The sequence below is a fragment of the Kluyvera huaxiensis genome (genome assembly GCF_040149365.1).
GTDB lineage: Bacteria > Pseudomonadota > Gammaproteobacteria > Enterobacterales > Enterobacteriaceae > Kluyvera > Kluyvera intermedia_A.
Window position 1 is genome coordinate 1 of the sequence record NZ_JBEFLV010000026.1, and the last position, 57,160, is coordinate 57,160.

The 57,160-nt window shown below is 53.6% G+C and carries 55 protein-coding genes, 3 tRNA genes and 1 pseudogene (1 of these 59 cut by a window edge); 29 read left to right on the forward strand and 30 right to left on the reverse strand.

Translation table 11 applies throughout. The features are described from left to right. On the forward strand, positions 1-79 hold a 79-nt coding region (locus tag ABOC97_RS20725), incomplete at its 5' end, for an IS1 family transposase (RefSeq protein ID WP_001401901.1). A gap of 17 nt (positions 80-96) precedes the next feature. Here the strand turns inward: ABOC97_RS20725 and ABOC97_RS20730 are convergent. The 5 genes and pseudogenes from ABOC97_RS20730 to serB form a co-directional block, all read right to left on the reverse strand. Further along, positions 97-582: pseudogene (locus tag ABOC97_RS20730) on the reverse strand (ABC transporter ATP-binding protein); the annotation flags it as partial. Continuing rightward, positions 579-1,355, reverse strand: a complete 777-nt coding sequence (locus tag ABOC97_RS20735; RefSeq protein WP_349601490.1) for an ABC transporter permease — start codon at positions 1,353-1,355, stop codon at positions 579-581. The pseudogene ABOC97_RS20730 and the gene ABOC97_RS20735, both read right to left, overlap by 4 nt. Positions 1,356-1,828: 473 nt before the next feature. Continuing rightward, on the reverse strand, positions 1,829-3,055 hold the full coding sequence (gene nadR, locus ABOC97_RS20740) for a multifunctional transcriptional regulator/nicotinamide-nucleotide adenylyltransferase/ribosylnicotinamide kinase NadR (protein WP_349601390.1): 1,227 nt from the start codon (positions 3,053-3,055) through the stop codon (positions 1,829-1,831). Between the two features lie 115 nt (positions 3,056-3,170). After that, positions 3,171-4,559, reverse strand: a complete 1,389-nt coding sequence (radA, locus tag ABOC97_RS20745) for a DNA repair protein RadA (RefSeq protein WP_349601392.1) — start codon at positions 4,557-4,559, stop codon at positions 3,171-3,173. A 10-nt stretch (positions 4,560-4,569) separates the two neighbouring features. Then, on the reverse strand, positions 4,570-5,541 hold the full coding sequence (serB, locus tag ABOC97_RS20750) for a phosphoserine phosphatase (protein WP_349601394.1): 972 nt from the start codon (positions 5,539-5,541) through the stop codon (positions 4,570-4,572). Positions 5,542-5,645: 104 nt separating this feature from the next. Here serB and ABOC97_RS20755 point away from each other — a divergent pair, with 104 nt between their 5' ends. Further along, positions 5,646-6,278 (forward strand): YtjB family periplasmic protein, encoded by a 633-nt coding sequence (locus ABOC97_RS20755; protein WP_349601396.1) that lies wholly within the window; start codon positions 5,646-5,648, stop codon positions 6,276-6,278. An 18-nt stretch (positions 6,279-6,296) separates the two neighbouring features. Further along, positions 6,297-7,313: a lipoate--protein ligase LplA gene (lplA, locus tag ABOC97_RS20760; protein ID WP_349601398.1), complete on the forward strand. Its 1,017-nt coding sequence runs from the start codon at positions 6,297-6,299 to the stop codon at positions 7,311-7,313. 232 nt (positions 7,314-7,545) lie between these two features. Here lplA and ABOC97_RS20765 read toward each other — a convergent pair whose 3' ends face one another. The 5 genes from ABOC97_RS20765 to deoC form a co-directional block, all read right to left on the reverse strand. Next, positions 7,546-8,037, reverse strand: a complete 492-nt coding sequence (locus ABOC97_RS20765) for an REP-associated tyrosine transposase (RefSeq protein WP_349601400.1) — start codon at positions 8,035-8,037, stop codon at positions 7,546-7,548. Between the two features lie 485 nt (positions 8,038-8,522). Then, on the reverse strand, positions 8,523-9,242 hold the full coding sequence (gene deoD, locus ABOC97_RS20770) for a purine-nucleoside phosphorylase (RefSeq protein ID WP_234508154.1): 720 nt from the start codon (positions 9,240-9,242) through the stop codon (positions 8,523-8,525). Positions 9,243-9,395: 153 nt separating this feature from the next. Continuing rightward, entirely contained in the window at positions 9,396-10,619 is a 1,224-nt protein-coding gene (gene deoB / locus ABOC97_RS20775; RefSeq protein ID WP_349601402.1) for a phosphopentomutase, read from the reverse strand. A 52-nt stretch (positions 10,620-10,671) separates the two neighbouring features. Continuing rightward, positions 10,672-11,994 carry a thymidine phosphorylase gene (gene deoA, locus ABOC97_RS20780; RefSeq protein WP_349601404.1) on the reverse strand — a complete coding sequence of 441 codons (1,323 nt, stop codon included), beginning with the start codon at positions 11,992-11,994 and terminating at the stop codon, positions 10,672-10,674. A gap of 176 nt (positions 11,995-12,170) precedes the next feature. Beyond that, positions 12,171-12,950, reverse strand: a complete 780-nt coding sequence (deoC, locus tag ABOC97_RS20785) for a deoxyribose-phosphate aldolase (protein ID WP_349601406.1) — start codon at positions 12,948-12,950, stop codon at positions 12,171-12,173. A gap of 258 nt (positions 12,951-13,208) precedes the next feature. Here deoC and ABOC97_RS20790 point away from each other — a divergent pair, with 258 nt between their 5' ends. Beyond that, on the forward strand, positions 13,209-14,759 hold the full coding sequence (locus tag ABOC97_RS20790) for a YjjI family glycine radical enzyme (protein ID WP_349601408.1): 1,551 nt from the start codon (positions 13,209-13,211) through the stop codon (positions 14,757-14,759). Beyond that, positions 14,731-15,594, forward strand: a complete 864-nt coding sequence (locus tag ABOC97_RS20795) for a YjjW family glycine radical enzyme activase (RefSeq protein ID WP_349601410.1) — start codon at positions 14,731-14,733, stop codon at positions 15,592-15,594. Before ABOC97_RS20790 ends, ABOC97_RS20795 begins: the two co-directional genes overlap by 29 nt. On the opposite strand, the gene ABOC97_RS20800 is transcribed toward ABOC97_RS20795, so the two are convergent. The 7 genes from ABOC97_RS20800 to ABOC97_RS20830 all read right to left on the reverse strand — a co-directional run bounded on the left by ABOC97_RS20800 (position 15,589) and on the right by ABOC97_RS20830 (position 21,480). After that, positions 15,589-16,866: a NupC/NupG family nucleoside CNT transporter gene (locus ABOC97_RS20800; protein WP_349601412.1), complete on the reverse strand. Its 1,278-nt coding sequence runs from the start codon at positions 16,864-16,866 to the stop codon at positions 15,589-15,591. The genes ABOC97_RS20795 and ABOC97_RS20800 overlap by 6 nt on opposite strands. Before the next feature lie 146 nt (positions 16,867-17,012). Beyond that, complete coding sequence (locus ABOC97_RS20805) at positions 17,013-17,792, reverse strand: TatD family hydrolase (protein WP_349601414.1); 780 nt, start codon at positions 17,790-17,792, stop codon at positions 17,013-17,015. Between the two features lie 122 nt (positions 17,793-17,914). Further along, positions 17,915-18,076, reverse strand: coding sequence for a DUF1328 family protein (locus ABOC97_RS20810; RefSeq protein WP_234508140.1), 162 nt, complete (start codon positions 18,074-18,076; stop codon positions 17,915-17,917). A 198-nt stretch (positions 18,077-18,274) separates the two neighbouring features. Continuing rightward, positions 18,275-19,864, reverse strand: coding sequence for a peptide chain release factor 3 (gene prfC, locus ABOC97_RS20815; RefSeq protein WP_349601416.1), 1,590 nt, complete (start codon positions 19,862-19,864; stop codon positions 18,275-18,277). A 92-nt stretch (positions 19,865-19,956) separates the two neighbouring features. Continuing rightward, positions 19,957-20,634, reverse strand: a complete 678-nt coding sequence (gene yjjG / locus ABOC97_RS20820) for a pyrimidine 5'-nucleotidase (protein WP_349601492.1) — start codon at positions 20,632-20,634, stop codon at positions 19,957-19,959. 17 nt (positions 20,635-20,651) lie between these two features. Further along, a complete protein-coding gene (rimI, locus tag ABOC97_RS20825) occupies positions 20,652-21,098 on the reverse strand; it encodes a ribosomal protein S18-alanine N-acetyltransferase (protein WP_234508136.1) in 447 nt (148 codons plus the stop codon). Next, positions 21,067-21,480 carry a DNA polymerase III subunit psi gene (locus ABOC97_RS20830; RefSeq protein WP_234508134.1) on the reverse strand — a complete coding sequence of 138 codons (414 nt, stop codon included), beginning with the start codon at positions 21,478-21,480 and terminating at the stop codon, positions 21,067-21,069. Before ABOC97_RS20830 ends, rimI begins: the two co-directional genes overlap by 32 nt. Positions 21,481-21,707: 227 nt before the next feature. Between ABOC97_RS20830 and rsmC the strand changes: the two genes are divergently transcribed. From rsmC to ABOC97_RS20850, 4 genes are all read left to right on the forward strand, one after another. After that, positions 21,708-22,739: a 16S rRNA (guanine(1207)-N(2))-methyltransferase RsmC gene (gene rsmC, locus ABOC97_RS20835; protein ID WP_349601419.1), complete on the forward strand. Its 1,032-nt coding sequence runs from the start codon at positions 21,708-21,710 to the stop codon at positions 22,737-22,739. Positions 22,740-22,906: 167 nt separating this feature from the next. Continuing rightward, positions 22,907-22,992: transfer RNA gene (locus ABOC97_RS20840), tRNA-Leu, on the forward strand. Positions 22,993-23,019: 27 nt separating this feature from the next. Beyond that, positions 23,020-23,105, forward strand: a tRNA-Leu gene (locus ABOC97_RS20845). A gap of 34 nt (positions 23,106-23,139) precedes the next feature. Then, positions 23,140-23,225 (forward strand) — tRNA-Leu (locus ABOC97_RS20850). Between the two features lie 36 nt (positions 23,226-23,261). Here ABOC97_RS20850 and ABOC97_RS20855 read toward each other — a convergent pair. Continuing rightward, positions 23,262-23,501 carry a DUF1435 domain-containing protein gene (locus tag ABOC97_RS20855; protein ID WP_349601421.1) on the reverse strand — a complete coding sequence of 80 codons (240 nt, stop codon included), beginning with the start codon at positions 23,499-23,501 and terminating at the stop codon, positions 23,262-23,264. A 228-nt stretch (positions 23,502-23,729) separates the two neighbouring features. On the opposite strand from ABOC97_RS20855, the gene ABOC97_RS20860 reads away from it, so the two are divergent. Both ABOC97_RS20860 and fhuF read left to right on the forward strand, forming a co-directional pair. After that, positions 23,730-24,794, forward strand: coding sequence for a GGDEF domain-containing protein (locus ABOC97_RS20860; RefSeq protein ID WP_349601423.1), 1,065 nt, complete (start codon positions 23,730-23,732; stop codon positions 24,792-24,794). 102 nt (positions 24,795-24,896) lie between these two features. Beyond that, positions 24,897-25,685: a siderophore-iron reductase FhuF gene (gene fhuF, locus ABOC97_RS20865; RefSeq protein WP_349601425.1), complete on the forward strand. Its 789-nt coding sequence runs from the start codon at positions 24,897-24,899 to the stop codon at positions 25,683-25,685. 36 nt (positions 25,686-25,721) lie between these two features. Here the strand turns inward: fhuF and ABOC97_RS20870 are convergent, their stop codons facing one another. After that, positions 25,722-27,068 (reverse strand): PTS sugar transporter subunit IIC, encoded by a 1,347-nt coding sequence (locus ABOC97_RS20870; protein WP_349601427.1) that lies wholly within the window; start codon positions 27,066-27,068, stop codon positions 25,722-25,724. A gap of 337 nt (positions 27,069-27,405) precedes the next feature. Here ABOC97_RS20870 and ABOC97_RS20875 point away from each other — a divergent pair, with 337 nt between their 5' ends. Beyond that, positions 27,406-27,864, forward strand: a complete 459-nt coding sequence (locus ABOC97_RS20875) for a YbaK/EbsC family protein (protein WP_349601429.1) — start codon at positions 27,406-27,408, stop codon at positions 27,862-27,864. A 10-nt stretch (positions 27,865-27,874) separates the two neighbouring features. Here ABOC97_RS20875 and bglJ read toward each other — a convergent pair whose 3' ends face one another. The 4 genes from bglJ to pobA form a co-directional block, all read right to left on the reverse strand. Then, positions 27,875-28,555, reverse strand: coding sequence for a DNA-binding transcriptional activator BglJ (gene bglJ / locus ABOC97_RS20880; RefSeq protein ID WP_349601431.1), 681 nt, complete (start codon positions 28,553-28,555; stop codon positions 27,875-27,877). Beyond that, on the reverse strand, positions 28,519-29,241 hold the full coding sequence (locus ABOC97_RS20885; RefSeq protein WP_349601433.1) for a helix-turn-helix transcriptional regulator: 723 nt from the start codon (positions 29,239-29,241) through the stop codon (positions 28,519-28,521). Before ABOC97_RS20885 ends, bglJ begins: the two co-directional genes overlap by 37 nt. A 264-nt stretch (positions 29,242-29,505) precedes the next feature. Continuing rightward, positions 29,506-30,405 (reverse strand): helix-turn-helix domain-containing protein, encoded by a 900-nt coding sequence (locus tag ABOC97_RS20890; RefSeq protein WP_349601435.1) that lies wholly within the window; start codon positions 30,403-30,405, stop codon positions 29,506-29,508. 3 nt (positions 30,406-30,408) lie between these two features. Next, on the reverse strand, positions 30,409-31,593 hold the full coding sequence (gene pobA / locus ABOC97_RS20895; RefSeq protein WP_349601437.1) for a 4-hydroxybenzoate 3-monooxygenase: 1,185 nt from the start codon (positions 31,591-31,593) through the stop codon (positions 30,409-30,411). Between the two features lie 279 nt (positions 31,594-31,872). On the opposite strand from pobA, the gene ABOC97_RS20900 reads away from it, so the two are divergent. The 7 genes from ABOC97_RS20900 to ABOC97_RS20930 all read left to right on the forward strand — a co-directional run bounded on the left by ABOC97_RS20900 (position 31,873) and on the right by ABOC97_RS20930 (position 38,132). Further along, positions 31,873-32,649, forward strand: coding sequence for a threonine/serine exporter family protein (locus ABOC97_RS20900; protein WP_349601439.1), 777 nt, complete (start codon positions 31,873-31,875; stop codon positions 32,647-32,649). Then, a complete protein-coding gene (locus tag ABOC97_RS20905) occupies positions 32,640-33,113 on the forward strand; it encodes a threonine/serine exporter (RefSeq protein ID WP_234507403.1) in 474 nt (157 codons plus the stop codon). Before ABOC97_RS20900 ends, ABOC97_RS20905 begins: the two co-directional genes overlap by 10 nt. 115 nt (positions 33,114-33,228) lie before the next feature. Further along, on the forward strand, positions 33,229-33,768 hold the full coding sequence (gene dnaT / locus ABOC97_RS20910) for a primosomal protein DnaT (RefSeq protein WP_234507405.1): 540 nt from the start codon (positions 33,229-33,231) through the stop codon (positions 33,766-33,768). Between the two features lie 2 nt (positions 33,769-33,770). Next, positions 33,771-34,508, forward strand: a complete 738-nt coding sequence (gene dnaC, locus ABOC97_RS20915; RefSeq protein WP_349601442.1) for a DNA replication protein DnaC — start codon at positions 33,771-33,773, stop codon at positions 34,506-34,508. A gap of 68 nt (positions 34,509-34,576) precedes the next feature. Continuing rightward, on the forward strand, positions 34,577-35,068 hold the full coding sequence (locus ABOC97_RS20920; RefSeq protein WP_349601444.1) for a YjjA family protein: 492 nt from the start codon (positions 34,577-34,579) through the stop codon (positions 35,066-35,068). Between the two features lie 198 nt (positions 35,069-35,266). Next, positions 35,267-37,561: a phosphatidylglycerol--membrane-oligosaccharide glycerophosphotransferase gene (gene opgB / locus ABOC97_RS20925; protein WP_349601446.1), complete on the forward strand. Its 2,295-nt coding sequence runs from the start codon at positions 35,267-35,269 to the stop codon at positions 37,559-37,561. Between the two features lie 55 nt (positions 37,562-37,616). Then, the gene (locus ABOC97_RS20930) at positions 37,617-38,132 is read left to right on the forward strand and encodes a GNAT family N-acetyltransferase (protein WP_349601448.1); all 516 of its coding nucleotides are present in this window, start codon (positions 37,617-37,619) and stop codon (positions 38,130-38,132) included. A gap of 26 nt (positions 38,133-38,158) precedes the next feature. Here ABOC97_RS20930 and tsr read toward each other — a convergent pair whose 3' ends face one another. Continuing rightward, positions 38,159-39,823 (reverse strand): methyl-accepting chemotaxis protein, encoded by a 1,665-nt coding sequence (gene tsr, locus ABOC97_RS20935; RefSeq protein ID WP_349601450.1) that lies wholly within the window; start codon positions 39,821-39,823, stop codon positions 38,159-38,161. Positions 39,824-39,961: 138 nt separating this feature from the next. After that, positions 39,962-40,972, reverse strand: a complete 1,011-nt coding sequence (locus tag ABOC97_RS20940; protein ID WP_349601452.1) for an Ldh family oxidoreductase — start codon at positions 40,970-40,972, stop codon at positions 39,962-39,964. 57 nt (positions 40,973-41,029) lie between these two features. Here ABOC97_RS20940 and ABOC97_RS20945 point away from each other — a divergent pair, with 57 nt between their 5' ends. The 5 genes from ABOC97_RS20945 (at position 41,030) to ABOC97_RS20965 (ending at position 45,859) form a co-directional block, all read left to right on the forward strand. Continuing rightward, complete coding sequence (locus ABOC97_RS20945) at positions 41,030-41,332, forward strand: hypothetical protein (RefSeq protein WP_349601454.1); 303 nt, start codon at positions 41,030-41,032, stop codon at positions 41,330-41,332. Positions 41,333-41,488: 156 nt separating this feature from the next. Then, the gene (gene btsT / locus ABOC97_RS20950) at positions 41,489-43,639 is read left to right on the forward strand and encodes a pyruvate/proton symporter BtsT (protein WP_349601456.1); all 2,151 of its coding nucleotides are present in this window, start codon (positions 41,489-41,491) and stop codon (positions 43,637-43,639) included. 152 nt (positions 43,640-43,791) lie between these two features. After that, a complete protein-coding gene (locus ABOC97_RS20955) occupies positions 43,792-43,995 on the forward strand; it encodes a YbdD/YjiX family protein (protein WP_035893372.1) in 204 nt (67 codons plus the stop codon). An 11-nt stretch (positions 43,996-44,006) separates the two neighbouring features. After that, the gene (gene yjiA / locus ABOC97_RS20960) at positions 44,007-44,960 is read left to right on the forward strand and encodes a GTPase (protein WP_349601458.1); all 954 of its coding nucleotides are present in this window, start codon (positions 44,007-44,009) and stop codon (positions 44,958-44,960) included. 353 nt (positions 44,961-45,313) lie between these two features. Beyond that, positions 45,314-45,859, forward strand: coding sequence for a YfaZ family outer membrane protein (locus tag ABOC97_RS20965; RefSeq protein ID WP_349601460.1), 546 nt, complete (start codon positions 45,314-45,316; stop codon positions 45,857-45,859). A 325-nt stretch (positions 45,860-46,184) separates the two neighbouring features. On the opposite strand, the gene ABOC97_RS20970 is transcribed toward ABOC97_RS20965, so the two are convergent. Next, positions 46,185-48,725, reverse strand: coding sequence for a penicillin G acylase (locus ABOC97_RS20970; RefSeq protein ID WP_349601462.1), 2,541 nt, complete (start codon positions 48,723-48,725; stop codon positions 46,185-46,187). 232 nt (positions 48,726-48,957) lie between these two features. On the opposite strand from ABOC97_RS20970, the gene ABOC97_RS20975 reads away from it, so the two are divergent. Both ABOC97_RS20975 and ABOC97_RS20980 read left to right on the forward strand, forming a co-directional pair. Then, positions 48,958-49,701 carry a helix-turn-helix transcriptional regulator gene (locus tag ABOC97_RS20975; protein ID WP_349601464.1) on the forward strand — a complete coding sequence of 248 codons (744 nt, stop codon included), beginning with the start codon at positions 48,958-48,960 and terminating at the stop codon, positions 49,699-49,701. 47 nt (positions 49,702-49,748) lie between these two features. After that, entirely contained in the window at positions 49,749-50,390 is a 642-nt protein-coding gene (locus ABOC97_RS20980; RefSeq protein WP_349601466.1) for a LysE family translocator, read from the forward strand. A 41-nt stretch (positions 50,391-50,431) separates the two neighbouring features. Here ABOC97_RS20980 and ABOC97_RS20985 read toward each other — a convergent pair whose 3' ends face one another. Then, positions 50,432-50,596: a DUF1127 domain-containing protein gene (locus ABOC97_RS20985; protein WP_349601468.1), complete on the reverse strand. Its 165-nt coding sequence runs from the start codon at positions 50,594-50,596 to the stop codon at positions 50,432-50,434. Positions 50,597-50,774: 178 nt separating this feature from the next. Here ABOC97_RS20985 and ABOC97_RS20990 point away from each other — a divergent pair, with 178 nt between their 5' ends. Then, positions 50,775-52,187 carry an aminotransferase-like domain-containing protein gene (locus tag ABOC97_RS20990; RefSeq protein WP_349601470.1) on the forward strand — a complete coding sequence of 471 codons (1,413 nt, stop codon included), beginning with the start codon at positions 50,775-50,777 and terminating at the stop codon, positions 52,185-52,187. Between the two features lie 169 nt (positions 52,188-52,356). Here the strand turns inward: ABOC97_RS20990 and ABOC97_RS20995 are convergent, their stop codons facing one another. Beyond that, positions 52,357-53,301, reverse strand: a complete 945-nt coding sequence (locus ABOC97_RS20995) for a TauD/TfdA dioxygenase family protein (RefSeq protein ID WP_349601472.1) — start codon at positions 53,299-53,301, stop codon at positions 52,357-52,359. A 983-nt stretch (positions 53,302-54,284) separates the two neighbouring features. Between ABOC97_RS20995 and ABOC97_RS21000 the strand changes: the two genes are divergently transcribed. Then, positions 54,285-54,527 (forward strand): DUF2164 domain-containing protein, encoded by a 243-nt coding sequence (locus ABOC97_RS21000; RefSeq protein ID WP_061283084.1) that lies wholly within the window; start codon positions 54,285-54,287, stop codon positions 54,525-54,527. Further along, the gene (locus ABOC97_RS21005) at positions 54,524-54,994 is read left to right on the forward strand and encodes a GNAT family N-acetyltransferase (protein ID WP_349601474.1); all 471 of its coding nucleotides are present in this window, start codon (positions 54,524-54,526) and stop codon (positions 54,992-54,994) included. The genes ABOC97_RS21000 and ABOC97_RS21005 overlap by 4 nt, the downstream gene beginning before the upstream one ends. A 41-nt stretch (positions 54,995-55,035) precedes the next feature. Here the strand turns inward: ABOC97_RS21005 and bglB are convergent, their stop codons facing one another. Next, the gene (gene bglB / locus ABOC97_RS21010) at positions 55,036-56,109 is read right to left on the reverse strand and encodes a beta-galactosidase BglB (protein ID WP_349601476.1); all 1,074 of its coding nucleotides are present in this window, start codon (positions 56,107-56,109) and stop codon (positions 55,036-55,038) included. Continuing rightward, positions 56,106-57,160, reverse strand: partial view of a hypothetical protein gene (locus tag ABOC97_RS21015; protein ID WP_349601478.1) — the final stretch only. The gene runs 1,366 nt beyond the window's last position; 1,055 of the gene's 2,421 nt are visible here — the last part of the coding sequence; its start codon lies beyond the right edge, outside the window — the gene reads right to left on this strand; its stop codon occupies positions 56,106-56,108. The genes bglB and ABOC97_RS21015 overlap by 4 nt, the downstream gene beginning before the upstream one ends.

Genomic DNA, 57,160 nt, shown 5'->3' on the forward strand with positions numbered 1-57,160 from the left:
GTCACTGTCGTTCTCAAAATCGGTGGAGCTGCATGACAAGGTCATCGGGCATTATCTGAACATAAAACACTATCAGTAAGTTGGAGTCATTACCCACTTTTGTTTAAACCGAGCATCACCAACTGCGGTAATTTCATCGACCAAATAGTAATCGAAATGAAAGGCCATGCTAAGACCAAAACCTAGTCTTGATCGCATACCCGAAGAATACGTTTTTATAGGCATATCGAAATATTTACCCAACTCAGAAAATCCTTCAACAAACTTTACTTTATCTGCAAAGTCTTTTTTTTCTGAGTAAAGACGAGCAACAAACTTAACATTATCTCGCCCAGTTAAACTGCCTTGAAACCCGCCAGATAATCCGACAGGCCATGATATAGTTTTATCTGTTATAATCCGTCCACTATCTGGCTGATCAATACCACCAATCATTCTTAATAGCGTCGATTTCCCGGCACCGTTACGACCGATTAAAGCAACACTTTGTCCATCAGGAATATCAATATTCATCCCTTTAAAAACATAGTGTCGCCCTTTTGGGGTTTTATATGATTTAGTTAAATTATCAATCTTTATCATGACGTCAACATCGCCTCTTCGCTGTATTGATAGATAACCAATCCAATAAAAAAAATAAGAATTGATGAGAATGCCAAGTAATTAAGACTAACTCCACCACCATCATATCCAGTGACTATAGACTCACGACTTAACTCAATAACATGAACTAATGGATTCCATGTTACTAATGGCCAATAATCCTTTGGTATAGCATGGAGAGGAAACATTACGGCGGAAATAAAATACAATGGCTTTATAATTATTGGTAGAAACTTTTCAGTTTCAGAGTACATATTACTAACGGTCATAAAGAGGAGACCAATACCGCAGGATAGTAGCACCAAGAATCCCCATGACGTCGCTAGTACTAATATATTTCGCACTGAAAAATCTTCTCCAATGCACCACAATAAACACATTAAGAGCACATAAACAAATATATGAATAATACTTTCTAAACTTGCTCTGGCAATGACCGTATCAATTGGTTTTACTGGTCTATAATTAAAAAGCCCTTGGTTTGCTTCAATTGCACTGATACATCTATTTGTTATATTGCTAAATATAAAAAATGGTATTATCCCATTAATCAGAAAAACAGGAAATGAAATATCAGGCATTGTCCTATGCATAATATATCCAAAGATCCCTACCATCACCAATAGATGCGCCGCAGGCTCCAGTACAGCCCACAGATACCCAAGCCGATACTTCCCAAAGCGGGTTTTTATTTCCCTCATGAATAATGCCTTGATAACCGCCTGCTGTACTTCTAAGCCGCTCCTCGCCATACAACCTCTATTCGTAACTTTATTTTTTGGCATGCTACCGCCCATGGCTCATAGCAACCAGTTCGCTAACAGGGAAAACCTATATTTTGAGGAAATGTTAAAACGGCGAGACACAAATATATTAAATGCTTGTGTTATATATTTCAGCTATTGAAGAGGCCCGAAATATCACTCCATTGAACATTTCAGAAGGCACTTATGCCTTGCAGTATTGTACTCAATATCAAATTATTTCGTAGCCTATATGATTTAGTTAAATTAAAAATATGCTTTAGTTTAACTAAATCATGATAAGAAGCTATTAGAATGGATACGTAATGGAAATGAATAATTCTTTATTAATAAAAATTAAATATTATTAAAACAGATGCAATGCAAACAACAAGCAATCAAAGTGAATATAATAAAGATAAAATAAAAATAGCCAGCGATATATACAAAGGACTTCCCCCTCAGAAAAAGCCCTTATCCGGTCAATCGCCCATCAATTCCCTAACCAATTCCACACAGCGCAGGAACCGCGAGTCGTAATCTGACTCTTCAACATGCACAAACTCAATGTTGTTTTTCTCAAGCATCGATACCAGCAGCGTCTGGAACTCTTTGCGATCAACAGAGCTTCCCAGGCTGCGTAACCCGTCCGCGACCCACGGCGTGTTGTTCTCAAGCAAAATGACCAGATCAAAGCGATATTCATCGATCAGAGCCTGAACAAAGGGATGTTCACGTCCTTCATACTTCTTACAAAATGCCTGCGTACTGACAAAGTCAGTATCAATAAAAGCCACCTTGTTAGCGTACTTCACTGCGAAATCGATATATTGCGCATGGCCAAGAGCGATTTTGTCATAGTCAGAATATTGCAGCGCCATCTCGTCACCGCCAAGATGAGAAAATACATAGTCACGGCCATATTCCCACGCACTGGTGGTGTTGAAGATATTCGCCAGCTTGTTCACCAACGTCGATTTACCGCTAGACTCACCGCCGAGAATCGCCACCGTGCGCACGAAGAACGGCTTTACTTCCGTTGGAATATAATCCCAATAACGGAACGGGTTTTCACGAATCTGCGCACCACTGATATTCATAAACGTACGTTTCGGGTCAATCAGCACCGTTTCAACGCCCAGATGTTCAAGGTACTGCGGTGCATCCGCCTCTTCTGAACTGTAAATCCAGTTAGGCTGAATTCCCTTCTCTTCCATAAAGTTTTTTATCCCCGCGCTCCACACGTCCCAACCATGCGGATACGGTTCCATCCCCTCTTCATTGAAGGCATGAATACGGATATTTTTCTGATATTTGAAAGTCTGTAATAGCCAGCGCAGGCGATCCGATACGGTTGGTTGCTGCGACATCGCGCTCTCTTCAAACAACGCACGGTCACGCGTATCGTCATAACCCATGATGATATGCAGTTCGTCGACCTGGCTACAGGCACGCTGAATAAGATAAATATGCCCCGTATGCAGGGGATAGAATTTACCAAATACCACGCCAATATTTTTCTGCTGACGTGGAAATTCCAGATTCAGAAAGCGATGTAATGCTTCCAGCTTTTGCGCGCTGGGGCTTTTAATTTTGGCGTTCAGAAGCTGGCTTAAATAGCCCTTGGTCATGCCGCTAGCGTCAGCGACCTGCTGTAACGTGCAGCCTTTCTGACGGATTGCGGTTTTAAGATAGTCAAACGACGACACAAGAGCCTCCTGCAAAAAATTGGGGTAAACCATGTACCCATTATACAAAAAACCCGGAAGTACTCACTGTACTATCCGGGCCAATATGTCCGACAATATTTAGCAGCGTCAGAATCTATGAATATAAATCGTCAAATACGCCGAGCGCATCAGAGAGTTTCTTCACGCCAAATACCTGCATCCCTTCCGGAAGTTTCTTCGGTACGTTAGCGGCCGGGACAATCGCCCGACGGAAGCCATGCTTCGCCGCTTCCGAAATACGCTCCTGCCCGCTTGGTACAGGGCGTATTTCACCGGCCAGACCGACTTCACCAAATACCACCAGATCGTGCGGCAGAGGTCTATCGCGCAGGCTGGAGACCATCGCTAGCAACAACGCCAGGTCAGCACTGGTTTCGGTGACTTTCACGCCGCCCACCACATTAACAAACACATCCTGATCCGACATCTGCAGGCCGCCATGACGATGCAGCACCGCCAGTAGAATCGCCAGACGGTTCTGCTCTAGCCCCACGGCTACGCGCCTTGGGTTCGCCATCATCGATTGATCCACCAGCGCCTGAATTTCTACCAACAGCGGTCGCGTTCCTTCCCAAACCACCATCACCGAACTACCGGAAGTCACCTCATCGCCACGGCTTAAGAAGATAGCTGAAGGATTACTAACCTCGCGCAGCCCCTGCTCAGTCATGGCGAAGACACCAAGTTCATTCACCGCGCCAAAACGGTTCTTATGGCTACGCAGGGTACGGAAGCGGGAATCGGCATCGCCATCAAGCAGCACAGAACAGTCGATGCAGTGTTCCAGCACCTTCGGCCCAGCCAGCGAGCCGTCTTTGGTCACGTGGCCAACCATCACAATCGCCACGCCGCGCGTTTTGGCAAAACGCGTCAGATAAGCGGCTGTCTCACGCACCTGCGCGACACTACCCGGCGATGACTGGATATCCGCCATATGCATCACCTGGATGGAGTCAATAACCATCAGCTTCGGCTGCTCTTCCTCAGCAATCAGGCAAATCTGTTCGATGCTGGTTTCCGAAAGCATATTCAGGTTAGCGGTTGGCAGGCCAAGACGGTGCGCACGCATAGCTACCTGCTGCAGCGACTCTTCCCCGGTGACGTACAGCGTTTTCATCTGTTCGCCCAGCTTGCACAGGGTTTGCAGCAACAGCGTCGATTTCCCGGCACCCGGATTACCGCCAATCAGGATGGCGCTGCCAGGCACAACACCGCCGCCCAGTACGCGATCGAACTCTTTAAAACCGGTAGAAAAACGCGGCAGCTCTTCCAGACTAATATCCGACAGCTTTTGCACTTTCGCGACGCCTGCGTTACCCGCGTAACCACTCAGGCGCTCATTACGTGCAACCACAGGAGAAGCCGCAACGCGCACTTCGGTGATGGTATTCCAGGCCTGGCAGGCGCTGCATTGCCCCTGCCAGCGAGGGTAATCCGCACCGCACTCATTACAGACAAATGCGCGTTTAGGAGCTTTCGCCACGTTAACCTCTTTATTTCTGATTCAGGCTGCCGGAGAGGATACAAAATACCCCCATCAAATCGGCATGACGGATAGTGACTTCCGTCTGTTCATTCACTTTTGGCTTAGCATGATACGCAATACCCAGACCGGCCGTTTTGATCATCGGCAGATCGTTCGCACCATCACCGATAGCCACCGTCTGCGCTCGGGAAATATCATGTTTCTCAGCCAGCTCAAGCAGCGTTTTGGCTTTGTACTGCGCATCAACGATATCGCCGACAACTTCACCCGTCAGCTTGCCATCGCGGATACCCAGCTCATTGGCAACCGCTGCGGTCAAACGTAGTTTATCGCGCAGGTATTCAGCAAAGAAGGTGAAACCACCGGAAGCAATCGCCACTTTCCAGCCCAGCGTTTCTAGTTTAAGAACCAGTTGGGTTAACCCCGGCATGAGCGGCAACGTGTCGCGCACCTGGCGCAAAATATTGGCGTCGGCATCTTTAAGCGTTGCCACGCGTTGGCGCAGGCTAGCACTAAAGTCCAATTCACCACGCATCGCGCGCTCGGTCACTTCAGAGACCAGTTCACCGGTCCCCGCCAGCTTGGCAATTTCATCGATGCATTCGATCTGAATCGCCGTGGAATCCATATCCATCACCAGCAGACCCGGCGTACGCAGGTGCGGTATTTTGCCCAACGGAGCCACATCCAGCCCGGCCTCATGCGCCAGGCGCGTGGCTCTAGGCGTTAATGATCCAGCCAGACGAATCACCTGATAGTCTTCAACGCACCAGGCTGCTACGATCACCATAGCCGCACCCAGTTTACGTTGGTAAGTGGTCAGGCGATCTTTGTTGAGGCCGCGGCCATACAGCAGCCAGCCGCTGCGCCCAGCGTGATAATCCAGCGGCATGACTTCATCGCCGCTAAGCGAAAGCGGCAACCCAGGCCACAAGGAGACATCTTCAGGCAGGTCGCACCAGGTCAAACTGTTTGGCATTACAGCTCCAATCTTCTCTATTAAGCCCAGGAAAATAACGCATGAGGCTACCTTGTAACCAGCGCTTCTGGCAACATTAAGCTGTAAATTTTCAAAGGTGGAATATGGTTCGCGCAAAACTGAAATTTCGATTGCATCGCACCGCGATTGTTCTGATATGCCTCGCTCTACTGGTCGCCCTGATGCAGGGTGCGTCCTGGTTCAGTCAACAAAGCCAGAAACAGCGCAATCCTCAGCTCGAAGAACTTGCGAGAACGTTGGCTTATCAGGTCTCGCTGAACCTGGCCCCCATGATGAAAAGCGAAACGCCAGACGAGAAAAAGATCGGCAATTTACTTAAGCAACTCACCGGTAAAAGCCGCATTCTTGATGCTGGGGTTTACGATGAACAAGGCGATCTCATTGCACGCGCTGGCGAACAGGTCGAACTCCGCGATCGTCTGGCGCTGGACGGCAAAAAAGCCGGCAGCTACTTCAACCAGCAGATCGTCGAGCCGATTCAGGGGAAAAATGGCCCGCTGGGTTATCTTCGCCTGACGCTGGACACCCACACCATCGCCACCGAATCCGGACAGGTCGATAACACCACCAATATTTTACGCCTGATGCTGCTGCTATCACTGGCGATTGGCGTGGTGCTGGCCCGCACGCTGCTGCGCGGTAAACGCACACGTTGGCAGCAGTCACCATTCCTGCTCACAGCCAATAAGCCGGTTCAGGACGAAGATAAAGATTAATCAGAAAAGGAAATCGCTATGTCAACGCTGCGCCTGCTGCTTTCAGACTCTCACGATCCATGGTTTAACCTCGCCGTTGAGGAGTGCATTTTTCGCCAGATGCCCGCCACGCAGCGGGTCCTCTTCCTGTGGCGTAATGCCGATACCGTGGTCATCGGCCGGGCGCAGAACCCGTGGAAAGAGTGCAATACCCGGCGTATGGAGGAGGACAACGTTCGTCTGGCACGCCGAAGCAGCGGCGGCGGCGCGGTGTTCCACGATCTCGGGAATACCTGTTTTACCTTTATGGCAGGTAAACCAGAATATGACAAAACCATCTCCACTTCTATTGTGCTGGAAGCGTTGAATTCTCTGGGGATCAGCGCCGAGGCTTCCGGACGTAATGATCTGATCGTCAAAACCGAAGAGGGAGAACGTAAGGTCTCTGGTTCAGCCTATCGCGAAACCAAAGATCGCGGCTTCCACCACGGTACCCTGCTGCTAAATGCCGACCTTAGCCGTCTGGCTAACTATCTCAATCCGGATAAGAAGAAGCTACAGGCTAAGGGGATAACCTCCGTACGCGGCCGCGTGGCGAACCTGGTTGAGCTTTTGCCGGATATCACCCACGAGCAAATTTGTGAGGCCGTTACCGAAGCGTTCTTCCAGCATTACGGCGAGCGCGTCGAGGCGGAGATTATCTCTCCCGATAAAGCGCCGGATCTGCCTAACTTTGCGGAAACCTTCGCTCGCCAGAGTAGCTGGGAGTGGAACTTCGGCCAGGCACCGGCATTTTCACATCTGCTTGATGAGCGCTTCACCTGGGGCGGCGTAGAGCTGCATTTCGACGTGGAGAAAGGGCTAATCACGCGTACGCAGGTGTTTACCGATAGCCTGAACCCCGCACCGCTGGAGGCGCTCGCCGAGCGCTTGCAAGGGTGCCAGTACCGCTCCGACGTGCTACAGCAAACCTGTAAGGCGCTGAAGGTTGATTTTCCGGAGCAGGAAAATGAGCTGCGCGAGCTGTCGGTGTGGATTGCAGGGGCGGTACGGTAAGAGCGGTCTCATCGTTGGATGGCGGCTACGCCTTATCCAACCTACAGGGTTTGTGCGCGGGTTGTTGGATGGCGGCTGCGCCTTATCCAACCTACGGGGTTTGCGCGCGGATTGTTGGATGGCGGCTGCGCCTTATCCAACCTACGGGGTTTGCGCGCGGATTGTTGGATGGCGGCTGCGCCTTATCCAACCTACGGGTTTGTAGGTCTGATAAGCGCAGCGCCATCAGACGTTATTTTCTCTCACCCACCATATACTCGCTGGTATCCCAAGCCCAATCACCAGGGTACATCCCTGCCCGCACATCACGATGAAACGTCGAAAATGGCCAATCCTGGACTCGTTGAACCCAGCCATGTTTGACCGGATTACTATAAATGTAATCGACATGACGCCGATAATCGTCTTCATTACGAATCATATGTTCCCAAAAACGCGACTGCCACACCGCTTGCCGTGGCAACGATTTGGTAAACCGCTTTTTTATTTCCCGCCACCGGGAAGAAAAATCGCAATCGTCTTCCGGTAACGTCCAAATACAATGAATGTGCTCGGGCAAAACAACCCATGCATCAATATTAAAAGGCTTTGCGTTTTTCACCGCACTCACCGCTGCGCGTAAATCCGCAATACGACTTACCAGAAGATCGCTCTGGCGGTTTTTTAGGTTTACCGTAAAAAACCACGTTCCACCATTGATGTAATAGCGACGATAGTTTGGCATTTTGCCTATCTCCATAAACAAAAAATCAAACGTAACGTGGGCAGGATTAATAGCAATGAAGTCAGAGAGTTTTAGGAAGCAGGATCGGGATTTTGCAGAAGGTTTGTGCAGGGTTTTGTTGGATGGCGGCTACGCCTTATCCAACCTACAGGACTAGTGCTCGATTCGTTGGATGGCGGCTGCGCCTTATCCAACCTACAGGATTAGTGCGCGATTCGTTGGATGGTGGCTACGCCTTATCCAACCTACAGGATTAGCGATTCGTTGGATGGTGGCTGCACCTTATCCAACCTACAGGACTAGTGCTCGATTCGTTGGATGGCGGCTACACCTTATCCAACCTACGGGATTAGTGCGCGATTCGTTGGATGGCGGCTACGCTTTATCCAACCTACGGTTTTGTGCGGGTTTGTAGGTCTGATAAGCGAAGCGCCATCAGACGTTATATTAGCCCGGTAAGCATAGCGCTACCGGGCAAACAATACTTACGCTTTATCGCCCAGCAGGACAGATTCCAACGCAATTTTGATCATATCGTTGAACGTCGTCTGACGCTCAGCAGCGGTGGTCTGCTCGTGGGTACGGATATGGTCAGACACGGTGCAGATGGTCAGCGCTTTCGCACCGAACTCAGCCGCAACGCCGTAGATACCAGCAGCTTCCATTTCCACACCTAGGATGCCGTATTTTTCCATCACGTCAAACATGGTTGGGTCCGGGGTATAGAACAGATCTGCAGAGAAGATGTTACCGACGCGAGCATCAACGCCCAGCGCTTTGGCAGCATCAACCGCATCACGCACCATGCCGTAGTCAGCAATAGCCGCGAAATCGTGATCTTTGAAACGCAGACGGTTTACTTTGGAATCGGTGCACGCACCCATGCCGATAACCACATCACGCAGTTTCACGTCAGCGCGAACTGCGCCACAGGAACCCACACGAATGATTTTCTTCACGCCAAAGTCGGTGATCAGCTCTTTGGTGTAGATAGAGCAGGATGGGATACCCATACCGTGGCCCATCACGGAAATTTTACGGCCTTTGTAAGTACCGGTGAAACCTAACATGCCGCGAACGTTGTTTACTTCACGAACATCTTCGAGGAAAGTCTCAGCAATGTGCTTAGCACGCAGCGGGTCGCCTGGCATCAAAACTACGTCAGCGAAATCACCCATTTCTGCGTTAATGTGTGGAGTTGCCATCAATTTATCCTTATTAAAATTGAGAAGAATACCCTAAGAGTTTCGCGTTGTAGGAAGGCGACGAATTCGTGAATCCCCGGAAGCATAGATTCACTATGTGACCGGGGTGAGCGAATGAAGTCAACGCATCTACAGCGCGAAAGACAACGGGTATCACAGCATGTTTTTACCGTACGACATTGGTGAGGTACCGAAGTAGCTCGCCAGCGTCTGGCCGATATCCGCGAAGGTTTCACGGTGTCCCAAAGAGCCCGCTTTCACTTTCGGGCCGTACACCAGCACCGGAATATGCTCACGGGTGTGGTCAGTACCTGGCCAGCTTGGATCACAGCCGTGGTCGGCGGTCAGGATCAGAATGTCATCCTCACCCACCAGCTCCATCAGCTCAGGCAGACGGCGGTCGAACAGCTCAAGACCGGCAGCATAGCCCGCGATATCGCGACGGTGGCCCCAGGAAGAGTCGAAATCCACGAAGTTAGTGAAGACAATGGTCTCGTCACCGGCTTCTTTCATCTCTTTGATAGTGGCGTCGAACAGCGCATCCAGGCCGGTAGCTTTCACTTTTTTAGTGATACCGCAGTTGGCGTAGATATCGGCAATTTTACCGACAGAAACCACGTGCCCGTGTTTTTCATCAACCAGTTTCTGCAGAACGGTCGCGGCTGGCGGTTCAACGGCCAGATCGTGACGGTTGCCGGTACGCTGGAAGTTACCCGCTTTGTCGCCCACAAACGGACGCGCGATCACACGACCAATGTTGTAGCCGCCTTCGGTCAGCTCTTCACGGGCGATTTCACACAGCTCGTAAAGTTTATCCAGACCGTAGGTCTCTTCGTGACAGGCAATCTGGAACACGGAGTCAGCGGAGGTATAGAAAATCGGCTTACCGGTTTTCATATGCTCTTCACCCAGTTCGTCCAGGATAACCGTACCGGAAGAGTGACAGTTACCGAGATAACCCGGAAGATTGGCACGCTTAACCAGTTTATCCAGCAGCTCCTGCGGGAAGCTGTTCTGATGTTCGCTGAAATAGCCCCAGTCGAACAGAACCGGCACACCGGCAATTTCCCAGTGGCCTGACGGGGTATCTTTACCGGAAGAGAGCTCATGCGCCCAACCGTACGCGCCAATAACTTCCGCGTTGCCGTCCATGCCGGCGGCAATTTTACCGGTTGAACCTTCATGCGCTTTCACCAGACCCAGACGAGTCAGATTAGGCAAATTCAGCGGGCCCTTACGACCTTTGTCAGCCTCGCCTTTGGCGCAGGCTTCTGCAATGTGGCCCATGGTATCTGCGCCGACATCACCAAAGCGGTCAGCGTCTTCCGTTGCACCAATTCCAAAGGAGTCCAGCACCATAATAAATGCACGTTTCATCTTGTTCTCCATACATCTTGCGCTGCAAAAAAGCGATCAGATCAGTATATAACTATTCGGTGATGCGACGATAGACGGTCGGCGTAATTTCAGGCGCTTTGTCGTCCAGTTTAATTGCCGCTTTGACGGCTTTCGCCGCGTCCTGCCAGCTGGCTTCGTCTTTCGCGTGGATGATTGCCAGCGGACGTTGTCCGTCAACGCTGTCGCCCAGACGCGCCATGTCGGTGAAACCGACGCTGTAATCAATGGTGTCAGATGCCTGACGGCGACCGCCACCCATCGAAACCACTGCCATTCCCAGTGCACGGGTGTCCATCGCGCTAACAAAACCTTCGGTATCAGCATAGACTGCTTTGCTGAGCATCGCCGTTGGCAGATATTTCGCATAGTTTTCAACGAAATCAGTCGGGCCTTTTTGCGCCGCGACCATACGCCCAAAGATATCTGCCGCTTTACCGTTATCCAGTACCGCCTGCAGCTTAGCGCGCGCTTCGGCATCATCCTTCGCCAGTTTGCCGGAAATCAGCATTTCCACGCACAGCGCCATGGTGACGTCAAACAGACGTGGATTACGGTATTCGCCGGTCAGGAACTGCACCGCTTCGCGTACTTCAACGGCGTTACCGGCGCTGGATGCCAGCACCTGATTCATGTCGGTCAGCAATGCGGTGGTCCGCACTCCCGCACCGTTAGAAACGCCGACGACAGCTTCGGCCAGCGCCGCAGACAGCTCATAGGTTGGCATAAAGGCGCCGCTACCCACTTTCACATCCATCACCAGCGCATCCAGGCCTTCGGCCAGTTTTTTAGCCAGAATAGAGGCGGTAATCAGCGGGATTGAGTCCACGGTCGCGGTAATATCGCGGGTGGCATAAAAACGTTTGTCCGCCGGTGCCAGCGAGCTGGTTTGCCCAATAATCGCTACACCCACGTCTTTAATAATTTCGCGGAAACGGTTGTCGTCCGGGAAGATGTCGAAGCCCGGAATCGCTTCCAGTTTGTCGAGCGTACCGCCGGTATGGCCAAGGCCGCGACCGGAGATCATCGGAATATAGCCGCCGCAGGCTGCAACCATCGGGCCAAGCATCAGAGAAGTAACGTCACCGACGCCGCCGGTGGAGTGCTTGTCGACAATTGGGCCGTTCAGATTGAGGCTTTTCCAGTCCAGGACGGTGCCCGAATCCCGCATCGCCATGGTCAGCGAGACACGCTCCGGCATGCTCATATCATGGAAGAAAATGGTCATCGCCAGGGCTGCAATTTGCCCTTCAGAGATGGTGTTATCGCGAATACCGTTGATAAAGAAACGAATTTCCTCATCACTCAGTGCCTGACCATCACGTTTTTTACGAATAATTTCTTGAGCGAGAAACAAGGTACCCTCCTATGAAGTTAATAGCGAGGCTGGGGTGTTAACCCTCATCCTGGCCCTCTCCCGACCCGAGAGAGGGAAGCGCATGACATGATTTGTTGTCATCACGTTACCCGGTTTTCACCCTCTCCATCCGAGGAGAGGGTTAGGGTGAGGGTGCACCCGTCGGTCATAAAGACTTAGTAGCTGCTTGCGCTTTTACCGTCGCCGTGGCCCAGCGCTTTCAGCAGGCTTGCCAGCAGGGAAGATGCGCCAAAACGGTAGTGACGGGAGTCAGCCCAATCAGCGCCAAACAGTTCGTCAGCGATGGACAGGAACAGCTGCGCGTCTTCTGCGGTACGAACGCCGCCCGCTGGTTTGAAGCCCACGGTTTTTTCTACGCCCATATCACGAATCACTTCCATCATGATGCGCGCGCTTTCCGGGGTAGCGTTGACCGGCACTTTACCGGTAGAGGTTTTAATGAAATCAGCGCCAGCGTTGATAGAGATTTCAGATGCTTTACGAATCAGCGCTTCTTCTTTCAGCTCGCCGGTTTCGATGATCACTTTCAACAGCACGTTAGCCGCCGCACAGGCCTCTTTACAGGCTTTAACCAGATCAAAACCGACCTGCTCGTTGCCCGCAATCAGCGCACGGTATGGGAATACCACGTCAACTTCGTCAGCACCGTAGGCGATAGCCGCGCGGGTTTCTGCCAGCGCAATATCAATGTCGTCGTTACCGTGCGGGAAGTTGGTGACGGTGGCGATACGGATGTTCGGCGTACCCTGCTCGTTCAGCGTTTTACGCGCAATCGGAATGAAACGCGGATAGATGCAGACCGCGGCAGTGTTGCCAACCGGCGTTTTTGCCTGATGACACAGGGCGATCACTTTCGCATCGGTGTCGTCTTCATTCAGGGTAGTTAAGTCCATCAACTGCAGCGCACGCAGGCTGCTTGCCTTTAAATCAGTCATTTTTCTCTCCGACGGCACTGTGCCGTGTAAATCGTTACCTTGCGGGTCTGTGACTATTGTAACACTGCCCCGCGCTCACACTTCGACTTTCATCACACTTAGTGAAAACTTCGTACAAATTTGCATTACAACAACGCGACACACTTCAAACTTTAGCCGTAAAGGTGCGAATAAAAACGCCCATTCAGCCGCTGGGATCAAAGGATCGCCGCATCGCTTTTCATACACTTCTCGCATCGCTCGTCTGAGGAACCGAACATGCCAACATCGATTGATTCACCGCTGCTGCAACACTGCCAGCAAATTGTGACAAGCTCCGTATTAACCCCAGAACAGAAACGCCATTTTCTGGCCTTAGAAGCCGAAAACGCCTTACCGTACCCTGAGATTTCAGAGGTCGCTCAGGCTGCGCTAGCCGACGGCGTTATCTGCGATATGTTTGAAGGACACGCGCCTTATAAACCGCGCTACGTCCTGCCGGACTACGCTCGCTTCCTGGCAAACGGCTCCGAGTGGCTGGAGCTGGAAGGTGCGCAGGATCTGGATGACGCGCTTTCACTGCTCACCATCCTGTATCATCACGTCCCTTCCGTCACCGCGATGCCGGTCTATCTCGGTCATCTTGATGAGCTGCTGTCACCGTATGTTAGAATTCTAACACAAGATGAAATCGATATTCGAATAAAACGTTTCTGGCGCTATCTCTATCGCACGCTGCCGGATGCCTTCACCCACGTCAACATTGGGCCACACGACACGCCTATCACCCGCGCCGTTTTACGCGCAGAAGCCGAACTGAAGCAGGTTGCGCCGAATCTAACCTTTATCTACGATCCGGAAATCACGCCTGACGATTTGCTGCTTCAAGTGGCACAAAATATTTGCGAGTGCAGTAAACCGCATATTGCTAACGGCCCACTGAATGATAAAATTTTCACAAAAGGTCAATATGGCATCGTCAGCTGTTACAACTCACTGCCGGTCGCAGGCGGCGGAAGCACGCTAGTACGCATGAATTTGCAGCAGGTTGCCCTGCGTAGCCGCTCTATCGATGATTTTTTCAGCCACCAGTTACCGCACTACTGCCAGCTACAAACCGACATCATTGATGCGCGCTGCCGTTTCCTCTATGAGCAATCTCACTTCTTTGAGAATAGCTTCCTGGTGAGCGAAGGGTTGATCGACCCGGACCGATTTGTCCCGATGTTTGGCATCTATTCGCTGGCTGAAGCCGTCAACGTTTTGTGTGAGCGTGAAGGCATCGCGGCTCGCTACGGCAAGGACGAACAGGCTAACCAGCTTGCCTATCGTATCAGCGCCGAGCTGGCAGATTTCGTCGCCCGCACGCCGGTCCAGTACGGCTGGCAGCAGCGTGCGTTACTGCATGCGCAGTCGGGGATCAGTTCGGATATAGGCACCACACCGGGCGCACGTCTGCCTTACGGCGACGAGCCTGACCCAATAACCCATCTGCTCGCCGTGGCACCACACCACGCGCACTATGCGGCGGGGATCAGTGACATCCTGACCCTTGATGAAACGGTGAAGCGTAACCCGCAGGCCGTTATGCAGCTGTGTTTGGGCGCGTTCAAAGTCGGGATGCGCGAGTTCAGCGCTAACGTCAGCGGCAACGATTTGGTGCGCGTCACCGGCTATATGGTGCGCCTGTCCGATCTGGAGAAATATCGTGCGGAAGGTTCTCGTACCAATACCACATGGTTAGGTGAAGAGGCCGCCCGCAACACTCGCATCCTGGAACGTCAACCTCGTGTAGTAAGCCATGAACAACAGATGCGCTTTAGTCAGTAAAATTATCCCCTTTTCCTGCGTCGACGGGCCGGGCAGCCGCCTGGCCCTGTTCTTGCAGGGCTGCAATCTGCGCTGCAAGAATTGCCACAACCCGTGGACCATGGGGCGCTGCAACGACTGCGGCGAGTGCGTTCCCCAGTGCCCCCATCAGGCTCTGAGCTTGAGTGAAGGGAAAGTGCAGTGGCAATCGGATGTCTGCCAGCAGTGTGATACCTGTCTGCATCTGTGTCCGCAGCAGGCCACGCCCATGGCACAGGTCATGAGCGTGGAACAGATTATCCAGCAGATAAATAAAGTCGCGCCGTTTATTGAGGGTATTACCGTTAGCGGCGGCGAGGCCACCACCCAGCTACCGTTTATCTGCGCGCTGTTCCAGCGCATCAAGGAAACGCCCGAACTCAGGCACCTGACGTGTCTGGTCAATAGCAACGGCGAATTACCGATAACCGGCTGGGAGAAACTGCGCCCGGTATGCGATGGCGTGATGGTGGATTTAAAATCATGGGATAACGGTGCGCACCTTGCGCTGACAGGAAAGGGCAATATGCGGATTAAACAAAGTATCCAATGGCTGGCGCAGCAAAGGATGCTGAGCGAGCTGCGGCTGCTGGTGATCCCGGGGCAAACGGATTATGTGCAGGAATCTGAAGCGTTAAGCGCCTTTATCAGTGAACTGGGGGACATTCCCGTCCGTCTAAATGCATTTCACGCGCACGGTGTTTACGGGGAAGCAAAGTCATGGCGTAGCGCCGGGCCGCAGGACGTTGAGGCCGTCAGCCTGGCGCTGCAGGCCAGAGGAATAACAAGGATTATCCCTCCGGCACTGTACTTATAGGGCGAGGAATACGCCGGCAATGGTGGCGCTCATCAGGTTAGAGAGCGTCCCTGCAGCCACGGCTTTCAGGCCCAACTGCGCGATTTCCTGACGGCGATTAGGCGCCATGCTGCCCAGCCCACCGATAAGAATCGCAATCGAGGAAAGGTTAGCAAAACCACAGAGCGCGAAAGAGATAATCGCTTTGGTGTGGTTGGAAATCACCTGTAGCCCGGCAGCGGCGACGTCCGCATCGGCCTTCAGGTATTCACCGAAGTTCATGTAAGCCACGAATTCGTTGATAACCAGCTTCTGACCGATAAAGGAGCCCGCTACCGTCGCTTCGCTCCACGGCACGCCAATCACCCACGCCAGCGGTGAGAAGACCCATCCCAGAATCAACTGCAATGACAGGTCCGGATAGTTAAACCAGCCGCCAACGCCGGAAAGAATACCGTTCAGCAGAGCAATCAGCGCGATAAATGCCAGCAGCATTGCCCCAACGTTTAGCGCCAGCTGCATCCCTGAAGCCGCACCCGATGCCGCAGCGTCCAGCACGTTTGCCGGTGCGTCCGCATCTTTTTGATTGTTTTCAAGCGAGGGTGAATCATGCGGCGTTTCCGTTTCCGGCACGATGATTTTGGCAAACAGCAGCCCACCCGGTGCCGCCATAAACGAAGCCGCAATCAGGTACTCCAGCGGGACACCCATCTGCGCGTATCCCGCCAGCACGGAGCCGGCCACCGACGCGAGGCCGCCGCACATCACGGCAAACAGCTCAGAACGGGTCATGGTCGCAATGTACGGGCGCACCACCAATGGTGCTTCCGTCTGGCCAACGAAGATATTCGCCGTGGCCGAGAGCGATTCCGTCCGTGAGGTTTTCAGTACCGCACGCAGCGCGCCGCCCAAAATACGAATCACGAACTGCATAATGCCGAGGTAGTACAACACGGCAATCAGCGAGGAGAAGAAGACGATAACCGGCAGGACGCGCAGCGCAAACACAAAGCCGCCGCCGCCAAAGACTTCAAACATTTTGTCGGAGACCAGGCCACCGAAGAGGAAGCCAATCCCTTCGTTACCATAGGCAATCACGTTGGCGACGCCTTCCGACATGGCCAGCAGCACTTTACGCCCGGCGGGAACATAGAGAATTAACGCGCCGATAGCGACCTGTAAAAGCCAGGCACCCAGCACGGTTCGGAGATTAATCGCTTTACGATTACTGGAAAGCAGCAAGGCGATGGCAAGTAGCACCACCATGCCAATAAGTCCCATGAGGATTTGCATACAGAGTCCCTGTGTATTGAAAAACATGATAATTACGGCAGAACAACGCGGCGATTATAACGTCACGAAATTATCTTGTTCGCGCAAAGTCACAGGTTTAGCGCAAGAGAAACGGGTTAATAATTGATAATGAGATCTAAGTCACCCTACAAGTTCGAAAAGAGTGCATAGGTATTGTCGCGCAGCGCTTGCGCAATTTGCTCCGGTGGCTCATCGCGCAAAGCACACAGATGGGTAAATACGTCGGCAACCCGCTCCGGGCGGTTCGGTTGTCCCTGAAAACCATTCAGCGGCATATCGGGAGCATCGGTCTCCAACACCAGCGCCTCCAGAGGCAATCGCGCCATCACGTCACGGGTTTTACTCGCGCGGGGGTAAGATATGGTGCCACCGACGCCAATTTTGTAGCCCAGTTGCACAAAGCGCTCGGCCTGCTGCAGGCTGCCAGCAAAGCCGTGTATCACGCCTGTTCTCGGTAAATTGTGCCGCTTCAGGTGCAGCGCCAGCTTATCGTGAGTTCGCCGCGAATGCAGAATAACCGGTAGATCATAGCGTTTTGCCAATTGCAGTTGTGCATCCAGCAGGAACTGCTGGCGCTCAAACTGTGGGTTTTCCCGATACAGATCAAGGCCTATTTCCCCCACCGCCACCAGCTTTTCTGGTTTCGCCGCGAGCTGCATTTCCAGCTGTTCCAGACTGTGTTCGTCATGGCGTTCGACAACTATCGGATGCAGCCCCAGCGCGGCATACAGCGGGGCGTGAGATACGGCTAGCGCCATAACTCGCGCAAAGCGTTCCGCTTCAACCGCCGGAACAATAATCTTATCCACCCCGGCAAGTGCAGCTTGCACAAGGCTGGCCGCTTCATTATCGGTGAAAGGCGGAAAATCGAAATGACAGTGGGTATCGATAAAACGGTAGGTCACACGCGCCTCGCCGGTTGTGGATCGCAATAGGATTATCGTAAAGCACAGCCGCAGAGGAATACATAAAAAAAGTCAGCGCACTGGCGCTGACTTAGACGTGGTTGCTGTGACAGAACAAATTGCTAAGGACGCTTACGCCCCATGAACAGGCTGACCAGGAACAAGATTAGACCGACGACAAACACAATTTTTGCCGCGCCCGCTGCTGCCCCCGCCAAACCACCAAAACCCAAAGCGGCGGCAATCAACGCGATAACCAGAAAGATAATGCCCCAACGAAACATATGATTCTCCTTTATCCGTACGTGCCGACCCTGCTGTCGAACCAACAAGTCATCATGTTTTCTTTATGTTACAGATAAGAGCCTAGGCCAAAAATCGGGCCGTTGCGTTGTAATTGCTGACAATTAAGAACAATCTGTTGGGGGCAACACGAGAATAAAGAAGGCAGAGCACGGCGGGCGCCGTGCTCTGAGAGAAGATTAGTGCTCGCGGGTTTTGCGGAACTCAACTTCCGGATAACGCTCCTGAGTCAGGTTCAGGTTCACCATGGTCGGGGCGATATACGTCAGATTATCGCCGCCATCCAGCGCCAGTTGAATTTCGTTTTTGCGTTTAAACTCTTCGAATTTCTTCACGTCTTTGCTTTCCACCCAGCGGGCGGTAGCGACGTTAACGGATTCGTAGATAGCTTCAACGTTGTATTCGCTTTTCAGACGCGCAACCACCACGTCAAACTGCAGCACACCTACCGCACCCACGATCAGATCGTTGTTGGCGATTGGACGGAATACCTGTACTGCCCCCTCTTCTGACAGCTGAACCAGCCCTTTCAGCAGCTGTTTCTGCTTCAGAGGATCTTTGAGACGAATACGACGGAACAGCTCTGGTGCGAAGTTCGGGATCCCGGTGAACTTCATCATCTCGCCTTGGGTAAAGGTGTCGCCAATCTGGATGGTGCCGTGGTTATGCAGGCCGATGATGTCGCCTGGGTAGGCTTCTTCAACGTGCGAACGGTCGCCCGCCATAAAGGTCAGCGCGTCGGAAATCACCACATCTTTGCCAATACGAACCTGGCGCAGCTTCATGCCTTTTTCATATTTGCCGGACACCACACGCATAAACGCCACGCGGTCGCGGTGTTTTGGGTCCATGTTGGCCTGAATTTTAAAGACGAAGCCGGTGAATTTCTCATCCTGCGCTTCTACCAGACGAGTGTCAGTGCGGCGCGGCATCGGCGCCGGAGCCCACTCAACTAAACCGTCCAGCATATGGTCAACGCCAAAGTTACCCAGCGCGGTCCCGAAGAATACCGGGGTGATTTCACCGGCCAGGAACAGCTCTTTGTCGAACTCGTTGGACGCGCCCTGAACCAGTTCCAGCTCATCACGCAGCTGCTGCGCCAGGTCTTCACCAACCGCCGCATCCAGTTCCGGGTTGTTCAACCCTTTAACAATGCGCACTTCCTGAATGGTGTGGCCCTTACCGGTCTGATAAAGATAGGTTTCATCTTTATAGAGGTGGTAAACGCCTTTGAACAGCTTGCCGCAGCCAATTGGCCAGGTAATTGGCGCACAGCCGATTTTCAGCTCACGCTCCACTTCATCCAGCACTTCCATTGGATCACGGATGTCGCGGTCAAGTTTGTTCATGAAAGTCAGGATCGGCGTATCACGCAGACGGGTAACTTCCATCAGCTTACGGGTACGATCCTCGACGCCTTTCGCGGCATCGATAACCATCAGACAGCAGTCGACCGCCGTCAGGGTACGGTAGGTATCTTCCGAGAAGTCTTCGTGCCCAGGGGTATCCAGCAGGTTAACCAGACAGTCGTGATACGGGAACTGCATTACGGACGTGGTAATGGAGATCCCACGCTGCTTTTCCATCTCCATCCAGTCAGATTTCGCATGCTGGCTGGAGCCACGGCCTTTTACTGTCCCGGCGGTCTGAATAGCCTGTCCGAATAACAGTACCTTTTCAGTGATCGTCGTTTTACCGGCATCCGGGTGAGAAATAATGGCAAAAGTGCGGCGCTTAGCCACCTCTTGCAGATAAGGAGACAACGTCATAATTCATTCTTCTTAGTAAACGCGGCAATGCGCCACGCATGTTGAATACGAAAAAATTGCGGCTATTTTACCCATCAATGGGGGGCTGGCAATCACTGTTTACACAGGAGTAACTCCAGTTCAGGCAATGACGTCACCGTCCAGTCAGGCTTGATACCTTCTGGCAACGGGCGTTGATGCGCGTTCAGCCAGCAGGTTGCCCAACCGGCGTTCATGCCACCGCGAATATCAGACTCGGCGGTATCCCCCACCATTAACACGCGAGAACGGTCCGAATGACCGGCTTGCTCAAGGGTATAGTCGAAGATCCGACGATCCGGTTTCGCCACGCCCACTTCTTCAGAAATAATAAGCAGATCAAAATGATCGCGCAGGCCGGTACGCTCGAGACGCGTTTGCTGCAGTGAGGTAAAGCCGTTGGTGATAATGCCCATTTTCACCGTACCCTGCAGGGCGTTCAGCAACGATACCGCCCCCGGTAACGGAGCGCAAATCTCGGCCATCGCGTTCATAAATGCGTCGTTAAGATCGCCTGGATGCACGTTCAAACGTTCCGCCCAACCGGTAAAACGCTGATGCTGAAGCTGGAGCGAAGTAATCGCGCCATTCTGGTAGTCCACCCACAACGGTTTATTTACCGCCTGGTAATCCTGAAAATCTTCCGCGGTAAAAGTCACGCTGTAGTCGAGAAACATCCGCTGTAGGCCGCTAAACGAGTCAAACGTAAACAGCGTCTCGTCGGCATCGAAGAAAATCCAGTCCCACTTCATCATCTTTTCACCTTGTCTTACATACTGATGGGCAGCGCCATAATGATGGCATCCTCACGACCTTCCGCCGTGGGATAATAGTTGCGACGAATGGTCGCTTCGTTAAAGCCTAAACTCTCATACAGAGCGATGGCCGCATGGTTCGACGCGCGAACTTCAAGCCATAACGTCACTACGCCACGCGCTTCTAAGGTATCGATGAGATGTTCAAGCAACTCACGCCCCAGACCCCGGCGCTGATAGTCCGGGTCGACCGCAATATTAAACAGCGTCGCCTCATCCAGCACTATCTGCGTAATGGCAAAGGCCGCCATCTCGCCATCGACTGACATCTGGAGGTTCAGATAGCGTTCGCCCTGATTGCTGGCAAAAGTTTGTTCACTCCAGGGAAACGCATGGGCTCGCTTTTCGATGTGAAAGGCGCGAGGTAAATCAGTCGTGCTGAGGATAGAAATCGTGTTCATGGGCGCAAATTTGTTGCCAAAGCGCGGCGCGCGCTGGCGCACTGGCTTGCAGTTCATTAAAGGGAGGCGTCGTAAGCACTACGCCTTCCAGAGTAGCGGATGCCTGGTTGCCAAGATGCCAGCAATGACATCGGCTGCCCTGCGGCAGCATGGCGACACGGTCGGGCGTCAGCGGTAAAACCTGGTCAGGAGTGAGACATAGGGCGCGTAGAATATCGCTCATTAATGGCTCCGTCAGCGCGGGTAGCGCTTCGCCAACCATCACTAAACGGACGTGCTGCGGGAGCGTAATGGCGATCTCACCCTGTAGCGCCCCGGGACGGTGCAGTGACCACTGGGTAATACCCAACTGTTGTAATTGCCAGTCTCGCCGGGATGTCATGTGAAACGCTCCTGTCTATCAAGGGCGCAAATATAGCAAATTCATCGAAACTGCGCCAATGACACTCTATATACATAAAATCATTCGAGTTGCATCAAGGCGGCAAGCGAGTGAATCCCCAGTCACGTACATAAGTACGTGACTGGGGTGAAAGAGTGCAGCCAACGTAGAGGCAACTTGAAGGATGACGTGTATAATCGCCGCTTAAGTTTATTGAGGAATAATTCATGTCTGCTTTTACCCCGGCAAGTGAAGTCTTGCTGCGCCACAGTGATGATTTCGAACAGAGCCGTATTTTCTTTGCCGGCGATTTGCAGGATGACCTGCCCGCTCGTCTGGAAACCGCGGCAAGCCGCGCGCATACCCAGCAGTACCACCACTGGCAGGTACTGAGTCGCCAGATGAATGACAATGTCCGTTTTAGCCTCGTAGCCGAAGCGGGAGATGTGGCGGACAGCGACACGTTTATCTACTACTGGCCGAAAAATAAGCCGGAAGCACAGTTCCAGTTGATGAATATTTTGTCCCTGCTGCCGGTCGGCACGGATATTTTCGTGGTCGGTGAAAACCGTAGCGGCGTACGTAGTGCTGAGCAGATGTTGGCAGAATACGCCCCGCTCAACAAAGTTGACAGCGCCCGTCGCTGTGGCCTGTATCACGGCCGCCTGGAAAAGCAGCCGACCTTTGATGCTGAAGCATTCTGGGGCGAATACGCTCAGGGCGATCTGACTATCAAGACTCTGCCTGGCGTCTTCAGCCGTGATGGTCTGGATGTGGGTAGCCAACTGCTGCTTTCCACGTTGACCCCGCATAGCAAAGGCAAGGTGCTGGATGTCGGCTGTGGCGCAGGTGTGCTCGCAGTATCACTGGCAAGCCATTCACCGAAAGTCCGCCTGACGCTGTGCGACGTGAGCGCTCCGGCGGTCGAAGCGAGCCGCGCGACTCTGGCTGCAAACGGCATTGAAGGTGAAGTTTTCGCCAGCAACGTCTTCTCTGAGATAAACGGTCGTTTCGACATGATTATCTCCAACCCACCGTTCCATGATGGTATGCAAACCAGCCTGGATGCGGCACAAACGCTGATCCGTGGCGCAGTACGCCACCTGAACAGCGGCGGTGAACTGCGCATCGTGGCCAACGCCTTCCTGCCATATCCGGCAATGCTGGATGAAATGTTTGGTTTCCATGAAGTTATCGCCCAGACCGGGCGCTTCAAAGTCTATCGCGCCATCATGACCCGCCAGGCCAAAAAAGCCTAATCTACAGGCCGGATACCGCGAATACGCTGATATCCGGCCTGTAAATCGATATAATCGCCGTTTTTTGCAGCAATTGTGCATCGACCTATAATTAACTATTGACGTCAAGCGTAAAACCACTAGAATGCGCCTCCGTGGTAACGATACTTTTTAAGTGTCGATGGTATGCGAAGGTGGCGGAATTGGTAGACGCGCTAGCTTCAGGTGTTAGTGTCCTTAGGATGTGGGGGTTCGAGTCCCCCCCCTCGCACCATAAACCACGTTATATCGCTCGCACTGTGCGAAGGTGGCGGAATTGGTAGACGCGCTAGCTTCAGGTGTTAGTGTCCTTAGGATGTGGGGGTTCGAGTCCCCCCCCTCGCACCAACGAGGGCGATATAATAGCAAACGAGATTTCTGTGCGAAGGTGGCGGAATTGGTAGACGCGCTAGCTTCAGGTGTTAGTGTCCTTAGGATGTGGGGGTTCGAGTCCCCCCCCTCGCACCAGCATTCTCGTACTCTCCCTGAACTATCCCCCCCTGATTATTCCATCAATTTTAAATTCATCGTTATCAAGACCATACCGCCAATCAAAGCAATGCATGATGGCAGCAGTACGAAATGACGCAGCTGACGATGCCAAATCATTACGCAGCTTAACAGCAAACCCACGACAATCACCCCGCGCCAAACGTCCGCCGAAAGACCCATCGTGCTCAGTATCGCCAGCGCAACACCCGGAATCAAAACACCCCAGCCACTGCCTAATGTTCTTTGCAACATGTCACAACCCGCAAATGATAATGATACTCAATATCATATGTTGTTTTTTGTTATTTGTCAGCTTATAGGCTAAGGTTTCATAATCATTAATGACATGAATATTGTATGGTGATACGTTGTACCCAAAATAATATGTCGGATAATAAAATATTCGCGTTTTGACTCATCTTTTATTCTTATTTTTTATGCACTTACTTATTTATTTAAGGCTGACTACAACTTCAAAAAATGACAGTACAATCATGGCGCACACTGCGCGCACAAAAATATCAGCTCACGTTCCGGCTGTTTTTGTTTCTAAACCTCGTGTCATCGGCGCTATCCGTCTTTAGCCCGGTATATGACGCCAGTATTTTCCCTCTGCCCGCAACGATGATTGCGGTAGGCAGCGGCATGCTGCTGCTATGGAACTGGCGATATGCCCGTATCCGTTTGAATGTCCCGTTAATTTCGGCAATTTTTGGCTGTTTATGGGCCTGGCATATTTTAAGTAAAACTCAGGTACTTTATTCAGCAAATGACAATTTCCAACTCGTCGCACTATTCAGCGTCCTATTTGTTGGGACTATTGCATTTTCAAATAATATCGTCGCCTTTGCCCTACATTCATTGCCGACATTTATTGTCTGCCTGTTCACCAGTAACACTGAACAGTGGTGGCGGATGGCCTACTGCTTCGCACTGCCGTTAATCGGCATTGCTATCCAATATGTTATCCAACGACGTAACGATACTTTCGCCCAGGGATTAATGTACAAGCTGCTGGAAGAACGGGAGACGCTAAATGGCCTGAGTATGCTCGACCCACTTACCGGCCTCTATAACCGCCGTGGCTTCCAGTTTCGTCTGGAGTCGCTGCTGGCGCTGGGTGCAGGACAGCACTCGGTGCTGCTATTAGATATCGACCACTTTAAGGCCTACAACGACCATTACGGCCATATGATGGGTGACCAGGCGCTGATGCGTGTGTCCGCGGCCATTCGCAATTCCGTACGTTCACGCGATATTGTGACTCGCTTTGGCGGCGAGGAGTTTATGGTGCTACTGCCAAATTGCGATATCCCTACCGCGACGCAGGCAGCAGAGCGTATCCGTCAGCATGTTTATGATCTTAAAATTCCGCACATGTTCAATGCCAGCGTCGCCACCCACGTGACCGTCAGCATCGGTGTCGCACCGTTAAAGGATAAAGACATCAACACCGCGATGACCATGGCTGATAAAGCGCTGTACGAAGCAAAAAACATGGGGCGTAATAATATCCTGACCAGCGATCAGGTTCCTGCCGTCTAAGCTCACAAAACACAGGCGCAGGCGACAAACCGCTTGCGCTTGTTTTTATCTATAGCTACGATTACTAATCATTATCATTTAGGTTTGTATCTCGCTATTCCTATGGCTTATCGTTCCGCACCCATTGCTGATGACCTTATCTGGCGCACGCCGCTTCCCGAAAGGGAAAATGCGTTTGCCGCATCGGTGCGCGCAAAGATTGCCGAGCAGCGACCGCATATGCTGGAGCTTTTCCGCCTGAATGAAGCGGCTCCCGATCGCGCCAAAACGCTGGCTGAATGGGCGAAACCGACAGAGCTAAGTTCCCTATTAGCCGTTTACTCCGACCATATTTACCGTAACCAGCCCTTGCAGCCGCGAGAAAATAAGCCGCTGATTTCGCTATGGGCACAGTGGTATATCGGCCTGCTGGTACCCCCGTTGATGCTGGCACTGCTGACTGAAGAATCGGCTATCGCCCTCTCCCCCGACCATTTTCGCGTTGAGTTTCACGAAACAGGCCGCGCGGCATGTTTCTGGGTTGATGTGCACCACGATCTCCGCGCAAGTCAGAAGCCAACCGTCGACCGGATGGATAACATCGTGACGCAAATGCTGATGCCGGTCGTTGAAGCACTGGAAGCGACGGGTGAGATTAACGGCAAACTTATCTGGAGTAACACCGGTTATTTAATTAACTGGTATCTCGGGGAGATGATCGCCCTGCTGGGTGAGGATCAGGTTAACCTGCTGCGACAACGCTGCTTCTTTGCCAAAACGCTAGCGAATGGCCAGGATAACCCACTGTGGCGTACCGTGGTAATGCGTGATGGCCGCTTAGTTCGCCGGACCTGTTGCCAACGCTATCGCCTGCCAGATGTCCAGCAATGCGGCGACTGCACGCTTAAATAAACAACGGGGCTTTCGCCCCGTCGATTCCCTACTGATTTATGCAACCTGCTGGCTCTCTTCTGCCGCTGCACGCTGCGCTTCTTCGTCTTCCTGCTCAAGTAACTGTTTTTCGTATACTTTGAAGAACGGATAGTAAATAACCGCAGAGACACAGACCAGCAATACCACCAGAATCGCCGCACGGAAGTCCCAACCCAATGCCCACGCGCCGCCAATCGGTGCCGGTGCGGTCCACGGTACTACCGAGATAACACGACCAATCAGATCCAGTTTCATTGCAGCCCAGGCCAGAATGGCGTTCACCATTGGTGCCAGCAGGAATGGGATGAAGAACACAGGGTTCATGACAATTGGCGTACCGAAAATCACCGGTTCGTTGATGTTAAACAGGCTAGGTACCACGCTCAGACGACCGATAGAACGCAGGTGCGCCGAGCGGCTACGCAGGTAGCAGAACACCAGGCCCATCGTCGCACCGGAACCACCCACAACGATGAAGAAGGTCCAGAAGGCTTCCATAAAGATATGTGGCAGTGGCGCACCCTGCGCCAGCGCAGTCTGGTTCAGACCAAGGTTGGTCAGCCAGAACATCTGTAGCATCCCAGAGACAATCGCCGCACCGTGGATACCCGCAAACCACAGCAGGTGGCCAATCAGCACCGCCAGCAGAATCGCTGGTAAGGAGTCAGCGGCGGAAACCAGTGGTTTAAATAATGACATAATGGCCTGTGGGATCAGCATATCGAACTGGCTCTGAATGAACAGGCTCAGCGGATACAGCGTCAGCACAACGACTAATACCGGAATCAGCAGATCAAATGAGTTTTTGATCATCGGCGGTACCTGGTCCGGCAGTCGGATACCAATATTGCGGATTTTCAGAAAGCGCATCATTTCAACGCAGTACACCGCCACCAGAATCGCGGTAAAAATACCGGTTCCTCCGAGGCTATCCACCGGTAAATGACCGCTGGTTTTTGGTGCCGCAACCAACAAAAATGCCATGATCGACAACATCGAGCACATGAACGGATCAAGCTGGTTGGTTTTTTCGTAGTGTTTACCGAGGTTGTACGATATGGCCGCGCAGATATAGATAGACATAATGCCCATCGTCATATCAAACGGCGTCAAGATACGCCCTTCAAACTCTTTCGCTAAATCTAACCACGCACGAGCAAAGCCCCAGGTGGTGTCCGGTGAGAACGGCGGATAAGCAAACACCAGCAGGAATGAACCGACGATCATAAAAGGCATCGCGGAAATAAAACCGTCACGGATAGCCATGACGTGGCGCTGAGATGAAATTCGTCCTGCAACGGGACTTACAAAATTTTCTACAAAGCGAAATATTAAATTAAATGCAGCGTGATTAGCAGACATAGCAGCCCTCCTGACAGGCTTGAGACGTAAGCACAGCAACAACGATTTTGCCGACGCATAACTGGGCATACGATGAACTACCATGACGCACGGGTGTGTGGCCCGTATTGATGTTCATTTGAGTACAGTTCATACACGGCTCTTATTATAGATACAAAGGAAGTTACAACCGCAGTATCAATCGCCGCGCAAAGAACAGCAACCGGTTACAGTAACCGGTTGCAGTGATTGTGAAGGAGATCCAGAAATCAAACAATTTTTGCACCACTTCGTCGTAATATTTACAACCCAAGCCGCTTTATGACAGAGTGACTCGCCGAAATTTCAGGAGAGCACGATGAGCCTACAGTCCGTACGAGAATTCTTTGCCGAAAACGCCCCCGACATCACGATTATCGAGCTTGAACAAAGTACTGCGACCGTTGCACAGGCTGCTGCCGCACACCAGGTTGAGCCTGGACAAATTGCAAAAACACTCTCATTAAAAATCAAAGATCGGGCGATTCTGGTGGTCGCCAGTGGCGATGCGCGACTGGACAATAAAAAGCTGAAAGAGACATTTGGGGCAAAAGCGCGAATGCTCAGCACCGACGAAGTTATTGTGCTCACCGGGCATCCCGTTGGCGGCGTCTGTCCGTTCGGACTGGAAAACCCGCTAACCGTTTATTGCGATGTTTCTCTACAGCAATATGAGGAGGTCCTGCCTGCAGCGGGTGCCACCCACAGCGCTGTGCGAATTTCACCACAAAGAATGGCGAGCCTCACAGCAGCGACATGGGTTGACGTTTGCCAGTGATCGTTATTTGTTATGCGGAATAGAGCGACTGCGTAAAAGCCGTATTACGATCGGGTAGAGATACCAGTAAATCCGCAGCGCTCAGAAGGCCGACATCAGAATTTACGCCAAGCTTAGTCATCGCATTGAATTTATGGGCACGGATTGTTTTGATATTTCTGCCCAGCCGCTGAGAAATTTCCATCAACGAATAGCCATAGGTCATATAGCGCAAGATCATGTTCTCAGTTGGGCTCAGAAAATGACATGTTCTTTGCTTAGACGAAACCTCTGCACATTGATGCCCTAAAGCCGCTTCCCTCAGCAGATCCAGCATGTTTTGTTGTAGATCTTCCAGCATGCTGGATTTACTCAACACCCCATGAATATAGGTTGGAGAAAGGTGTTTAATGAGCGCCATTTCAGTCTCATCGTTAGCCAGAATGATTCGCACCATTTCTGGATAATCACGCGCAATTTTTCCCATGGAAAAAAGGCATTCAATGCGGAATTCTCGCGTTCCGGACAGGCAAAATATCACTGCATTAAATAAATTTTGTCGTGACGCCAGCTTAAACTCGGCGATACTGCGAAAGTACTGAAAAGAACGATGCTCATCCTGAGCATGCATGAATAAATGACGCAATCCTACCGCGGTCATAATACAGTTCTCGATTACAGCAATGCACTGCTTCCCGCCGTGCTCTTCCATTCGACTTGCTCTCCATAGGCTGAGTAGAGATTGAGTTCTTTCATCCCCTGACTACTGTTGAGCCAGGCATACATTTCCGCGTTGCTGCGAAGGGCAAGTCGACGCATTGCGCTATTTTTCTGCGCGCTAATGGTTTTATTACTCTTTTTCAATAAGGCTGCAATCTGGTTAATCCCCCATCCTTTCGCTAATAAACGGAGGACTTTACGTTCAGAGAGCGTCAACATGATTAACTGGCCAACATCGCTTTCCAAATCATCATTATCTTGTATTGAAAGCAGCGTCTGACTAATTTTTTCCGCACTCACACCACCTTGCTGAACGGCTTGAATAACACGTTCAATAGGGTCTGATTCAGAAAGTAAGGTACTCTCCGGGCGCATAAGAAACTCAACGGCCAGCGCATAGTATTGCCGACCAATCATGAAGACCCAGTGAATATCGCGATACTGTGACAATAGCGCGTAGTACTGTTCGCAAAGCGCTCGGGGGTGTCTGATATCACCTGAAAAATCAATAACAACAACATCAGCACGTCGGAGTTGAAGCAGCGTCAGCTCTTCCAGACACTGGCAAAAATTGAGCTCGTAATCGGGGAAATGGGCTCCCATGATAGTACTAAGCCCGGACTGCATTACCGGTATTTTACTGATTATTACCGCGAATTTGCAGAATTCTGGCACCATATAACCTCCGTATCCATTCGAAGATTCATTTCCTGAATATAAACAGATTAAATACCGAAGAAGTATTAATTAGGAAATGAATCAATCCTTTTCTATTCCCTTAAATCCAATATAATAACGTTAATGTATCAAACGAATAATTGATACTGCTGCATGAAGTTACTGGCAGGGTTAACTAAAGCAGTATTGCATATCAATTTATGCACAATTACTTAGAAAATATTAAAAATATAATAAGTATAATTAAAACTAAGCCACAGTAATTTATAACTCCTTAACCATTCCCAGTTTGAATTCTTTGGGGGCCATACCGCCTTTCTTACGGAAAAAACGGGAGAAATAAGTAACATCGCTAAATCCTAAGTAATCAGATACCTGAGTAACAGTCATACTGGTATACTGCAGGCTTCTTTTCGCCTCAAGCAGCAGCCGTTGATGCAAGACCCCTAACGCGCTGGTATCGTGAAATTCCCGGCACAAACAGTTCAAATGCGTCGTCGAGACCCCCAGTTTTTGCGCATATTCGGCAATCGAGAGATGCTCACGATAGTGGCTTTCCATCAGACGTGCAAACTGGCGCAGCACGACACGTTTGCGCTCACTTTTGTCTTCCACCGCTGCCCCCTGCGCTCCTTGCCGATTAAGCCAAACCAGCAGCGCACTAAGTAGCGAGTAGAGCATCATTTCTCGCGCATCATTATCTTCAGTGTATTCATTAAGTAACGTCGTAAATAGCGTCTGAATATGCCGATTCGATCGTTTAACCGGAATACAGCCAGGCCGGCTAAGTACGTCTAGCTGGCGGCCAAACTGCGTTTCCAGACGACTCAGCAAAGGCAGAGCTAGCGAGAGAACATATCCCTGCGTACCCGGCGAAAAGCGAAAACCATGTACGCATAGCGATGGTACGACCTGAATGCTGGCCTCAGTCACCACCCTACGCTCTCCTTCAATCTCAATCTCCGCTTGTCCTTTGTGCAGGTAGAGCAGCTGTACCAGCTCGGCATGTTGATGCACCCGGATATGCCACTCATACAAGCTGCTGCGCTGGAGAATCGACTCACAATGCAACAAGTCAGGCGTCGGCCAGCCCATTTGTTCACCATAGAGCTTAAAGACCGGCACAATATCCACCGACTGTCCCGCGCCTCCCGCTCTTTTCATGCTTTATTCCACTTTTTCATAAGGCAATCCAACATAGTTTTCCGCAATCGTGGTCAGGCCCGCGCGGGAGCCGAGATAGTACTGGCGATCCGCTTCCTGCATTTTTTTGTCGAATGCGCTCTTGTCCTGGAAATCATGCAGAAGATGGGTCATAAACCAGCTAAACCGTTCACCTTTCCACACACGGTTTAGTGCCAATTGCGAGTACTGACTCAGCAGGTCGGCACGCGCATGGTGATAAAACTGACGCAGTATTCGCCACAAATAATTGACGTCCGACACTGCCAGGTTCAGCCCTTTTGCGCCGGTTGGAGGCACAATATGCGCCGCATCACCGACGAGGAACATGCGGCCAAACTGCATCGGTTCGACCACGTAGCTGCGCAGCGGCGCAATGCTCTTTTCAAGTGAGTGACCAGTCACTAACTTTTGACTAAGCTCATCCGGCAAACGGCATTTTAGCTCGTTCCAGAAGCGTTCATCCGTCCACTGCTCAACCTTGTCACTAAGCGGCACCTGCAAATAGTAGCGACTTCTTGTTAGTGAGCGCTGACTACACAAAACAAACCCACGCTCGTGGTGCGCATAAATCAGTTCCGGGTTAACCGGCGGGGTATCCGACAACAGCCCCAGCCAGCCAAACGGCCAGATACTTTCATACTCGCGCAGTATCTCGCGCGGAATGCTCTGCCGGGAAACACCGTGGAACCCATCGCACCCCGCGACAAAATCGCACTCAATTTTGCAAAGCTCGCCGTTCTTCACGAAGGTGACAGATGGCTTATCGCTTTTGAGATCGTGGAGCTCAACTTGCTCAACGCCATAAATCGTCGGCGCACCGCAGGATTCCCGCGCCTCCATCAAGTCACGAGTGACTTCCGTCTGCCCATACACCATGACGCTCTTACCGTTCGTCAATTCGCTGAGCGGTACTGGGATTCGTTTATCCGCAAAAAGAAACTCAACGCCGTGGTGAACCAGCCCCTCGGCATCCATCCGACGGGAGACCCCCGCCTCACGCAACAGCTCAACGGTGCCATTTTCAAGGATCCCGGCGCGAATACGGCCCAGTACGTACTCTGGCGTCTGGCGTTCCAGTATGACCGTTTTAATCCCGGCATTATTTAGCAACTGTCCCAGCAGTAGCCCCGAAGGCCCGGCACCGATAATGGCAACTTGCGTGTTCATAGGATGACCTCACACCATGGTTAATTATTTGTTTGTTTTGTGTATCGATAAAGTTTCAAAATGCATTTTTGATAAGTCGGACGGGAAAAAGAAGGCCATATTCCGTTCAAAAATTGCACTTTCGAACAGTTTTATAAAAGTGTGGGCCACATCAACTCTTTGCTCTCATGCAAATGTCGCCGAATTTTTGCACATTGTTTGATCCTGACCGGATAGCCTCTACGCGCTCTTCGGGTAAAAATAGGTCATTACACAGACGTTTTTCGGTACCAGGTCATTATGGAAGTCGATCAGTCAGAACAACGAGTTATTACCCGGCTCTGTATTCAGTGCGGTCTTTTTTTATTGCAGCACGGGGCAGAAAGCGCTCTGGTGGAAGAACTCTCTACCCGGCTCGGGCGCGCGCTGGGGATGGACAGCGTCGAAAGCGCAATCTCATCAAATGCGATTGTCCTGACCACCATCAAGGATGGGTTATGCCTCACCTCTACGCGCAAAAACAGCGATCGCGGCATTAACATGCATGTCGTCACCGAAGTGCAGCACATCGTGATTATGGCTGAACACAAACTGCTGGATCATAAAGACGTCGCCAAGCGCTTTGCGCAGATTAAACCGCTGCGCTACCCGCGCTGGCTGGTTGTGCTGATGGTTGGGTTGTCATGCGCCTGTTTTTGTAAGCTCAATAATGGCGGCTGGGATGGCGCGTTCATCACTTTGTGCGCCAGCACCGTCGCGATGTATATCCGCCAGATGCTCACGCACCGCTCCATGCATCCACAGATTAACTTCGCCCTGACCGCCTTCGTGGCAACGACCGTCTCCGGGTTGATGCTACAGCTTCCGACATTCCAGCAAACGTCTACCGTGGCCATGGCGGCAAGCGTGCTGCTGCTGGTCCCTGGTTTCCCACTGATCAACGCGGTCGCCGACATGTTTAAAGGGCATATCAATACCGGGCTAGCCCGCTGGGCCATCGCCAGCCTGTTAACGCTGGCAACCTGCGTGGGTGTAGTGATGGCTATGACGGTGTGGGGGCTACGCGGATGGGTGTAATCGATTTTCTGTTACTACTGACGCAAGACATCGTGCTGTCGGCGATCCCTGCCGTCGGCTTTGCAATGGTCTTCAACGTTCCGCAGCGCGCGCTACCCTGGTGTGCGCTACTTGGGGCCATCGGCCACGCTTCACGCTTTGTCATGATGACCTCAGGCTTTAATATTGAATGGGCCACCTTCCTTGCGGCGATGCTGGTCGGCAGTATTGGCATTCAGTGGTCACGCTGGTATCTGGCACACCCGAAAATTTTCACCGTGGCGGCCGTGATCCCAATGTTCCCCGGCATTTCCGCATATACGGCAATGATCTCGGCGGTGAAAATTAGCCATGTTGGCTATACCGAAGAGATGATGATCACCCTGCTGACTAACTTCCTCAAAGCATCATCCATCGTCGGAGCACTCTCCATTGGCCTGTCAATTCCCGGGCTGTGGCTGTATCGCAAGCGTCCGCGGGTGTAACCACAAAGGCGGCGCGGGAGAGTGCCGCCCTTCCCAAAGCTTGTGCTACTATGTGCAGTATTCGTGCGGACTTCCCGCACCCTTCCCGTTGTTTTTTCTGTATTGAGATAGTGTTATGTCTTCGCGAATTTTAACGCCCAACGTGATTGGTATTGATGCGTTCAACGCCGATCCCGTTGCTATTCTTGCGCAAACCCAGGGCGGTGCGCTTGCGGTGTTTGCCAATAATGCGCCCGCGTTCTATGCCATTACGCAAGAACGGCTGGCGCAACTGCTGGCGCTGGAAGAAAAACTATCCCGTCCAGGCAGCGACGTGGCGCTGGATGCGCAGTTTTTTGAAGAACCCACCCCGGCACCTATCGCCGTGCCAATGGGCAAATTTGCCATGTACGCGGGCTGGCAGCCGGATGCGGAATTCCTGCGCCTTTCTGCGCTGTGGGGCATTGCGCTTAGCGAGCCCGTGACGCCGGAAGAGCTGGCCTCGTTCGTTGCCTACTGGCAAGCGGAAGGCAAAGTGTTCCATCACGTACAGTGGCAGCAAAAACTGGCGCGCAGCGTGCAAATGGGCCGGGCAAACGGCAGCAACCAGACGCGCCGCGATATCAATACGGTCAGCGAACCTGACAGTCATATTCCACCGGGTTTCAGAGGTTGAGCATGAAAGACGTTGGCGAATTAATGAAACGCTTGCAGAAGATGATGCCGGCACATATCAAACCGGCGTTCAAAACCGGCGAAGAGCTGCTGGCCTGGCAAAAGGAACAGGGCGAGATCCGCGCCGCCGCGCTGGCGCGGGAAAACCGTGCCATGAAGATGCAGCGCACCTTCAACCGCTCCGGTATTCGTCCGCTGCACCAGAACTGCTCGTTTGATAACTACCGCGTCGAAAATGAAGGCCAGATGAACGCGCTGGCAAAGGCGCGGCAGTACGTCGATGAATTCGATGGCAACATCGCGAGCTTTATCTTCTCCGGCAAACCGGGCACCGGCAAAAATCACCTGGCGGCGGCCATCTGCAACGAACTGCTGCTGCGCGGTAAATCGGTACTGATCATTACCGTCGCCGATATTATGTCGGCAATGAAAGAGACATTCGGCAGCCGGGAAACCAGCGAAGAGCAGCTGCTGAGCGATCTCAGCAACGTTGATCTGCTGGTTATCGATGAGATCGGCATGCAGACCGAATCGCGCTATGAAAAAGTGATCATCAACCAAATTGTCGATCGCCGCTCATCCTCCAAACGGCCAACCGGAATGCTGACCAACAGTAATCTGGACGAAATGAATAAAATGCTGGGTGAACGCGTGATGGATCGTATGCGCCTTGGTAACAGTCTGTGGGTTATTTTTAACTGGGATAGTTATCGCAGCCGGGTCACGGGCAAAGAGTATTAAGATAAATCCGGTGAATGAGAGGAGTATACTCATTAGGTTAACTTTTACTTGCACACACGAGTCCATCCATGAAATCAGTAAAATCGATGCTTTGCCGCGTCATCATTGCTAGTGCGTTTGTTTCAACTGCGGCAGGTGCCGTATCGTTACAGGATCTGAGCAGCGCAGCGACCCAGCTTACCGGCGGCAACAGCACCACCCAAAGCGGCGGTTCCTCACTCTCGTCCTTAACCAGCCTGCTTAACGGCGGCAGCCAGTCATTGAGCTCCAGCTCAATGAACAACGCGGCTGGGATCATGCAATACTGCGCGAAACAGAAACTGGCTTCCGTCACCAACGTTGATAACGTGAAAAACCAGGTGCTGGATAAACTGGGCCTTAGCACCCCAGCCGAGCAGAAAAAAGACACCGGCTACATGGACGGTATTGAAGGTCTGCTGAGTGCCAAAGATGGCCAGAAGCTGGATCTCGACAGTTTGGGTAATACCGAATTGGGTAAAAAAGTAAAAACCAAAGCCTGCGATCTGGTGCTGAAACAGGGCGTTAACTTCCTTTCCTGATGCCTTTTTACGATGAATGAGATCCTTCATCTCATTCATCGTAAATATTCCGTAACACAAAAAATCGACTATTTCTAAACCAATTCTGAATAACACCACACTTTGATCACATTAGAATTGCAGACAGATGACGACACAATTAAATTGTGAAGTTAATTTCTGTTCAGCCAGCACACCTGGCGCTGTCGAGGATGTGAAGTGTCAGAGTTGTTATCTCTCGTACTGTTTCTGGCTTCTATCGCGATTTACGCGTGGAAGGCAGGGCGTAATAAATGGTGGTTTGCTGCCACCTTAGCGGTACTGGGCCTGTTTGTGGTCCTGAATATTACGCTGTACGCAAGTGACTACTTCACCGGCGATGGTATCACCGATGCGGTGCTCTATACCCTGACCAATAGCCTGACGGGCGCGGGTGTGGGTAAATATATCCTGCCGGGCCTGGGCATTACTGTCGCACTGATCGCCGTTTTTGGTGGGTTAGGCTGGCTGCTGCGCCGTCGCCGCCATCATCCTCACCATTTTGGCTATAGCCTGCTGGCACTGATTCTGGCCGTCGGTTCAGTGGACGCCAGTCCAGCATTTCGCCAGATTAGCGAGCTGGTAAAATCTCAGTCGCGTGATGGCGATCCTGACTTCTCGGCCTACTATAAAGAGCCGTCAAAGACGATTCCGCAGCCGAAATTAAACCTCGTTTATATCTATGGCGAAAGTCTTGAACGCACCTACTTTGACGAGCAGGCTTTCCCGAATCTGGCCCCTGAACTGGGCGCGCTAAAGAACGAAGGGCTGGACTTTAGTCACACCATGCAGCTGCCGGGCACCGACTACACCATTGCTGGCATGGTCGCCTCCCAGTGTGGTATTCCGCTGTTCGCACCGTTTGAAGGCAACGCCTCCGCCTCGCTTTCGAGCTTTTTCCCGCAGAATATCTGCCTTGGCGATATCCTGAAAAACTCCGGCTACGAAAACTACTTCGTTCAGGGCGCCAACCTGCGCTTTGCCGGCAAAGATGTGTTCCTGAAATCGCACGGCTTTGATTATCTGTACGGCGCGGAAGAGCTGAAAACCACCGTCTCCGACCCGGCCTACAAGAATGACTGGGGTTACTACGACGACACCGTACTCGATGAAGCCTGGAAGAAATTTGAGACCCTCTCCCGCGAAGGGAAACGTTTCTCATTGTTTACCCTAACCGTAGACACTCACCATCCGGACGGTTTCATTTCGCGCTCCTGTAACCGGAAACGCTATGACATCAATGGCAAAGCCAACCAGTCATTTAGCGCCGTCGCCTGCAGCCAGGAAAATATTGCCGAATTTATCAATAAGATCAAAGCATCCCCGTGGTTTAAAAACACCATTATCGTGGTTTCCTCCGATCACCTGGCGATGAAAAATACTGCCTGGGATGAGCTGAACAAACAGGATCGCAGCAATCTGTTCTTTATTCTGCGCGGCGACAAACCCGATGAGCAGGATCTGCTGGCGGTGAAACGCAACACGATGGATAACGGCGCCACGGTGCTGGATCTGCTCGGCGGCGATAACTTTATCGGCCTTGGTCGCAGCAGCCTGTCGGGACAGTCGCTTTCCGAAGTGTTCCTCAACATGAAAGAAAAAGTGCTGGCCTGGAAGCCTGACGTTATCCGTCTGTGGAACTTCCCGAAAGAGATCAAAACCTTCTCTATCGATACCCAGAAAAACATGATCGCGTTCTCCGGCAGCCATTTCCGCCTACCGCTGCTGCTGCGCGTTTCGGACAACCGCGTGGAGCCGCTGCCGGAAAGCGAATACTCCGCCCCGCTGCGCTATCAGCTGGCTGATTTTGCCCCGCGCGACAATTTCGTCTGGGTTGACCGTTGCTATAAGATGGCACAGCTGTGGTCGCCAGAGCTCTCGCTTTCCACCAACTGGTGCGTCTCACAGGGCCAGCTTGGCGGTGAGCAGAAAGTACAGCAGGTCGATAAAGCGATGTGGAACGGCAAAACCGAATTCAAAGATACGGTTATCGACATGGTGCGCTACAAAGGCAACGTCGACTCGCTGAAAATCGTCGATAACGATATTCGCTACAAGGCCGACAGTTTTATTTTCAACGTTGCCGGTGCGCCAGAAGAAGTGAAGAGCTTTAGCGGCATCTCACGGCCGGAGTCGTGGGGACGCTGGTCTAACGCGCAGTTGGGCAAAGAGGTGAAGATTGAATATCAGCACCCGCTGCCGAAGCGCTTCGATCTGGTGATCACCGCCAAAGCCTATGGCCCTAACGCCGATAAACCGATCCCGATACGCGTGGGTAAAAACGAACAACTGTTGACGCTGAACAACGACGTCACCACCACCACGCTGCACTTCGAGAACCCATCGGAAGCCAGTACGCTGGTGATAGTCCCGCCCGATCCGCAGTCGACCAACGACGGCAATATTCTCGGCCACTCCCCTCGTCAGTTGGGGATTGGCATGGTAGAAATCAAAGTCGTTGCCTCAGAAGGCTAATTCCATCGCACCCGGTAGTCATCAAGCTGCCGGGCCTATCCCCAAAGCAGGCCGTATGACCTTCTCCTGTCGCCCAACCACCCAATTTGATATCGCCGCATTACCCGCGATTGAACGCGCCGCTGGTCAGCGCTTTGCGCAAATTCCTGAGCTGGCCTGGCTTGCCGAGGGGCCCGTTATTTCCGTGGATCAGCACCAGCAGGCCGCATCTGATGGCCTGAGCTGGGTTGTGCTGGCTGGCGATTGCCCGGTCGGCTTTCTGCTGGCTGAAGCGCAAGATGATTCGCTGTTTATTACCGAAATATCGTTGCATCTGGCATGGCAGGGGCAAGGCTTAGGTCGCCGGCTGATTGATTTTGTAGCAACAGTGGCAAGGGAGAGAGGCTTTACATCGCTGACGTTAACGACATTTCGGGATGTGGCGTGGAATGCGCCATGGTATGCGCGGATGGGATTTGAAATCCTGCCAGAGGCCACGTTAGACGCGGCACTCCGGCAGAAACGAAACCTGGAGACGGCGCATGGCTTTGCGTATGAATCACGCTGCGCCATGCGCCTGATGCTGGATTAACGCGCCCGGGAAGGCGCGAAACGGCATCAGAAGGTTTCCCAGTTTTCCCCAGTGTCGGTAGCAGCCGCTTTACGCAGCGTCGTCGGCGCAACCGCAACCGTGCTCGCTGACTCACGCGCCGCCGCAGCCTGACCTTGTTGAATACGGAATACCGCCACCGCCTGTGTCAGACGGCTCGCCTGCTCTTCCAGCGCGGCAGCCGCCGCCGCCGACTCTTCCACCAACGAGGCGTTCTGCTGAGTCACGCGATCCATCTCGGCAACTGCCAGCCCAACCTGGTCGATACCACGGCTCTGCTCATCGGACGCCGAGGCGATTTCACCCATGATATCGGTCACGCGAGTGACAGCATTGACGATTTCATCCATGGTTTCACCGGCGCTTTCCACCAGCGTAGAACCGAGATCGACACGGTTTACCGAATCTTCAATCAGGCTCTTAATTTCGCGTGCCGCCTGGGCGCTGCGCTGCGCCAGGTTACGAACCTCGCCCGCGACCACCGCAAAACCACGCCCCTGCTCGCCTGCACGTGCGGCTTCAACCGCGGCGTTCAGTGCCAGAATGTTGGTCTGGAAGGCAATGCCGTCAATGACGCTGATAATATCGGCGATTTTCTGCGAACTGGCGGTGATGTCGCGCATCGTCTGCACCACGTTATCCACCACTTTACCGCCCTTCTGCGCGGTTTCCGACGCGCTCAACGCCAGATGGCTGGCCTGACGGGCGTTTTCGGCGTTCTGCTTCACGGTAGCGGTCAGCTCTTCCATGCTGGCCGCGGTTTCTTCCAGAGATGCCGCCTGCTGCTCAGTACGGGAAGAGAGATCGTTATTGCCCATCGCGATTTCGCTGGCGCCGCTGTAAATCGCATCCGCACCCTGACGCACTTCACCCACGGTACGCGCCAGCTCACCCTGCATATGACGCAGAGAGTGCGCAAGTTCGCCCATTTCGTTGTGGCTCTCGACATCAATACGCTTCACCAGATCGCCGCCGGCGATATGACGAATGCTGTCGATTAAACGATTCAGTGGAGAGATAAGCGTTTTGCGCACGCCCAACCAAACGGAGATGATCACCGCCAGTACCGCCACCATCACGGCAAACAGGATCCACATCGCCTGGGTGTAAGACGCATTGCTATCTTTCACCGCCAGATCGTACAGGCTGTCGTTCTGCTGCAGGTAGTTGACGTAGGCTTTCTCAAAACCATCCTGATAGCCCTGGGTTGGCTGATCGAAGAAATCATTGATCTTGCCTGCCCCCAGCAGCTGAATAAGCTCCGCCAGCGCACCGTGGTAAATATCGTAGTTACGCTTAATTTCCAACGCAGCCGCTTCGCTTTGACGCGGATCGCGCGGCAATGCTTCATATTCGGTCCAACGCTTTTCCGCTTCCCCCAGAGATTTGCTGGCAATCTGCATCAGTTCAGCGACGGTTGCACCGCTACCGATATTATTCTGATCCATCATGTAACGGATCCCGGCGCGGTTTAAGGTATTGCGCGTTTGCAGCAGTGCAACCCAGCTACCGTTTAGCCCGGACTGCTGCGTACGCACCGTTTGCAAAATGGTGAAGTTCTCTTTGTCATGCTTCAGGGAGTTAAAGAACAGGCCACCTGATGCCAGCTGCAACAGGCCAAACAACACCAAAACCAGCACAAGGCTGGTGACGATTTTAAGACGGTTTAACATGTTTCTCTTTCCTTTAGACGAATAACAAATTTTCGGCGGGGAAAAGAAAAACTTTATAGAAATTATGCCTATTAATGCGCGGCAAAATCGCGATATTACGTTAGTACCGCGCCGCCACTGATGGGCGGCGCGAAAGGTTTATCCGCGCAGAGCACAGATTTCATCATACAGGTCGCGTGAAAGCGCCAGCCCCTGTTTTTCACTCTGCAAACGCGCCAGATAGCGCCGCTCGCCGGGCAGTCTCGCCCCTTGCGCTTGCATACCGTCAAATAGGGTCTCCGCGCGCGCTAAATGCACCGGCGCTTCATCACCTAAGAACCGCTGTGGATCAAGTGCCAGAATCAGTTCACCACCGTACGGCAGACCACCTGCACCGTTATCCCAGGCCAGTGATTCCGCGCTGGTCATATCGCCAATCAGTGGCCCGGCAAACAGTTCGACCATCGCCGCCAACGCCGAGCCTTTGTGCCCGCCGAATGTCAACATGGCTCCGTCCAGCACCGCTTGCGGATCGGTTGTCGGCTGCCCTTCGCTATCAATCCCCCAGCCTTCAGGAATGGATTTACCCGCCCGCTGATGCAGCTGAATTTCACCGCGCGCCGCCGCGCTGGTGGCCATATCAAAGATAAACGGATGTTTATCGCCGCGCGGCCAACCGAAGGCAATCGGGTTGGTACCAAACAACGGCTGAGTACCGCCCGCCGGTGCAACCCAGGCATGGCTTGGTGTACAGGCATACCCCACCAGCCCGGCATCGGTCAGCGGTTCAACGTCGGCGAATAGCGCAGAGAAGTGTACGCAGTGGTTAATTGCCAGTGCCGCAATACCACAGTGGCGGGCTTTCTCAATCAACAGCGGCAGCGCCTGTTCATAAGCGCACAGCGAGTACGCGCCCTGGGCATCCGCTTTCACGATAGCGGGGGCCTGGTCGACAATAATCGGCTTCGCATCCGGCGAGACTTTGCCCCTACGTAAGGTTTCGACGATTCCCAGCAGGCGCCACAGACCGTGTGAGGCGCAGCCGTCGCGCTCACCGGCCGTGACGTTACGCGCGATAGCGTCGGCGTGAGGTTGCGAAAAGCCATTTGAGCGCAGCACGTCAAAGGCCAGCTCATAGGCGTCATTGAGCGCAATGTTTACCGTAGTCATTCTTCTTCTCCATATTGTCGGGCAGGTTTAAAGCATAGAGGGAGGCGCGGGTTTTACTTGGTTAACGTATTGATTTACATCACATTTATATTCCTGTGCGCCAGCGATGTTCTCAGCAAACTCTACCACGGCTTTCATTCGCTGTGGATGATTGATGACATCGCGTTAACAGGTGCAACCCTGCCCATCGCAGCACAACCGACAATGCCCATTCCCACCTTCTCATGCATGCCGCGGTATTGCGCCACCGTTCAGCGCCACAACACCGGCGGTTCGATGAAAAAACTTGAGATCTCAATCACATATTTCTTCGTTGCTCAGAGCTTACTCAACCGCTTACCCCCGCACGTAACCGCTTAGCCCTCACTTTCAACCGCTCACCCACTTACTCAACTTTACACGCGCGTCGGTCTGGCAAAATTGTCCTCAGCATAACGGTCAATACCTCCTCAACCCCAAACTCAATACAACGGCAGCTTCGGCTGAACATTCATCCTATAAAAACCAGGTTTTACTATGGATACGAAAAAGCTATTCAAGCACATACCCTGGGTGATTCTCGGAATCATCGGTGCGTTTTGCCTCTCGGTCGTCGCCCTGCGCCGCGGTGAGCACGTCAGTGCCCTGTGGATCGTCGTAGCGTCGGTTTCCGTTTATCTGGTGGCTTATCGCTACTACAGCCTGTACATCGCCCAGAAGGTGATGAAGCTTGACCCGACGCGCGCGACGCCGGCGGTTATTAACAACGATGGCCTGAACTACGTGCCGACCAACCGCTACGTGCTGTTCGGCCACCACTTCGCCGCCATTGCCGGTGCCGGTCCGCTGGTTGGCCCGGTACTCGCCGCACAGATGGGCTACCTACCGGGTACCCTGTGGCTGCTGGCGGGCGTGGTGCTGGCGGGGGCGGTACAGGACTTTATGGTGCTGTTTATCTCCACGCGCCGTAACGGTTCGTCGCTGGGCGAAATGGTCAAAGAAGAGATGGGCCGCGTGCCGGGTTCCATCGCGCTGTTTGGCTGCTTCCTGATAATGATTATTATCCTGGCGGTGCTGGCGCTGATCGTGGTGAAAGCCCTCGCAGAAAGCCCGTGGGGCGTGTTCACCGTCTGCTCGACCGTGCCAATTGCGCTGTTTATGGGTATCTACATGCGCTTTATCCGTCCGGGCCGCGTCGGCGAAGTGTCGGTGATTGGTATCGTGCTGCTGGTGGCCTCGATTTACTTCGGCGGCGTGATTGCGCACGACCCGTACTGGGGCCCTGCGCTGACCTTTAAAGACACCACCATCACCTTCGCGCTGATTGGTTATGCCTTTATCTCCGCGCTGCTGCCGGTGTGGCTGATTCTGGCGCCGCGTGACTACCTCGCCACCTTCCTGAAAATCGGCGTTATCGTCGGCCTGGCGCTGGGGATCGTTATCCTCAACCCGGATCTGAAAATGCCGGCAGTGACCCAGTACATCGACGGTACCGGTCCGCTGTGGAAAGGCGCAATGTTCCCGTTCCTGTTTATCACCATCGCCTGTGGCGCAGTATCCGGCTTCCACGCGCTGATCTCCTCCGGCACCACGCCGAAGCTGCTGGCCAACGAAAACGATGCTCGTCTGATTGGCTATGGCGCGATGCTGATGGAATCCTTCGTGGCGATTATGGCGCTGGTTGCGGCTTCCATCATCGAACCTGGCCTGTACTTCGCCATGAACACCCCACCAGCGGGCCTGGGCATCACCATGCCAAACCTGCATGAAATGGGCGGCGAGAATGCGGCGCTGATTGCCGCACAGCTCAAAGACGTTACCGTACACGCGGCAGCAACCGTCAGCTCCTGGGGCTTCGTCATCTCCCCTGAGCAGATTCTGCAAACGGCGAAAGATATCGGCGAACCGTCGGTACTGAACCGCGCAGGCGGCGCACCAACGCTGGCTGTAGGTATTGCGCACGTGTTCCACAAAGTCCTGCCGATGGCCGATATGGGCTTCTGGTACCACTTTGGTATTCTGTTTGAAGCGCTGTTTATCCTCACCGCGCTGGACGCCGGTACCCGTGCTGGCCGCTTCATGCTGCAGGATCTGTTGGGTAACTTCGTGCCGTTCCTGAAGAAAACCGACTCTCTGGTAGCAGGCGTTGTAGCAACTGCGGGCTGTGTCGGTCTGTGGGGCTACCTGCTGTATCAAGGCGTTGTCGACCCGCTGGGCGGCGTGAAGAGCCTGTGGCCGCTGTTCGGTATCTCTAACCAGATGCTGGCCGCCGTGGCGCTGGTGCTGGGTACAGTTGTCCTGATTAAGATGAAGCGCTCTAAATACATCTGGGTAACGACCATCCCTGCGGTATGGCTGCTTATCTGCACCACCTGGGCGCTGGGCCAGAAACTGTTCAGCACCAATCCACAGATGGAAGGCTTCTTCTACATGGCCAGCCAGTACAAAGAGAAAATTGCTGCCGGTGGTGAACTGACTGCCCAGCAGGTCGCCAATATGAACCATATCGTGGTTAACAACTACACCAACGCCGGCCTGAGTATTCTGTTCCTGGTGGTGGTGTACAGCATCATCTTCTACGGTTTCAAAACCTGGATGCAGGTGCGCAATAGCGATAAACGTACCGACAAAGAAACACCGTACGTACCGGTTCCAGAAGGCGGCGTGAAAACCTCTTCACATCATTAACAGTCTGGCGGGTGGCGCTACGCTTACCCGCCCTACAAATTCCCGTAGGTCGGATAAGGCATCAGCCGCCATCCGACACACTGCAAGCACAGCATGTAGGCCGGATAAGGCGCCAGCCGCTATCCGGCTTTATCTATTATCGGGATGGCACAATGTTTGGTAACTTAGGACAGGCAAAAAAATACCTCGGTCAGGCGGCAAAAATGCTGATCGGCATTCCGGACTATGACAACTACGTTGAACATATGCAGACCAACCATCCGGATAAACCGTACATGACCTATGAAGAATTCTTCCGCGAGCGCCAGCAGGCACGCTACGGCGGTGATGGAAAAGGCGGCATGCGCTGCTGCTAAAAGGAGACCACATGGCACCGATTGCAGTTACCCTACTTACCGGATTTCTCGGCGCGGGAAAAACTACCCTCCTGCGTCACATTCTCAACGAACAGCACGGCTTTAAAATTGCCGTCATTGAAAACGAGTTCGGCGAAGTCTCCGTTGACGACCAGCTGATTGGCGATCGGGCCACCCAGATTAAAACCCTGACCAACGGCTGCATCTGCTGCACCCGCTCAAACGAACTGGAAGATGCGCTGCTCGACCTGCTCGATAACCTCGACAAAGGCACCATCAACTTTGACCGCCTGGTAATTGAGTGCACCGGCATGGCCGACCCCGGCCCGATCATTCAAACCTTTTTCTCCCACGAGGTCCTGTGCGAACGCTATCTGCTGGACGGCGTGATTGCGCTGGTTGACGCGGTACACGCCGACGACCAGATGAACCAGTTCACCATCGCGCAATCGCAGGTCGGCTATGCCGATCGCATTCTGCTGACCAAAACCGACGTGGCGGGCGACGCCGAAAAGCTCCGCGAGCGCCTGACCCGCATCAACGCCCGCGCGCCGATTTATACCGTCGTCCACGGCGATATCGATCTGTCACAGCTGTTCAATACCAACGGTTTTATGCTCGAAGAGAACGTCACCTCGAAGCCACGCTTCCACTTTATGGCCGACAAACAAAACGACGTATCGTCTATCGTGGTCGAGCTGGATTACCCGGTCGATATCAGCGATGTTTCGCGAGTGATGGAAAATCTGCTGCTGGATTTCGCCGACAAGCTGCTGCGCTACAAGGGGATGCTGTGGATTGATGGCGAACCCAACCGCCTGTTGTTCCAGGGCGTACAGCGGCTATACAGCGCCGACTGGGATCGTCCGTGGGGCGATGAAGCACCGCACAGCACGCTGGTGTTTATCGGCATCCAACTGCCGGAAGATGAGATCCGCGCTGCATTTGCTGGGTTACGCAAATAGCCGCATCGTCATTGCCCTCTCCGCCCGGAGGGGGTAATAAAATGCGTAGAAATGTAAATTTACATTGTCATAAACGAAGATTGAAACGTTTTCGGAAATTATTAAAAAGCCAATTAATTCACATCCAACCAATTCCCGCCGCTCTGTTCAGCGTCCGTTTAGCCAAACGCTAAACAGGTACTAAACGTCAAAAGATTAAACATTGACGTCGTTAAAAATACACCAACCAACAACATCACAAAGTAAATTCATTAACAAAACCAGCATAAAAATTCGACTTACCTCACATTTGCAGCGGTAAAAAATGATTGTTAAGGTGTCCGCAGATTAATTCTGATGACGAGGTATACACCATGAAAAAGCTTAATGTCCTTCTCCTTTCCGCTCTGACTGCCGTATCGGGTTCCGCACTGGCCATGGGGGGCAGCATTGAGCAGGGTAAAAACTTCACCAATCTGAATGTTGAAATGGGTAAATCCACCTCCGGTCTGTATGCCGAAGGTAACTGGCTCAAAAACACCGATGATGGCACCCAGACCGGTGGCGTTGGTGCAGGCTATAACCTCGAAGTGGGCCCGGTGATGCTGAATGCCGGCGCGAAAGCCATCTACATCGGGCCGAAAAAAGGCGATAACGGCGTAGCATTCCCAATCGGTGGCGGTGTTAGCGTCGCGGTAACCGACAGCATCAATGTGTTTGGTGAAGGCTATGTCGCACCAGAAGGGTTGAACAATAGCGTCAAAAACTACGTTGAAGCGAACGGCGGCGTAAGCTGGACCCCAATCACCCCGCTGACCCTGAAAGTGGGCTACCGCCACGTGAGCGTTGATGGCAAAGACGGTCGTCCAGGCCACACCCTGGTTGATGGTGCCTATGTGGGCGGCGGCGTGACTTTCTGATAAAACAGAAACGCATACGTACCTGATAAAAAAACCTGCCGGAAGGCTAACACCGTCAGTTTAAGATTGAGATACCCGGGGCGACCACCGGGTTTGGCATCCCTCCGGGAACCAAATCCCGGCGTTTCCCCTAATCGCTTTGCTTAAGTGAACGATGTTAGCCGGAAGGCAGGTTTTTTATGTGCGCCATTCGCGATGTGCGGCCACCTGCTTCTGGCTAACAAACTCTTTAATTCCCAATCACACTGGCAGAACACTTGGTTTGTCGCGTGCAATAAGGTTTCCAACCTCGCCCCCGCATAAGAAGCCGGGGGATGCCAAAGTATTACCGCTGAACCTGCAGCACTTCCTGAGACTCTTTGTGCTCGTCAACTTCCTGAGGCGTTAACCACAGCGATTTGCGACCAAAGCTCTCGTACATTTTCAGCTGATCGTCATAGTGTTTATCGGCCTTACCATCCGGCGCAATAAAGCCGCTTTGCCCCGGCGCAACCACATCCCAGGCGAGAACCGGGCGATTCCCCGAGGTTGGCGAGAAGACAATCATGTCGTTTTCCGTGCCGCGGTTCTGGTACTCCGCCTGATGACGCGCCTCTTTTGCTGCCGCCTGCGGCACGCCGAAGAAGTTATTGGCCCGGAAGGTAAGCGCCATGGCCGGGGTTTTCCAACCGGTGACGTCGTTACCATAGCGTTTTGATAGCGTCTGCCAGGCGTCGTCCAGCGCCGCCAGTACCACCTCCTGCTGCGGTTTACCGCCAAACAGATCGACCGCCTGCGGGATTGGCGACTTATCGCCCTGCAGAGCTTCGTAGAGGATCTTCGCTCCCACGCTGATATTCAGCGAGCCGGTTGGCCCGTCCTGCGTGGTTTCATAGCCGCTGGCGCTGTACCACTTGCCAAACGGCGCTGGGACCGCGGCAACCACCGTGCGCTTGAGCATGCTGGTCAGCCAGGCGTTGAGAATCGCCGATCCCGGTTGCTGATAAGTTTTTCCGTCATCATTGACAAGGTTTTCACCGTCCCAGGCCACCAGTTTATCCACCAGCTGGCGGCGCGGATCGTTTTCCGCCAGACTCGCGGTGGCTTCCTTCAGCGTCGGTAAAAACAGGCGCAGGTTGAGATCCCGACGGCTGGTCTGGCGGATAACATCCCACGCCTGATCGGCGGTGAATCGCGATCGCTTATCGAGGATCGTGTCGATCTCAGTGACGCGATCCGCTCCGCCCCACAGGAACGCAAACAGATCGGAGGCCGGGTAGTCTTTTTGCGGCGAGTTGTTCCAGTTGGCGATATAGCCCGACTGCGGGTTATACACTTTCGGGTTCAAATCAAACGACAGCAGCCCTTTCCAGTCCCATTTTCCGGTGCCGGGAACCGGCAAACGCGGGTCGTGGCCGGGCTGGCGATCCGGATAGGCGCCGGTATGCACATAGCCGATATTGCCGTTCACATCGGCGTAGTACCAGTTAATGGTCAGCGCCTGTTTGGCCGCCTGCTGCGTCCACTCCTGCCAGTTTTTGGCCTTCATCTGGTGCGTCCACGCCAGCATGGACGCCACCTCTTTGCCATCCCAAGCGCGCGCTTTGGCATAGGCGGTCTGCGTCGCAGTATCGGTTTTAATGACGTTGCCGTGCAGCGTACGCCAAACGGTAAAGGTCTCCGGCTGGCCATCTTTGACCGCGATGGTCTCTTTGCGGCTCAGCATCTTCACCCACTCGCCGTTATGCTGATAATAGCCGGGCTTCTCAGCGGAGAGTTTTTCGGCAAAGATGTCGACATCATCGCCAAAACCGGCGGTCGATCCCCAAGAAATGGTGCCATTGTGGCCAAAAACGAGGCCCGGATAGGCAAACGGCGTATTACCGGTGACGTCATAGCCCGCGCCGTGCAGGCCGATACCGTAGGTGTACGCCGGGGCATACCAGCCAAACTGCGGCCCATTGACCATAATGGCCTTCGCATCCTGGGCTTTGTTTTTGCCAATCACCCACATATTGCTGGTGGTCGGATAGCCAGCCAGGCCGTTAGCGCCGCTTTGCGCGAACTGCGCGGCGATGGTTTCCCGGTTCTGCCCGGCGGTCAGCGCCAGCAGCGCGCCATCGGCCCCTTTTGCCGGGCGATCGAGCATCGGTGCCGGCTGGTCGTAGCGCGGCAGCAGCGCCGCCGTTTGCGTGTTTTGCAGATCAAACTTCAGCGGGTAGGTGCTTTCCTGCGCCGCAATAGTAGTTGGCGCGGAAGGATTCACCAGCCATTTCAGCTGGTTAAAGACCGCCATGCCCTGCTGCTTGCCGTATTTATCTTTAAGCGCCGTCAGCAGCGCCAGGTTGTCAATTTCGCTGGTGCTGTCAGAAAAACGGTTAGCCATGGTGCCGACAAAAATCATCGCCACATCAAACGGTTCCCAATGTTTGGGTTTAAAACCAAAGGTGGAAAACTGCTGGGGTAACAGCTTATCGGGGCTGGCGTTCACTTTATCGATCCACGCATTCATGCCATCGGCATAGCCCTGCAGAATGGATTTATCCTCAGCGGAGAGAGAGGCTATCTGCGCGCGAATGGAATCCGGCCAGTAGTTCTGGCGGATATCCTTATCAAAACTGACGAACGCTTTGCCCAGCACCTCGGAGACCGTCCCCTGAGTGCTGCGGCGCGCCATTTCCATCTGGAACAGACGATCCTGCGCCACCACGTAGCCATAACCGTAAAACAGTCGATAGGTATCATCGGCGTAAATATGCGGCATGCCGTATTCATCGCGAACGATCTTAACCTCGGTTGGCGGGCTTGCCGCCAGCGCTGACAGGCTGGAACAACAGATCAGGGAAGTCATAATACCGTTCACGATCATACGATTTCTATTTTTCATTGTATCCTCTTGCAGGTGTATGATTAGCGAATTGATACTAGCAATCACATTGATTTAATGTATTTCATGCGAATAGTTTCCACGCGAACTGTGAGTTGTGATATGAATTATTGATACAATAAATAACTAAATGTGATCTAAAGCGAATCATTTCAATTTTGCTTTTACTGGCGTAACCCTGCCGATACCGTCTGGATGTGGTATATAAAAATAAACCCACAAGGACGAGCCCATGACCACACCGCGCGAGATCCATCAGACCTTCACCCGCACACCCGGGCTGGAGCTGCGCAGCACCTGGCAGAGCACTCAGGCGTACAAACGCCACAGCCATGTTCAGCTGTCGATCGGCGCGATCCTTGAAGGCAACACTCGCTGCATCTGCCAGGGTCAGGAATATCTGCTGGCGCCCGGCGATCTCATCGTGATCCCGGCCAACACGCCGCACAGTTGTAACCCGCTACAGGGGCAGCCACGCAGCTATCACATGCTGTATATCGATACGCCACTCCCTTTTGGCCAGCAGGTTCTCCGCGACGATGCGCTGTTCGGCCTCTATCTGGCCGTCGTCAACGAGATGTCCCATGCACAGCTTGACGCTCTGCTGACCGCGCTTCCGGCTGGTGCGAAAACGCCACATCCTCTGCTCACCACCAGCCAACGGCTGCAACAGGCACTGCTTTCAGACCTCGCTTTCCCGCCGACGCTCGACGAACTCGCTGAGCGCTTCTCGCTGCGTAAAGAGACATTAATACGGACCTTTAAACGCGATACCGGGCTGACGCCGGGCAGTTTTCTCAACATCTCGCGGGTGGAATACGCCAAAGCGCGCCTGCGCGCCGGGGACGAGATAGCCGACGTCGGCTATCAAAGCGGCTTTGCCGATCAGAGCCATTTCCATAAAACCTTCGTTAACTACACCGCCGCCACGCCGCGCCAGTACGCGAAAGGGCGATCAATATCCGACAATAAATAGCCCCGCCCGCCGCCTAAGCTGGCCTCAGTTTCTTTGCAGAGGTCATTATGGAATGGGTTACACAATTACTTCCCCCGGCGTTTCCTGCCCTGGCCGTGGCGCATTTTTTGGCGCTGCTGAGCCCCGGGCCGGACTTCTTTTTACTGGTCGGCTACGCCATCCGCTACCGTCTGCGCGGCAGCATCGGCCTATGCCTTGGGATTGCGGCGGGCAACGGGCTGTATATTTTGCTGGTGGTGGTTGGCTCGGATCTGCTACGCCAGATGCCGCTGCTGTTTAGCGCCGTCGAACTGCTGGGTGCCGTTTATCTGCTGTGGATTGGCAGCCATCTTCTGCGCAGTCGCGCGAGGGAAACGCCCTGGCACTCCGCGCATTCAGCATGTCCTTCGTTAGGCAAACAGCTGCTGCTGGGGCTGGGTTCATCGCTGCTGAATCCCAAGAATGCGCTGTTTTATCTGGCGCTGATGACCGCGCTGCTCGGGCCTCATGTGACGTTCATTCAGCAGGCGGCCTGCGGGATCTGGATGACCGCCGTGGTGCTGCTATGGGATCTGCTGCTGGTCACGCTGATTGCCTTACCGCAGGTGCAGCGCCGTCTTAAGCATCTTATCTGGAGGATTGAACGCCTGGCGGGCGGTATTCTGCTGGTCTTCGGCGGCTGGGTTTTGTGGCACGCCTTTGTGGGGTAAGACGCATAGGGCGACAAACAGAAGCTGCCGCCCTATCTCTTTTAATACACATCATCTCTACGCAGCCCGACATCTTTCAGCTGTTCATCACTCATTCCCTGCAAAACGCGCCGCGTTTGCCACAAAATCACCTGTTTTTTGATAAAACGCCACACCAATATAAAGCCGATAAACGGCTGTCTTGCCCGGTTCTCGTGAAATTCCATACTCCACCTCCTCACCTTGTCAGAGGCTTTATCTTCACGTATTTCCCGTAGGACAATACAGATTCAAAAAACACTTTTATTTAACATACAGATTCGCTAAAACGGTATCTGCGTGCGGTTTTTGTCGCCTGACTGTACTGGTTTTTTAATCTGTATGGCGATAACTGGGGATACAGCGATGACGCGTTACCAACATCTGGCCAATCTGCTGGCCGAACGTATTGAACAAGGGCTGTATCGCCACGGCGAAAAACTCCCCTCCGTACGCAGCCTGAGCCAGGAGCACGGTGTCAGCATCAGCACCGTACAGCAGGCGTATCAGACGCTGGAACAGCGCCAGCTGATCACCCCGCAGCCGCGATCCGGCTACTTCGTCGCGCCGCAGAAAGCCCAGCCGCCGGTGCCACCAATGTCGCGCCCGGTACAGCGCCCGGTAGAAATCACCCAGTGGGATCAGGTGCTGAACATGCTGGATGCCCGCAACGATAAATCGATTATTCCCTTCGGCGGCGGCTCGCCGGACGTTACCCAGCCGAGCCTGAAGCCGCTGTGGCGCGAAATGAGCCGGGTGATACAGCACAATATCGTCGACGTGCTGAGCTACGACGAGTTGGCCGGTCGCCGCGAGCTTCGCGAACAGATCGCCCGCCTGATGCTCGACGGTGGATCGGTAGTCAACGCCGACGATCTGATCATCACCAGCGGCTGCCACAGCGCGCTGTCGCTGGCGCTGCTGTCGGTGTGCCAGCCCGGCGACATCATCGCCGTCGAATCCCCCACCTACTACGGCACCATGCAACTGCTGCGCGGGCTGGGGCTGAAAGCGATAGAGATCCCCACCGATCCCAATACTGGGATCAGCGTCGAAGCGCTGGAAATGGCGTTAGATCAGTGGCCGATCAAAGGGGTGATCCTCGTCCCCAACTGTAACAACCCTCAGGGTTTTATCATGCCCGACGCCCGTAAACGCGCGGTGCTGAATCTCGCCCAGCGCTACGATATCGTTATTTTTGAAGATGATATTTACGGCGAACTGGCAACCGAATACCCGCGCCCGCGCACCATTCACTCATGGGATATCGACGGCCGGGTGATGCTCTGCAGCTCGTTTACCAAAACCATCGCCCCCGGCCTGCGCATCGGCTGGATAGCCCCTGGCCGCTACTACGACAAGCTGCTACAGATGAAATACGCCGCCAACGGCACCAACGTCCCTTCAACGCAGCTGGCCGCCTCCAACTTTATTCGTGAAGGCCACTATCACCGCCATGTCCGCCGGATGCGGCAGATCTACCAGCGCAACATGGAGATCTACACCTGTTGGCTGCGCGAGTTTTTCCCCTGCGGGATCTGCGTCACGCGCCCGCTGGGCGGCTATATGCTGTGGGTCGAACTGCCCGAGAAGGTGGATATGGTGTGCGTGGCGAAACAGCTGTGCCGGATGAAGATCCAGGTGGCACCGGGATCGCTGTTTTCTGCCTCAGGGAAATACCGCAACTGCCTGCGGATCAACTGCGCGCTGCCGCCGATTGAGAAACATCGAGAGGTGATGGTGCAGCTGGGGGAGGCGGTGAAGGTGGCGATGGAGTGACCGGTTAGAACGTCGGATGGCGCTTCGCTTATCCAACCTACAATGGCTGTAGGGCGGATAAGGCTTATTGCGCAACCAACATGAATTCACTATGACGTCTTCACCACCAGCTTGGGGTTCACAAACTATCCCAACCCCGAGGTGTTTCACTCCGCCATCGTTGTGGGTACTAAGAAACCTTTACCACCGTACTCTCCCCATTCGCCGCATCCTGCGGTCGTGATACCGTGCGGCTTTTGCTGCCGTCGACGCCGACTGCAATCTCCCCTTCGACCGTCACCCGGCGCACGACGCGCGGCTGGGTGCCATAGTCGTTCACCGCATAGTGCTGGGTGCTGCGGTTATCCCAAATCACCACATCGTCCTGCTGCCACTGCCAGCGCACGGTGTTATCGAGGCGGATAATACGGTTTTGCAGCAGCTCAAAAAGCTGTGCAGATTCGCGCGAGCTAAAGCCCACCAGCCGTTTCACAAAGTGTCCCAACAGCAGCGCGCGTTCGCCGCTAACCGGGTGGACGTGCACCACCGGGTGTTCGGCTTCCCACAGCGCGGAGACGAATACCTTTTGATGGTGCGCCAAGCGGTGCGTTTCCACCACGGTGCGCTCGGCGCCATAGTCATAGTCGTTGCTGTGCACCGCGCGCAGGGTGTCGACGAAGCGTTTTAAGGTCTCCGGCAGCTGTTCATAGGCGCGGGCGGTGTTGGCCCACACGGTGTCGCCGCCGTATTCCGGGATGGTGACGCCGCGCAGAATAGAAATTTTCGGGAACGCATCAACGAAGGTGACGTCGGTATGCCAGGAGTCGGCGCGGCCGCCGCCTTTCGAGGCGTCGAGTTCAAACAGTTTAGTACCTTCCGGGGACGGTACCGTCGGGTGAGGCACAATCTTGCCAAACCGCGCGCCGAAGGCCTGGTGATCGGCATCGGTGAGATGGCCTTGCTGGCGGAAGAACAGCACTTTGTATTTGACCAGCGCCGCATCTAACTGAGCGAACGTCTCGGCGTCCAGGTCAGCGGAAAGACGAATGTCGCGGATCTCCGCGCCGATATTGCCCGCCACGCGGCGTAAATTTAATAAAGGAAAATCGGTATCAGCAGTCTTCACAGCAGTCATGATTGCGCCCCTTTAAATGGTCAGAAACTCGAATATAGAAATATTCCGCCGGGTGACAAAGTCGACTTTGTGATATTGATAGCTGCCGGGCGGGATTGCGCTTGCTGGAAGTTTGTTCAGGAGCCGCCCGAGTGTCGGATGGCGGCTATGCCTTATCCGACCTACAGGTCTGCGCGATTGTCGGGCGGGCAAGCGCAGCGCCCTCGCCGGAAGTTTGGTTCTGGGGCCGCCCGAGTGTCGGATGGCGGCTATGCCTTATCCGACCTACAGGTCTACGCGATTGTAGGGCGGGCAAGCGCAGCGCCCTCGCCAGAAGTTTGGTTCTGGAGCCGCCCGAGTGTCGGATGGCGGCTCTGCCTTATCCGACCTACAGGTCTACACGATTGTAGGGCGGGCAAGCGTAGCGACCCGCCAGAAGTTTGATTCTGGGGCCGCCCGAGTGTCGGATGGCGGCTATGCCTTATCCGACCTACAGGTCTGCGCGATTGTAGGGCGGGCAAGCGCAGCGCCCACGCCAGAAGTTTGGTTCTGGCGCCGCCCGAGTGTCGGATGGCGGCTATGCCTTATCCGACCTACAGGTCTGCGCAATTGTCGGGCGGGCAAGCGCAGCGCCCTCGCCAGAAGTTTGGTTCTGGAGCCGCCAGAGTGTCGGATAGCGGCTATGCCTTATCCGACCTACTGGTCTGCGCGATTGTCGGGCGGGCAAGCGCAGCGCCCCCGCCAGAAGTTTGGTTCTGGAGCCGCCAGAGTGTCGGATGGCGGCTATGCCTTATCCGACCTACAGGTCTGGGCGATTGTCGGGCGGGCAAGCGCAGCGCCCTCGCCAGAAGTTTGGTTCTGGAGCCGCCAGAGTGTCTGATGGCGGCTATGCCTTATCCGACCTACGGGTCTACACGATTGTAGGGCGGGCAAGCGTAGCGCCCCCGCCAGAAGTTTGACTTGTTATGCCACACCAACCGTTTATCTTGCTGACAGGAGTCTTTATGACCACGGAAATCACCCTCACCCCCGCCGAGCGCGAACGGCTGCGCGACCAGCTTTCCGACTACTGCTCAGAGCATTTTGAGCTGGAGCTGGAACAATTCGACGCTGAGTTTTTTGTCGATTTCGTTATCGACAAACTGGGCCCGGCCTTTTACAACGCCGGGATCGAGGAGGCGATTCGCACCCATTTAGCGTGGAGCGAGCGCATTCAGGAAGAGATGGATGTGAAGAAAATTTTATGACTCAACACACTGTGATTTATTCCCTGCGCGAGCACCCGCAGCAGATGGCAGCGGTTATCGCCTACTTCCAGCAGCAGTGGGCATCGGAAGAATCGATGATGGTTTACGACGACGCGCTGCGCCGCACGCCGGGGGCGAAAAACCCGCTGCCGCAGTGGTACTGGCTGCAGGACGGCGAGCGGATTATCGGCTGCGCGGGGCTGATTACGAACGATTTTATCAGCCGCGGCGAGCTCTATCCGTGGCTGTGCGCGCTCTATATCGACCCCGATTATCGCCAGCAGGGATTGGCCCGCCGGTTGATTGACCATATCGCCCAGCACACCCGCGAACTAGGGTTTGACCAGCTGCATCTGTGCACCGATATCGAAGGGTTTTACGAGAAAGCGGGCTTCGTTTTCAACGGCCTGGGCTACCATCCGTGGGGCGAGTCATCGCGGGTCTACACCCGAGAGCTAAGCGCATAAAACGGCGCAGCGTTATCCGAAACGCTGCGCCGTGGTTGTCACTACTGCCATCTCTCCTGCTGAAGTTCCAGCAGCAACAGCATCATCAGCGCCTGAGCGTACGGCACGGGAGCCATGGCAATATCGCAGTAGTACTGGAGGTCCGGGCCAACCATCGTCCCTTTTGACGCTTCCAGTACGATCCCGCGCTCGTCGATCCTGTCGCGCAGCGCGTGCCACGCCCGCAGCGCATTCTCGGCTACTTGCTCATCGAGGATCCCCATGCGCACGCCGCGCAGCATACCGTAGGCGATCCCGGCGGTGGCGGAAGATTCCTGCGGCGACAGCGGATCGTCGAGCAGCGTATGCCACATGCCGTTATCAGCCTGCACTTCACAAAGCGTATTCACCTGACGCGCCACCACCGCCGACAGGTAGCGCTGCACGCTGGCGTCGAGGCTGTCGCCCAGCAGCGCGATAAACTCCGGAATAGCCACGGTGATCCAGGCGTTGCCGCGCCCCCAGAAAGCTTTGGAAAAATGATGTTTGCCGACAAACGTCCAGCCGTGATACCACAGGCCGCTAGCTGGTTCACACAGATAACGGGTATGCAACAGGAACTGGTACGACGCTTCGTCGATCAAATCTTTGCGCTTTAGCACCACGCCCGCCGTACCGAGGAACAGGCAGGTCATAAACAGCGTGTCATCCCACAAGTGGCCTGTGTTGGGCTGTTCTTTGACCACGTGCTGAAAACCACCCTCTTCAGTTTTTGGCAAGGTGCGCAGCAAGTCGTCGGCCCAGTGGTTCACCACCGCCAGCAGATCCTGACGGCCGGTATGCCCGGCCACCAGCGCCAGGGTGATCATTGGCGCAGTGGTATTGATCTGGATCTCCGGTAGTCCTTTCGCCAGCTGCCCTTCGTACCAGGCGAGGATCGATTTTTGTAGCCCGGCATCTCCTTTCTGACGCGCATACTGCCAAAAGCCGTACAGACCAACGCCCACTTCCCATTCCCACTCTTCAAAGTGGATGGCAAAACCTTCGCTGCCGTTGCCCACTTCACCGATATTTTTCAGGCGGCAGAAGCCCTGCACCACCTGCTCCAGCAGGTTGTTTAACGCTGCGTTGCTCATTGCGATTCTCCTGAAAAAGCGACCTGAAGTTCATTTCCAACCAGCGTCGGGAACACGGTAGTCACACCGTCGTATTGGCACTCTCCCTGCCAACTCAGCCGCATCAGCGTGTGTCTGGCGTCAATCACCTGCACGGCCTCGCCACGCATCTCAATACGCAGCGCATCGCAGCGCTGATAGAAAGCGTTAAACGCCTCGCCGCCGCCTTCTCCCACTTCCAGCCACCACGCGACATCGCGGCCCTCGGCGCGCACTTCATCGCCGATAACGATCAACGGCTGCGAGCAGAGGATCGCGGCAAAGGCATTACCCGCACGCACCGCGTAGCCCTGTGCCAATGGCCGCACCTCATCAAAGGCTTCGGCTGCAAGATGGAGGTGAGTCCAGTTCAGCGGTTGCTGTTCATCCAGCCGCCACAGCATCAGCGCCCGGTTGTTCACCTGCATCACACGCGGCAATACGCCGTTGCCCGCCCAGAAGGAGGGACGCGCTTCGCTGCCCGGCTGTACATCACCGGGATGATTGACCCACAGACGTGCGTTGGGGCGAGTGGCAAACTGCACATCGACCAGATGCTGCTGATGTCCGCGTTCGCCGGTGTGGTGATCGACGCAACTTGAAAGGCTAACCGCCGGTTGTTTCCATGCCACGATATTGCCGCCACCGCACTGGTAATGAGCGCTAAGCGCGCCGTGAGTTAACCGCGCATAGCGCATCGAATCGGCGGGCGGCACGTAGTCACTCAGGCAGAAGAACGGCAGCGATGCACATTTGCGGTTGACGTGTCCGCCACCCCAGGCCACGTGGCCAAAGGCAGAGAGTTCGCTGAGCTGGCTGGCGAGCAGCTCTTTTTCATACACCCGCCCCATGGTGCCCGCCGCGATACCGGACTGATAATGCAGTGCGCTGGTCAGCATCAGACGGTCAATCAGGTGCTGGGCGCGCTGGCGCAGCGTGGCATCGTCGGCCAGTTGGTAGAGCGCAAACAGGCCAATGTAATCCACCGGGTAATACGGCGCCGAATTCCATTCAACGAAGCCCTGCTGTTCAA

Excerpts from the sequence above, each read along its gene's own strand:
- ABOC97_RS20905 (WP_234507403.1), top strand. The coding sequence starts at position 32,640 with ATGGGTGTAATCGATTTTCTGTTACTACTGACGCAAGACATCGTGCTG.
- ABOC97_RS20985 (WP_349601468.1), bottom strand. The coding sequence starts at position 50,596 with ATGGAATTTCACGAGAACCGGGCAAGACAGCCGTTTATCGGCTTTATA.
- ABOC97_RS20955 (WP_035893372.1), top strand. The coding sequence starts at position 43,792 with ATGTTTGGTAACTTAGGACAGGCAAAAAAATACCTCGGTCAGGCGGCA.
- ABOC97_RS20980 (WP_349601466.1), top strand. The coding sequence starts at position 49,749 with ATGGAATGGGTTACACAATTACTTCCCCCGGCGTTTCCTGCCCTGGCC.
- bglB (WP_349601476.1), bottom strand. The coding sequence starts at position 56,109 with ATGAGCAACGCAGCGTTAAACAACCTGCTGGAGCAGGTGGTGCAGGGC.
- fhuF (WP_349601425.1), top strand. The coding sequence starts at position 24,897 with ATGGCTTATCGTTCCGCACCCATTGCTGATGACCTTATCTGGCGCACG.
- deoD (WP_234508154.1), bottom strand. The coding sequence starts at position 9,242 with ATGGCAACTCCACACATTAACGCAGAAATGGGTGATTTCGCTGACGTA.
- ABOC97_RS20790 (WP_349601408.1), top strand. The coding sequence starts at position 13,209 with ATGCCAACATCGATTGATTCACCGCTGCTGCAACACTGCCAGCAAATT.
- tsr (WP_349601450.1), bottom strand. The coding sequence starts at position 39,823 with ATGTTAAACCGTCTTAAAATCGTCACCAGCCTTGTGCTGGTTTTGGTG.
- ABOC97_RS20870 (WP_349601427.1), bottom strand. The coding sequence starts at position 27,068 with ATGTCTGCTAATCACGCTGCATTTAATTTAATATTTCGCTTTGTAGAA.
- ABOC97_RS20965 (WP_349601460.1), top strand. The coding sequence starts at position 45,314 with ATGAAAAAGCTTAATGTCCTTCTCCTTTCCGCTCTGACTGCCGTATCG.
- ABOC97_RS20860 (WP_349601423.1), top strand. The coding sequence starts at position 23,730 with ATGACAGTACAATCATGGCGCACACTGCGCGCACAAAAATATCAGCTC.
- ABOC97_RS20990 (WP_349601470.1), top strand. The coding sequence starts at position 50,775 with ATGACGCGTTACCAACATCTGGCCAATCTGCTGGCCGAACGTATTGAA.
- ABOC97_RS20800 (WP_349601412.1), bottom strand. The coding sequence starts at position 16,866 with ATGCAAATCCTCATGGGACTTATTGGCATGGTGGTGCTACTTGCCATC.
- ABOC97_RS20970 (WP_349601462.1), bottom strand. The coding sequence starts at position 48,725 with ATGAAAAATAGAAATCGTATGATCGTGAACGGTATTATGACTTCCCTG.
- ABOC97_RS20735 (WP_349601490.1), bottom strand. The coding sequence starts at position 1,355 with ATGGCGAGGAGCGGCTTAGAAGTACAGCAGGCGGTTATCAAGGCATTA.
- ABOC97_RS20885 (WP_349601433.1), bottom strand. The coding sequence starts at position 29,241 with ATGGTGCCAGAATTCTGCAAATTCGCGGTAATAATCAGTAAAATACCG.
- ABOC97_RS20875 (WP_349601429.1), top strand. The coding sequence starts at position 27,406 with ATGAGCCTACAGTCCGTACGAGAATTCTTTGCCGAAAACGCCCCCGAC.
- serB (WP_349601394.1), bottom strand. The coding sequence starts at position 5,541 with ATGCCAAACAGTTTGACCTGGTGCGACCTGCCTGAAGATGTCTCCTTG.
- bglJ (WP_349601431.1), bottom strand. The coding sequence starts at position 28,555 with ATGGAAGAGCACGGCGGGAAGCAGTGCATTGCTGTAATCGAGAACTGT.
- ABOC97_RS20930 (WP_349601448.1), top strand. The coding sequence starts at position 37,617 with ATGACCTTCTCCTGTCGCCCAACCACCCAATTTGATATCGCCGCATTA.
- deoB (WP_349601402.1), bottom strand. The coding sequence starts at position 10,619 with ATGAAACGTGCATTTATTATGGTGCTGGACTCCTTTGGAATTGGTGCA.
- deoC (WP_349601406.1), bottom strand. The coding sequence starts at position 12,950 with ATGACTGATTTAAAGGCAAGCAGCCTGCGTGCGCTGCAGTTGATGGAC.
- ABOC97_RS20890 (WP_349601435.1), bottom strand. The coding sequence starts at position 30,405 with ATGAAAAGAGCGGGAGGCGCGGGACAGTCGGTGGATATTGTGCCGGTC.
- ABOC97_RS20810 (WP_234508140.1), bottom strand. The coding sequence starts at position 18,076 with ATGTTTCGTTGGGGCATTATCTTTCTGGTTATCGCGTTGATTGCCGCC.
- ABOC97_RS20975 (WP_349601464.1), top strand. The coding sequence starts at position 48,958 with ATGACCACACCGCGCGAGATCCATCAGACCTTCACCCGCACACCCGGG.
- pobA (WP_349601437.1), bottom strand. The coding sequence starts at position 31,593 with ATGAACACGCAAGTTGCCATTATCGGTGCCGGGCCTTCGGGGCTACTG.
- rimI (WP_234508136.1), bottom strand. The coding sequence starts at position 21,098 with ATGAACACGATTTCTATCCTCAGCACGACTGATTTACCTCGCGCCTTT.
- ABOC97_RS20765 (WP_349601400.1), bottom strand. The coding sequence starts at position 8,037 with ATGCCAAACTATCGTCGCTATTACATCAATGGTGGAACGTGGTTTTTT.
- ABOC97_RS20755 (WP_349601396.1), top strand. The coding sequence starts at position 5,646 with ATGGTTCGCGCAAAACTGAAATTTCGATTGCATCGCACCGCGATTGTT.
- lplA (WP_349601398.1), top strand. The coding sequence starts at position 6,297 with ATGTCAACGCTGCGCCTGCTGCTTTCAGACTCTCACGATCCATGGTTT.
- dnaC (WP_349601442.1), top strand. The coding sequence starts at position 33,771 with ATGAAAGACGTTGGCGAATTAATGAAACGCTTGCAGAAGATGATGCCG.
- ABOC97_RS20940 (WP_349601452.1), bottom strand. The coding sequence starts at position 40,972 with ATGACTACGGTAAACATTGCGCTCAATGACGCCTATGAGCTGGCCTTT.
- ABOC97_RS20900 (WP_349601439.1), top strand. The coding sequence starts at position 31,873 with ATGGAAGTCGATCAGTCAGAACAACGAGTTATTACCCGGCTCTGTATT.
- yjjG (WP_349601492.1), bottom strand. The coding sequence starts at position 20,634 with ATGAAGTGGGACTGGATTTTCTTCGATGCCGACGAGACGCTGTTTACG.
- ABOC97_RS20995 (WP_349601472.1), bottom strand. The coding sequence starts at position 53,301 with ATGACTGCTGTGAAGACTGCTGATACCGATTTTCCTTTATTAAATTTA.
- prfC (WP_349601416.1), bottom strand. The coding sequence starts at position 19,864 with ATGACGTTGTCTCCTTATCTGCAAGAGGTGGCTAAGCGCCGCACTTTT.
- ABOC97_RS20855 (WP_349601421.1), bottom strand. The coding sequence starts at position 23,501 with ATGTTGCAAAGAACATTAGGCAGTGGCTGGGGTGTTTTGATTCCGGGT.
- ABOC97_RS20920 (WP_349601444.1), top strand. The coding sequence starts at position 34,577 with ATGAAATCAGTAAAATCGATGCTTTGCCGCGTCATCATTGCTAGTGCG.
- ABOC97_RS20830 (WP_234508134.1), bottom strand. The coding sequence starts at position 21,480 with ATGACATCCCGGCGAGACTGGCAATTACAACAGTTGGGTATTACCCAG.
- ABOC97_RS20795 (WP_349601410.1), top strand. The coding sequence starts at position 14,731 with ATGAACAACAGATGCGCTTTAGTCAGTAAAATTATCCCCTTTTCCTGC.
- rsmC (WP_349601419.1), top strand. The coding sequence starts at position 21,708 with ATGTCTGCTTTTACCCCGGCAAGTGAAGTCTTGCTGCGCCACAGTGAT.
- btsT (WP_349601456.1), top strand. The coding sequence starts at position 41,489 with ATGGATACGAAAAAGCTATTCAAGCACATACCCTGGGTGATTCTCGGA.
- ABOC97_RS21000 (WP_061283084.1), top strand. The coding sequence starts at position 54,285 with ATGACCACGGAAATCACCCTCACCCCCGCCGAGCGCGAACGGCTGCGC.
- yjiA (WP_349601458.1), top strand. The coding sequence starts at position 44,007 with ATGGCACCGATTGCAGTTACCCTACTTACCGGATTTCTCGGCGCGGGA.
- ABOC97_RS21005 (WP_349601474.1), top strand. The coding sequence starts at position 54,524 with ATGACTCAACACACTGTGATTTATTCCCTGCGCGAGCACCCGCAGCAG.
- dnaT (WP_234507405.1), top strand. The coding sequence starts at position 33,229 with ATGTCTTCGCGAATTTTAACGCCCAACGTGATTGGTATTGATGCGTTC.